This is a genomic window from Allomesorhizobium aridi (assembly GCF_043769475.1).
Lineage (GTDB): Bacteria > Pseudomonadota > Alphaproteobacteria > Rhizobiales > Rhizobiaceae > Allomesorhizobium.
Genome location: NZ_CP171729.1, coordinates 6,123,691 through 6,181,089 on the forward strand (window position 1 = coordinate 6,123,691; position 57,399 = coordinate 6,181,089).

A 57,399-nucleotide genomic window follows, 5' to 3' on the forward strand; every position below is an offset into this window, starting at 1 on the left:
TCCACCGTCCGCTGGACTGGCGTCCTTCGGTTCTCGAACCATTCTCCAATCCGTGACCCTGATGCCGTTTGTCTCTGGCTTCGGTCACATAGTGGCGTTCGGCTCCCGGCTTCCTATTCTCCTTCAGGAGCGCAGCCCGGCACTGCCAGGCTCGCTAGAGCATCATCAGGACAGCCGGGATATCGTTGACGCGCATCCTTGCCCGTTGTGGCCGCGCTGTTCGTAAGGGCGCTGCTCGCGCAGGAGCTGGAATGCGATCGTCAATAGTTTTCGCGCTATCGCCACCCTGGCCTTGTTGGTGCCGTGGGGCTTCAGGCGCTCATATTGTTCTCTCAGTTGCGGATCGGTGGCGACGGCTGGACCAATCGCTTCGACAAAAGCCCAGCGCAGCCATTTGTTGCCCTGCTTGATGATCTTGCCATGGTAAGTCTTGCCACCGCTCGCATAGGTTGACGGGACAAGGCCGGCATAGGCGGCAAGTTTCTTGGCCGAGCGGAAACGGCGGATATCGTCGATCTCGGCGTCGATCAGTCGGGCGAAGAATTCCCCGATGCCGGGAATTGTCTTCAGCAGCTTCACATTGGTGTTCTCTCGCGTTAGCGCCCGGATCGTCGCTTCCGACTGTTTAATCCGCGCATTGATGTCGTCGACGAAGGCGAGGCTGCGGTCGATCTGGATGCGATCGATCGGCGAGACAGGCAATTCCGCCAATTGCTTGCGCCCGGTCTTGCCGAACAGATCGGCGAGCTTCTTGAGCCGGACCGTCTGCTCCGGATAGCGGTCGAAGACTGTGACGACGCGGTTCTTCACCATGGTGCGCAGCCGCACGTAAAACATACGCTCGCGTAGCGCCAGGCGCAGTTCCCGCGCTTGTTCGCTCGGCGCCCAGGCTTCGGGAACAAGATCGGCTCGCAGCAAATGCGCCAGCACCGTCGCGTCGATCTTGTCCGTCTTGATCTTGGCGTCGGCGATCGCCTTCACCTTCAAAGGGTGGGCGAGCCAGTCGTAGATGACCATCCAGTTGCGGGTGGCCTCGACGACAGCATGGGAGTTGTCCCTGTAGCGATCCAAAAACGCCGCGATCGAATGGCGGTCGTTCTTGACCCGCCCCGAGCGCAGCGTTCGCCCGGTTCCATCCTGAACGACGAGACGGCTGTAGGATTTGTGTGTAAAAGTTTAAACTTTATCTGACAGACGGTGTCTTAAGGCTGAAGCTTGAGCCGAGGCCGGGCGCGGAGTGGTCAGGGTTCGCAGCGCCCGGCCTCGGCGTTAGAAAGGACACTGAGCATGACCAAGGACCAAAAGATCATCCGCGCCAAGGTGGGGCTGCTGGAGCTGGCCAAACAGCTCGGCAATGTCAGCCAAGCCTGCAAGATGATGGGCTATTCGCGCGACAGCTTCTACCGCTTCAAGGAGCTTTACGAGACCGGCGGCGAACTGGCGCTGCAGGAACTGACGCGCAGGAAGCCGCTGTTGGCCAACCGCACGCCGCCGGAGGTCGAGGCGATCATCCTCGAGCTGACGCTGGAATATCCCGCCTATGGACAGACCCGCATCGCCAACGAAATGCGCAAGCTCGGCCACTCGGTCTCGCCATCGGGCGTGCGCGGGGTGTGGCAGCGTCACGATCTGGAGACGATGAAGAAGCGGCTGAAGGCGCTGGAAGCGAAGGTCGCCCAAGACGGTATCGTGCTCACCGAGAGCCAATTGGCGGCGCTGGAAAAGGCCAAGCTGGACAAGGAGGCGCATGGTGAGTTCGAGAGTGAATGCCCGGGCTATTGCGGCGGCCAGGACACCTTCTATGTCGGCAACATGAAGGGGGTGGGACGCATCTATCAGCAGACCTTCCTCGACACCTATTCGAAGGTCGCCTTCGCCAAGCTCTATGACCGCAAGACGCCGATCACCGCCGCCGATCTCCTCAACGACCGCGTGGTGCCGTTCTTCGACGCCCACGACGTGAAGCTAAGCCGGGTGCTGACCGACCGCGGCACCGAATATTGCGGCAATCCCGAACATCACGAGTACGAGCTCTATCTGGCGCTCGAGGACGTGGATCATTCCCGCACCAAGACCAAGAACCCGCAGACCAATGGCATCGTTGAACGGTTCCACAAGACGGTGCTGGACGAGTTCTACCGGGTCGCCTTCAGGAAAAAGATCTACGGCTCGATCGAGGAGCTGCAGGCCGATCTGGATGAATGGGTCGGAAGTTACAATGAGGAGCGCCCGCATCAGGGCCGCTGGTGCTTCGGCAAGACGCCGATGCAGACCTTCCTTGACACGGCCCCGCTGGCGAAGGAGAAAATGATCGCTGCCTGATCCCATCGGACAGGCAAAACGGACCATTCTGACGCCAACTGTCCGATCAAGTGCAAACTTCTACAATTTGTGGTAATCCACGCCGATGTGATAATCGTAAGGCACGGTCGCACTTCCTCCGTTATTGAGAGTCTCGAAACCCCAATACGGTACGCCGCAAGGTAGGAAGTGCGACTGTCCCTCGAGCACCATCAACATCTTTGGCGATCCGTTCTTCCAGTAAGCGCGGCCTCTTTCATGCCACCTCCTTCTTTGATCGCCTGTTGCGTGCGATCCGCGCCCGCAGCGTGTTGATCCGGTCATCTGAGAGCTCGATTTGCCACGGCTGTCCCTTCGTGAGCTGGTGCCCCTCGAGCCAGCCGCGTGCGAGATAGTCGAAGACGGTTTGTGGTGTGACGCCCAGGGCGGCGGCCGCCCCTTGAACAGAGTAGGTTCCATCTGGCCATCGGTCGGGATTGGCGCTCGTCCCGTTGATCTTGACGGTGGGGATGCCCCAACGTGTCCGCAGAAGCCAGACATTCTCACCTTTGAACGCGCAGCCGCGTGCTGCGACAAAGCCTTCCGCGTTCAAGGTCGCCGCGATCTCCTTGTCCATTTTGCCCGCGGCGTTAAGTTGGATCACACGGCTCCGCAGCCGCTCCACATCGATGTAGTCGCCATAGGTGTGGACTCGCCTTTGGAGAGAGTGCTCGCTTGTCGCTCCCGTCTGCCACAGTGTCAATCGGCGCGCAAAGTTGCACGCCGGATAACATGCCACAGGATCTTGAACCAGACCTGACCCTGAAAGCGCTTCTGGTCGAGGACGACCTCGCAGATGATGCAGCGCAGGATGCCCTTGCGCTCGGCTGCCGTTGTTGAAGGGGCGTGCCAGATGCCGGGCAGATCTTCGCCCAGCTTTTGCAGCGCCTGGCGATCCGGTTCATTCAAGACCAGGGGCTCGTCGGACCGCCAGCGTTCGTAATCCTGTTCGATCGCCTCGGCGGCGCGAAGCTTCTCTTCCCAGCCGCGTTCCAGCGACCGTGCCACCAGACGGTTCTCAGGCTCGACCGCATCATATTGGCGCCGTGCACGTTCTGCCTCATAGCGCGCCCGCTCGCGCCGCAGCGCCCACTGCCGCTCAAGCTGACGCGTCTCCTCTTCGATCTGGCCAAGGGCGGCGATGGCGATGACGATCTTGTCCGGTCGCAAGGCCTCGAGCAGGATGCTTTCGACGTGCGCATCGACGGGCAGCGCACGCACTTCCTGGCATAGCGGCCCGCCCTCCTGGTCGCGGTCAGCGCGACACGTATAGACGGGGTAGTCGCCCGCGGGACCACTATAGCGCAGGCTCATCCGGCGACCGCACCGTCCACAAACGGCGATGCCCTGCAGCAGTGCCGCTCCCTTGCGCGGCACGCCGGAATGACCGGCTTCGTAGCGATTGATGTTGTTTGCCAGTCGCCTCTGGTTCTCCATGAACTCCTCCCAGCCGATATAACCAGGATGGGCAGCCTGAAGGCAAACCTCCCAGTCGGCGATGGGGACCTTGGTCGTCCTCGGACGATAAACGCCATGGCGAATCCGCCCGCCTGCCACCCGCCTGCGGCCATAGACATACGCCCCGGCATAGGCAGGATTTTGGAGAATGCTGAGCACGCGCGAACTATCGGCCTCGCGCCACACCACATCGTGCGGCGCCGGACCGAGGAGTGGGCGCACAGGCAGTGGCAGATCGTTCTTTCGCAGGTATCGCATCACGGCCCGCGCACTGTGAAGCTCGCGGAACTTGGCGAAGACCAGGCCGAGCCTCGCCTGCACCTGCTCATCGGGATTGAGAATGATCTCGCCCGAGCGATCATGAGCCAGTCCGGCGGGAACGGGAAGGCGTAGCTCGCCACGCGCCGCCTTCTGACGCTCGCCCTGATGGAGGCGCTGCCTGATCTGGTGCAACTCCGCCTCGCTCATGATGCCGGACAAACCGAGCAGCAGGCGGTCATGGTAAGCGCAGGGATCGTAGAGACGTTCGCCGTCGGCAATGATGACGCCGAAGAGCGCGCACAAATCGAGGAGCTGATGCCAGTCGCGATTGTTGCGGGCAAGCCGGGACGCGTCGAGGCTGATGACGAGGCCGGCGTTGCCCAATCCGATCTCGGCAATCAGCTTCTTGAAGCCCACCCGCTCAACGGTCCCGGCTCCGGATTTGCCAAGATCTTCATCGATGACGTGCACGCGTTCATGCGGCCAGCCGAGGGCGACGGCACGATCGACGAGGCGGTATTGCAGTTCCGTGCTTTCCTGATGATGCCGCACCTGGTTCACGGAAGACTGGCGGACGTAAATGTAAGCGAGCTTGCCGCGATGCGCAGCAGTGACGCACTCGTCCGGTCTATTCGACGTTCTCAACATGCCGATCCGCCGCTATCGGCGCGCCCGTCGATCGCATCCGCAAGAGAAGCCGCGCGAAGCCCTGCGCGATCTGCTTCTGCCTCTCCACGGGCAAGTTGAGCCAAAGACTCGGCAGAGTGATGATACTCGGGTTCGGAACTTTGGTGGTGGGGGTCTGGGACGCGACACGATACAGATCTCGACTGGATGTTCATCGCGAATCACCTCCTCGATAGGGGAGGCCAACGTGCTGTTCAAATGGTGCAGCAATGTGAGCAGCGTTCGCACGTTGATGTGGGCCAACGCTTTCGAAGCGCCTTGTTCTTCCGGTGACGCCGCTGCAAGGTCGGTCACCGAGCGCCGAATTGAACGGCGGCGTCCGTCAGATAGTCGAACAACAACGAAAGCCGGACCGCGCGCAGAACGGGACGACACCAGCTCCAGACGCTGACCCGCTAGGCCGTGACGCGGGTCGATGACCGTCAAATGAGACACCACCCCGTCGAGAATGGCGGCAGCCTCTGATGTTTGGTGACCCGACCTACGCCGACGCCATCCTCGAGCGGCTCGTGCACAACGCCCACCGCATCGACCTCACAGGCGAAAGCTTGCGTCGAAAACAGCCCAACAAAGCTTGACACCACATGCGAACGAAATGACAACAATCACGCCAGCAGAGCCCCAGCCCCAGCGGGCGAGATCATCTCGGAATCCGGGGGCGGAATAATCTCGGAACAAAGGGGCGGCTTCGTCGGAATCGGCATCGAGAACCTGCGCGAAGGTATCGAGCTTCACAAAGCCACCGTTCGCCGCGACGTCGCGACGTCTGACGTCGCGGCGACAAAACTTGATCCCGGGTCCTGATCGGCCGGTTACAAACAATGCGGCGGAGCGCGCGCTGCGCCCTGGCTCTTCGCCGGCCGCCGGCTCCGAGCGCGGCGCCGACGCGCCGCTGATCAATACGGCAAAGCTACGTCGGACACCGTCTCGGCTGGCCGTGGTCGCACGGCACCGCGATCTTCTCCGCCGAGGGCTATCTGTGCGCCGGTCTCAGCTTATGACGCATTTTCTCGATATCGGCGGCCTAGGACACAGTATGTTGCGCCTAATCATGAGACCAATGCTCCTTGAAGCGAGCAATGACTAGCTTCGCAACCTGGTCCGAGCGGTCCACCCCAGAAACCACTTTCGCGGCGTATAGTCCCCCGGGGAAATCAAGATCGAATTCAATAATGTAGGGATAAGCCATATCTATGGCACCGAAGTTGATTCCATGCACCATCAGCTTTCGGCCAATCAACTCAGCAAGCTCCATTTCATTGGAATTCAGATCGACTGGAATCGCCATTCCACCTTGTGTTATATTTGATCGGTGATCCTTTGGATGACCTTGCCGACCATGCCAAGCGACAACCTTCCCACAAGTAACGATGATGCGCTTTTCGCCTTGGGCGACCTCCGGGATAAACTTCTGAAGAATTGCATACTGAGCTTTGAAGCCACCTAGTGCGCCATAATCCATCTGGCTTTGCGCGACAGTGTTTCCGGTAAGGCATTGGAGGATCGTTCGAACGTTTGGTCCGTGTTGAGGAAGTAAGAAGACGTTTTGCCCGCATCCGGAATTTGGCGGCTTGGCCACCCACCATTGATCTGGGGCCTGCTGATAGCGCTCCCAGAGCGACTCGAAATCATTCGAGACATATGAAAATGCTCGGTTCTCTTTTGGGACGAGATAGCCCATTGCATGTTTGCTATTTAGAAACATCAGCCCTTCAATACTGTTAACAAATGGCGTCTGTTGGGAAGCCAACCACAGCATTCGCCAGACGTCTCGATACACGCAGGCTTGGGGCGAACCTAGGACCCAGATCAGCTGGCATTCGTCAAGAAAATATGTCTCTCGAGTCCCAGGTGCCACGGAGCCAGGAGAGTACGGTTCGGCGTTCTCTGGTAGGAGCACTCCTCGTGTGAAATAGCGGTAGTCATCTGCCGCAATAGCATTGATCTCGCCGAGAATTACTTGCCAGCCGAAGCGACGGAACGCGCTGCTAAGAACTGCATCATTTTTACCTAAGCAATCGAGACTGTTGATCAGCATGAGCAATCTCATTACGTCCTCCTAGATAGATAGCCAAAAGGCAATTAGCTGCACGTCAGCCTCCGATCACGTCGAGAGCGCTATCGTGCCCTCACGATGGAGTAGGAGCCTCGGGAATCACGTCGACACCGGCGCCCATTCGCGACGATCTGCCCGTCGCTGTGACATTCGGATCTAACTACAGCGTCACTCAGTCTTGCAGGATCCTAATAGCAACCCCCGTGCCAGTCTTATCCTCGCTCTGTAAGCTCCTGATTGCACTTCGAAAAGGTGTTATCCGGCGACTGACGTGATGTGTTTTGAACCTGACAACATATCTGGTGTTGTCGGAAGGGGGACAACGACGGCAAGCGAAGGTCGCTTGCCGTTTCAAGAATAAATGCCTCTCCGTGAGCAGCCCCGGTGGTGGCCAGACCTGGGCGACTATCGCCGGGCTTCTGCAGACCACGAACAAATGAGCCGATCCGCACGCCTGGTTCACACAAGCTCAGGAACCCGCGCAGGGTTGGGCCGATCTCTCAGGCCGAGGCTCTCATGCCAAGGCACTTCAAACCCTCGATGGCCTCAGCTATAGTAACCGGCCGATTGTTACCGCGGTGATTTTGCTTTGATGCGCGCGATGAGCTCTTCGTCGTCGACAAAGCTGTCGAGGAAGTCGTTCCATTCGTCGGTCGAACGACGGGCATGAGCGAGCATTTGTCTCAGCTCGTTAATCCCATCGTCAGTGAGAGTGGTGATTGCCTCGTCCGTGCCATCGTAGACGCCGATGATACTTCCGTAGGAGAGGTGGTCGTCGTTGCTGACGATCGCCTGAGGGAGCTCAGGATCCTCTCCAAGCTTTTCGCGACGTGGTCGATGGTGAAGACGTAGGTGATCGTAGCCATCAGGCGGCCTCGGCGCAGGTGATGACAACAGGTGCCCAATTCCATATGTGGACATCGGGTAATCGCGGCGGCGACCTGATTTCCCGGTAATGCCGCGCTTAACTCGCAACCACTGTCGGCGGCAGCTTCTCAAAGAACGCCGCCATCTCCTTGCGCCGCAGTTTTTGCGCAGCGCCGGCGCCTCAGCTGCGTTCACACCATGGAGCTGGAAGATGTGTTTTGACGTGTCGATGCCGATACGAATAATTTGTTCCACGGACGGTCTCCCTTTGGTTGAGATCTGTAACGACCTCATTCTGGCACATCGATGCCGTCCGGGGGGCCGTCCACCCTGACATCATGCGGCGGCCTAACGTCGACCGCGAAGAGAAGCGAGTGACCCACGGGGCGACATCGTCCGGAAAAAGACAGGAAAAGCTTGACCTCACCGACCCCAATCAGAGAAGCCTGCTAAGGCCGCAAACTCATAAATTGAGGTGCCGCTTTGTGACGAGTTCTGATTCAAGCCTTCTTTTGGAGGCTTGAATGCGCCGTTACGAACTGAGTGATTTTGAATGGAGTGTGATCCAGCCTCATCTGCCGAACAAGGTTCGAGGCGTGGCGCGCGTTGACGACCGCAAGGTTCTCAACGGCATTCTTTGGCGTTTCCGGACCGGATCGCCCTGGGCGGATGTGCCGGATCGATATGGTCCCTACACCACATGCTACAACCGGTTCGTGCGATGGCGCAAAGCCGGGGTCTGGGATCGGCTGCTGGCGGCGGTTTCCAAGGCTTTCGACGGCGAGATCATCATGATCGACTCCTCCTGTGTCCGCGTTCATCAACATGCGGCCACGGAAAAAGGCGCGATGACGATGTTTGCATGGGACGTTCCCGCGGCGGGCTCACGACCAAGATCCACGCGCTTGTCGATGCCGAAGGCCGACCGGTCGATCTCGTCCTGACCGCAGGGCAGGCACATGACGGCAAGCCCGCAGTCGCCATGCTCGACGTCCTCCGGCCCGATGCGATCCTGCTCGCAGATCGCGCTTACGACAGCAACGTCATTCGCGACCTGGCGGCGCAGCGAGGCGCATGGGCAAACATCCCGCCGAAGAAAACCCGAACGGGCAGCTTCCCCTTCAGCGCATGGCTCTACAAGCAGCGCAATCTCATCGAGCGATACTTCAACAAACTCAAACACTTCATAGGCATAGCCACCCGATACGCTCCGATACGACCCGATACGACCGAGACCCGCTAAACTTCCTCGCAGCAATCAAACTCGCGTCGGTTCGCATCTGTTGAAAAGTTATGAGTCTGCGGCCTAGCACTACTTTGGCAGATTTTTAGCGGAGAGGGTTCTGCGGCAGTGGGGACAACGGATTGGGGGCGGCTGCGCGAGCGCGGTGAGGATGGCTTGCCTGACGGCGGGTAGGCTCGGTTGGGGCGGCGGGCCGAGGATTCTTTTTTCCCCCTCCCGCTTGTTTGAGGCGGCGAGATTGCAGGAAGGCGTAAGCGATCATCGTCATCAGCGCGTGCCGGTGCAGGCCCGTCCATGAGCGCCCCTCGAAGTGGTCGAGGCCAAGTTCCTCCTTGAGTTGCTGATGCGCCTGTTCGCAGACCCAGCGCGCCTTGATGGCGCCTGCGATCTGCTTGAGCGGGGTGTCGGCAGGCAAGTTGGAGAGGTAGTATTTGCGCTCGCCGGTCGAGCGGTGCTCGCCGATCACCCAGACCTCCTCGCCGGGCAGATGTTGAGCGCCCATGTCGCGGATGCGCTGGGGTGGGCCATCTGCAACCCGGACACGGACAGTGGCGAAGCGCGCCGAGAGGCGGCCTTTGGTGCCACGCCGCCAACTGACCGTCCGCCATTGGGTTTTTTCCAGCATCGCCTGCGCGGTCATCGACTTCACATCGGGGATATGCCGCTGGCGCGGGCGGCCGCGTCCGGCAACGGGGAAGATCATCGCCACGTCGGCGGCATAGACCTTCTGCTTGAACGGGATGCCGACGGCCCAGATCAGGCCGCGCTCGGTGAGCGCCTGCCGGAAGGGAGCGCTTAAGCCGTATCCGGCATCGGCGAGCACGCAGCCAAAGCGTAAGCCGGCTGCGCGAGCCCGGTCGATCTCGGCCAGCGCGATTTCGGGCTTGGTCCTGTAGGCACGATGGTCCTCGGGCACACCGGCACGGTCGAGCCGGGCGCGATCGGAAGTCCAGCTCTCGGGCAGAAACAGCCGCAGCCCCACCATGACCGGCACTTCGCCAGAGGCCAGCGTCAGCGACACCAGCGTCTGGCAGTTGGCGTTCTTGCCAAGCGCCGAGGCATATTGCGGCGCGACGCCGACCGAGTGGCGCCCCTTCTTGGGGAGCGCGGTGTCGTCCACGATCAGCCACGCATCGTTCCCGCCAACTTGTCTGTCGGCCTCCGCGAGCAGCACCTTCTCCAGCGGCGCAGCATCCCACACGCCGCTCGCGATGAAGTGGTGCAGCTGGTCATAGTTGACGCCTACGTCGCGCGCCGCCATCGGTTGGACGCTCTTGCGATCCCCAAGGCCAATCAGCCCAGCAATATAGGCCGGACACATCCGCGCACGCGTCTTGTGCCTCAACGCCGAGACGAACGGCTCAAGCCACCGCTTCAGATCGAGTTGCCAATCCCTGTTCATGGCCGGCCCCTCCAAAAGCCGACCTCATATGAATCACGCAAAATCGCTCTTGGGAATCTGGAGGCTTCTGTGAGGTCCGCATGCTCGACGGAGCGGGCCGGCTGGTTGTCGGACCTCATTGTAAGCCGGATTGAACGAAGCCGCGGGACGGTCTGGCGCTATGGGGATTGTAGCCTGGAGGAGCGGTCGGGATCGTCTTCGCCAGGCTGATGAAGGGCGTTCACGATGCGACCACAGCGATGGAAGGCACTGGAGCCTGTCCGACGGCTGGCGCCATCACGGTTCCGCCGTCCACCGCGCCATCCTTCGCTGTGGTCGCATCGTGAACGCCCTTCATCAGCCTGGCGAAGACGATCCCGACCGCTCCTCCAGGCTACAATCCCCATAGCGCCAGACCGTCCCGCGGCTTCGTTCAATCCGGCTTACAATGAGGTCCGACAACCAGCCGGCCCGCTCCGTCGAGCATGCGGACCTCACAGAAGCCTCCAGATTCCCAAGAGCGATTTTGCGTGATTCATATGAGGTCGGCTTTTGGAGGGGCCGGCCATGGATGGGAACTGGCAAGCTGATCTGGGGCGCTGGCTTGTGCCGTTTGTCGCGGCGCTAGGGCACAAGACGCGGGCGCGGATGTGTCCTCTCTATGTCGCGGGTTTGATTGGTCCAGGAGACCGCAAGAGCGTTCAGCCGATAGCGGCGCGCGCTGGCGAGGTCGGCTACGATCAGCTCCATCATTTCGTCGCTGCCGGAGTTTGGGACAGTGCTCCACTCGAGGCTGCCCTGCTGAAGGAGGCAGATGACCTGGTTGGCGATCAGGCGGGCTTTCTTGTCATCGATGACACGGCGTTGCCCAAGAAGGGACGTCACTCGGTCGGCGTCGCGCCACAATATGCCTCGTCGCTCGGAAAGACTGCCAATTGTCAGTCGCTGGTCTCGGTAACCTTGGCGTCGCGCGAGGTGCCGGTGATGGTGGGGCCTGCGGCTATTCCTGCCCGAGAGCTGGACAGATGATCCTGAACGTATGGCGCGGGCTCGTGTGCCGAAGGATAAACAGACTGCTCTGACAAAGCCGGACATTGCGATCGAGGAGGTCGACCGCGTCATCGCTTCCGGTGCGCGTTTTGGCTGTGTGCTTGCCGATTCAGGGTACGGCTCCAGCGGACCCTTCCGTCAGGCTTTGAGCGAGCGCGGTCTGCTGTGGGCAGTGGGTCTGTCGCGACGCCAGAACGTCTATCCCGCCGACGTTGCCCTGATCTTCCCCGTCGCGAAGGCCGGAAAGCCCCGCAAATACCACATCCCTGATCAGCCCCCGGTCTGTGCTGAAACGTTGTTGGCCGAAGGGAAATGGCAAAAGGTCAGCTGGCGGCGGGGCACCAAAGGTCGGCTGACCTGTCTCTTCGCGGCCCGCCGTGTCCGTGTTGCGGATGGCCATAAGCACCGGATGCTCGATAACCGTATGCAATGCATGCCTGGCGACGAGGTTTGGCTCGTCGGCGAGCGGCGGTCGACCGGGGAGCAAAAATACTATGTGTCGAACCTGCCGGCCGATGCCACCATCAAGACGCTCGCTGCCACGATCAAGGCCAGGTGGATCTGTGAACAGGCCCACCAGCAGCTCAAGGAAGAGCTTGGACTCGACCACTTCGAAGGTAGATCCTGGACGGGATTACATCGACATGCGTTGATGACGATGATCGCCTACGCCTTCCTTCAATCCCGCCGCCTCAAAGCAGCGGGACGGAAAAAAAGAGTCGGAGGACCGCCGCCAAAGCCAAGCATGCCGGCCATCAGGCAAGCCATCCTCGACCTCTTCGCACGGCCGCCACCCAGGCGATGCCCACACTGTGAGAAACTCCTCGCTGACGCCGTCGAACCTAAAGTGCCAAAGTAGTGCTAGTAGGATACGATCGTCCCGAAGCCCTGTTGCTCTGCGATATCGAGTATTGCAGAACCTATAGCAATATCATGCAATGCAAGGCCGACATTGAAAACCGTAATGCGATCAGCATTGCGAACTCTGCCGGCGAGCCTTCCTACGATGACATCGCTGACAGATCCAAGAACTCGAGAAATGTCCCGATACGGAGAGCCTGCAGTAACGATGTAGTTGTTGAATTGCTCGACATCGTCAGTCAACAATACATCCGAAGCCGTCGTTATATCCTGTGACCATCCACGGACATGGACAGGCAGAACCAAGCTGCCCTCCTTGACCCATCCAAACCGGAAGGCCGTGTCCTCCAATCGACTTGTTGCGGTCACTACGACATCAGCGCTGCGGATTGCCGCCTCAGCCTTTTTCACGTGAACTATCCGCGTTTTGGAGCAGGTCTGTTCGGTCAACTGACTGACGGCAGTCTCGTTGATATCGACAACCCGGAATTCTGCGGCGGGGTGAATAAACGACAGCATTTTTACATGATAGAGGCCCTGAAGACCGGCACCGATTATGGCTATTCTGTCCACCCGATTGGGCGACAAATACTTGCTGGTGATAGCCGACACTGCCGCAGTGCGAACTGCCGTCAGGTAAGCTGCATCCATCACGCAGATTGGTAGGCCCGTGTCCGGATTGTTTAACACCAAAAGCCCCGCGACGTTTGGCAAGCTGACTTTCTGATTACCGGGGTAACCGGAAACCCATTTAAGACCGGCGCGGCGTTGCTTTGGAAGCCAGCCAGCCATTGCATGAATGAATGCTTCGCGCGTCGGGTGGATTCCGATCTTTGGTGGATTTTCGAATGCGCCATTACCGTGATCACGAAGAGTCTCTTCGATTATGTCTAATGCTGAAGCGAGTGGCAGATTCGCCCGCGCAACGTCATTTCGACTTAGCCATCTTATGACAGACGTGGTCATATTGCCTCTTCTTCTGGTTTTAAGATCGGCGCTGGAACGGTCCGGACCTTCTGTTTTGAGCGTCATTGTTCTGCCGCCGGCATGTACTGAGTTACGTTGGCTTGGCGAAGACAGATCTGCACCCTTGGAGTGTTGCCTCTATGTCGGAAAACAGGAGCGGCAATTTCGGAGCCAGCTGCTTGTTGTTCTGTTCGACGAACCGGAGAAATTCTTCGTCGTATATAGTCACATAGTTAAGCCTTCTAACGCCTGCATCCGACAAGACCGGTATGGACGATAGATCCACTATGGTGCGTGGCTCTAACCGCAGAAGCGCGTTCTGCAGTGTGGTACCGTATTCATCATTCACATGGTCGGTCGCGATAACAACAATCGACCGTGGCTCTTGTTGTTGTCCAATCTCGTCCGGGCGCATGAGCGTGACTTCCATATCAGCGTAACGGCGGAGACGTTTGCGAAGATTATTGGGGTTCCGCGTTATAATTGTCGCAGAACGGAATCGCTCTCCCACGCCACTCTTGATAAGGCCGCGCCCCAGCATACCTGCCCCGATGATATAAAGTCGGTCAGGTAGCTCTCCATTCCGAAAGCGGTCAGCTATGATTTCTCGGACGATCTGATCATAGTTGAACGATGCGATGAACCTCTGTCGCTCGCGCGCGGCCCATCCGATATCAAGGGCGAACCGTGCGACCTGGAAAATCGGAAGGTTTTGATTTACAAGTTCGATAGACTTTGTGAGCTGCTGGCTGACGTAACTCTCACCGAGGATCTGGGAATGAGCGCTAGATGCGATCTCAGCCAGACGTTTAGCAATTTCGGCCGCACCTTCAATGCTTTCGTAAGAAAGGCCTGGAAATATCCTGCTGTCGATATTTCTGAGTGCGGGCTCGTCGCCATAGGCTTCAACCCGTGCGCAAGTTGCGAGCAGGAGAACGCCACCTTTCGCAAGTTCTGGCGCAAGTGGTTTGATCTTCGCCGAAAGCTGCGCCATTGCCAAAGGCGTGGCCATCCGGTGATCGACATAAATGCCAAGGAGCTCAGGCATTGGTCCCTCCTGAAGTTCATCGAAGCTCAAACCGGAAGTTGACGACGAACGCCTTCGGGGCCTTTCAGCGAACTTCGCCGCGAGACGCGGCCGAGCGACGCCATACCGGTTGGCAGCTCAGGCCGCCTACAACGAGAGGACTTCAAGAAGCGTACCAACTGCACGCAAGGAGCTTCAGAAAATGACTTTCTCAAGACATGCGAGGTGCGGCAGAAGGTGGGCCGAATAGCGCTGCGCCTTGGGTTCGACAAACCGACAGTTGGAGGTCCTGGCAGAGATCTTCCGCAGGAAAGCTTCATCCAACCGCAGGGCCGCGTTGTCCGCTATCGGACATGCAACACCCCGATGGCCGCTGCCGGACATGCAACATCGCAGGAGAACGGCGTCCTATCGCTTGAAAGAAGGCTCGCGTTTGGCACGATAGATGCAAGTTTGTCGGCGAACGCGTCGCGGGCTGGGAAGGAATTGGAATTATTTCGCTCACCGACAGAGCCGCGAAGGCTGCATTCTCCGGAGCGGCCGAGCCGGCGGAAGGCTTGCGTGGCTGCGCCGGCTCCAACACCTGACGGGGATCGTATTGCCATCGCCCGTGCACTTGCCATGCAGCCCACCATCATGCTGTTCGACGAGCCTACATCGGCGCTGGACCCGGAACTGGTCGGCGAGGTTCTCGCTGCAATCCGGCAGCTCGCCGCCGAAGGCATGACCATGGTCATCGTCACCCACGAGATCGGCTTGGCCTATGAGTTGGCCGATCGGGTGGTCTTCATGGACCGAGGAGTCGTTGCTGCCAGCGGCGATCCGCGTGAACTCCTGCTGTCGGTCTCCAATGCCAGGCTCGCGGCTTTCGTTGGGCGTTTCACGGAACAGGCCCGTCTTCTCAGTCCCTTGGTGGCGCCAGCAGCCACACCTCGAGCTCTATCTCCAAACAAAGGATAACAGACCATGGCCGATGTAAACTGGAGCGGTATTTTCCCCGTGCTCGTCACTCCCTTCGGAGCAGATGGTTCCATCAATGAGACCCGATACAAGGCGCTGATCGATGACGCGATTGCCCATGGCGCGCAGGGCATCGTAGCAGCCGGCAGCACCGGCGAATTCTATGCCCTCAGCAAGGCCGAGCGCGCGCGCCTCTACAAATTGACGGTTGACCATGTGGTGGACCGCGTGCCCGTGCTGGCCGGCGTCGCCGACCTGCGTGTCGAGGATGTACTGGAAGCCTGCCAGTCCGCCGTGGCCGCGGGCTGCGCGGGCGGCATGATCCTGCCGCCCATCTACGCCATGCCGAGTCCACGGGAGATCTTGGCCTTCTTCGAGTACATCTCCCGCAACACGTCGCTGCCACTGATGCTCTACAACAGTCCGCGCCGTGCAGGCATCGACATCACCCCGGCCCTGGTAGAGCAGCTCTCCACCCTGCCGACCGTGGTGGCCATTAAGGATAGCTCCGGCATCATCACTCAGGTGAGTGAGCTTGTGCAGCGCGTGGGTGACAGACTTCGTGTCTTCGTCGGCTACGAAACCATGATCGTTCCGGCTCGCGCCGTTGGCGCTCACGGAATCGTCGCCATGGCACACCAGATCGCCGGGCCCTTGATCCGCGACTACTGGGACAAGGCGCTCACTGGTGATAGGGCCTTGGATGACCTCAGCCGGGACGTCTTCGCCTTCTACCGTTGCTTCCAGTCCGGGGCCTACTACGCAGCTATCAAGGAGACCATGAGCCAGCTCGGCCGCGACGCCGGTGGCCCGCGCCTGCCGCTGCTGCCGTTGGCAGAGGAGCAGAAAGCGGCCATCGCCAAGATCATTGCTGACGCGGGCCTTGCCCGTTGGGCCAATGCCTAAGGACAGCCAACATGCACTCGAGTCCTGTCCTTCAAGAGATCGACGCGCTCATGGTCGAGCCACCAGGAAAGACGTTTGGTTTCGGATGTAGAGGTAACCACCGGCCGCAAGGCAAATAGCTGCATGCACGGCTGAGAGCCGCGGCAATATCAACGACGCGCTTCAGACTGGCTCGGCACAGAAGATCTGTACCGGTGGCTGCCGCCTACTGGCGGCTGAGCGCATCCTATTCGGTTTAAGGAAGAAAATATGTATACGAAACTGGCACTCCTTATCGACGGCGAATGGATCGAGGAGACCAATTCCGGGAGCGAAACAGTTCTCAATCCTGCCACAGAACAGCCGCTGGGCACGCTGCCGCACGCCGGAACGGCAGAGCTTGACCGCGCACTCGCGGCAGCAAGCCGCGCCTTTGAGAGCTGGAAGCGCACCTCGCCATACGAGCGTGGTCAGATCTTGCGCCGCGCCGCTGACCTGATGCGCCAGCGTCTGGACCACATTGCTACGGTGCTGACGTTGGAGGAGGGCAAGACGTTCGCAGAGGCAAAAGGTGAAATCTCCGCCGCGGCGGAGTTCTTCACGCCGTGGAATTCCGGCGGTGACTGAATCTATCCAGCCTATAGCTGGATAGATCACGCCCCTGGCCTCGATGGGAGTTCGCTAGGCGCCTCGCCAGCGACTGTCGCCGTGTTCTGCGCCGGTTGGGCGTGAACAAGCTGAGCGCCTTGGAGCCGGAACCCGTGCGCCGCTATGAACGGAAGCATCCGGGCGAACTCATCCATCTCGACATCAAGAAGCTCGGCCGGACCGGCTCGGTAGGATACCGCAGCAAACTGGCGTGGTCAACCGCCACCTCGGCATCGGCTGAGAGTTCGTCCATGTCTGCATCGACGATGCTTCGCGTGTCGCTCTCGTCCAGGTCGCGCCCGATGAGCGCAAGAAAGAGCGCCGTCGCCTTCCTCGAGGCCGCCTTTTCATATTTTGCCAAGTTGGGAATCCGTATCGAGCGCGTGATGACCGATAACGGCTCCGGCTACCGCTCGAAGACTTTCCGGGCAGCCTGCAAACGTCTTGGCCTGCGTCAGATATTCACCAAGCCCTACACTCCAAGGACCAACGGGAAAGCTGAGCGCTTCATTCAGACAAGCTTGCGCGAATGGGCCTACGCTCGCGCCTACAACACCTCAGACGAGCGCAACGCCGAACTGCCACGATGGCTTCACCGCTCCAATTGGCATAGACCACATCGCAGTATCGGCTCAAAACCACCCATCAGCGACTCGGCCTGACCGAGGACAATCTGTTGAGGCTCCACAGCTAGCTCTATCCTCATAACATGATCGATCTCGCGGGCCTTGTCATAGATCAGGCTTCGAAGCGGCGGGTCGTGCCGTTGTGCCATCAGTATCTACCTCGCTCTCATCGCCGTGTCGGCGACGATCGGTGGCTCGCGGGTAGATCAGCCGGCGGCGTAACTCTCCTTTTGCGGGAACAGCGCCCATGCGGTGTGCGCAGTCTTGTTGGCAAGCGCGACGAGCGCCTTGTTGAACCCGCGACGCTCCACGATCGCCTTCCGCCAGACTGAGCGACGATCCCCATGTTTGCAAGCCGGCTGATCACGGCCCGAGCACCGTCTATCATCCGCCGGCGCAGATAGTAGTTGGCACGACGGCCAATGCCGCCGAGACGAGGCTTGCCACAGGTTGTGTATTGTCGCGGCACCAGTCCAGTCCACGCGGCGAGTTCGCGACCTGAGCGGAAGTGACGGGCGTCGTCGACGCTGGCCACGAGCGCGGTTGCGGGGAGGCGTCCATCCCCATACATGAAGACGGCACCAGCCGCGACCGGCGCGCTCCGTGGGAGTTTCCCTGTCGCTGGCGAGCGAGCGCGGCTATCGCATCACCTTGCCGGGATTTCCGGCGCCGTCAGCCGCCCCGTGACCGACCCCGCCTCGGCCTTCGTTGCCACGCCGCTGGACGAGGGACTGCGCATCTGGGCATCGCGGAGGTCGACACGCCCGATGCGCCACCCGACGAAAGGCAAAGCGAAAAGCTGCTCGCTTGTGCACGCACCATGCTGCCAGACATGGCCATCACCAAAGTGAGCAACTGGATGGGCGTGCGGCCTTCGACGCCAGACAGCCTGCCGATCATCTGCCCCCATGAAAAGTATGCCGCTATCCTGTTCACCACAGCGCACGGCCACATGGCATCAGCGCCGCGCCCATGACCGCTGCCGTCGTCTGCGACCTCGTCGCGGGCCGCACGCCTCGGGCTCCTGCGCTCCTTATCGCCTGCGATAGAGTTATTGCGCCTACGTGCAAGTTTTATCTTGCGCTGCCCCACGTAAATGATATGGTTCACTCGAAAATTGAGATGGGTCAATTTAAAGGGAGGAGAGTGCGGGCGATCGGCGGCCAAGACATCCCCACGAATAGTGGCTGTTCCGACCGATCCAAATGCGCTTGCCGAAGGGTCACTGGTCACTCCGAACGAACCGGCCCCGCTGAGTTGTCGTACAGCGACCATTCTGAGCGTTCCGATCGGTCAAGGGAAAGGATCGATCCTAACGATCATGAACGAGTGAATCTTCGTTAGAACGAACTTGCAGCTTGAGCCCATCAGCCTAGAGAAAGCTTCGCGGGAGGAGAAACCATGAGCGATTCTGAAGTCTTTGCCAGAGTACTGAAAACAATCAATTTCGACATTGTGCCAGAGAAGACTGCGCTGGTGATTGTTGACATGCAATATCTGGATGCCCATCGGGATTACGGCATGGGAGCAGAGGCCAAGCGTCTTGGAGTGGCCCATCGGTACGAGTACTATTTTCAACAGATCGAACAGGTAGTCATTCCAAATACTCAAAGGCTGCTCAATGTTTGCCGCAATGCCGGGGTCCAGATCGTCTATCCGCGCATCGCGTCCCTTGTGAAGGACTGCCGTGATGTCAGCATCGAGCACAAGCGGCTGAACTTGCTCGCTCCAGCGAACTCTCGCGAAAGCGAGATTCTCGATGAAATCAAACCTTTGGAAAACGAGATCGTGCTGACGAAAGGCGCTTCGGGAGTGTTCAACTCGACCGCCATCGATCAGATCCTTCGGAATCTCGGTGTTGATACGCTGATCGTCACCGGTGTGAACACAAATTACTGTGTTGAAACGGCAGTTCGGGATGCCGGCGATCGTGGCTACAACGTGGTGCTTGTGAGCGACGCATGCGCAGCAATGAGCGAGGAGCATCAGCGTTTTGCGCTTGAGATACTGCCGGCCGCCTACTGCGTCGTGAAAGACACAGATCGAGTTGTTCACGAGATACAGGGAGGCGCGCGTAAGGTCGTTGATGCCTAGAGAGAGAGATTCGGCTGATCGGATCAACCGAATCCAAACCCAAGTCAGAAAAACGGATAGGTGAGGAGATAGACCAATGCAGTTTTTTGCGGTGAGGAAATATGCGTTAAGCTTGAGCCTTTTAGCCGTCAGTGCGATGGGGCTCTGCGCATGGGATGCTCAAGCTCAATCAAACGAAAAAGGAGCCACGGTAGGCTTCGTCACGGAATTCAGTGGGAACATAAGTCTCATTGGCGAAGCCGGAATGCAAAGCGCTCAATTGGCGGTTGACGAGGTCAACGCCGCTGGTGGTGTGCTCGGAGGCGGGCTGGAGTTGAAGGTCGCCGATGATGCAAGCGATCCCAACATCGCACGCCAGGCCTGGGAGAAAATTGTTGCTGAAGGGGTTGACGCGGTCATCTTCAGAGAAACCTCTGCTGCGCGGGTTGCGGTTCTGCCCGTTGCCGAGAGAGCAAATATTCCTGCGATCTACGCTAATGCTTATGAGGGTGGGGACTGCCGACCAATCCTGTATACCGCAGGCGAGATTGAGCCCCAGAAGGTTGTGCCATATCTCAAGTTCCTGAAGAGCAAAGGCGCCTCCAACATCTTCATCGTGGCTAGTGACATCAACTGGGGGCGCATCGTAATCGAGATGGTGAAGAAGGCTGCTCCGGAATTTGGCCTCACGATCTTAGGCGAAGAGTTCACCCCCTACAACACCACCGACTACAGCCCGACCATCACCAAGATCCGCAACTCGGGCGCCGACGTTCTCCTTTCGGCATTGGGTGGCACGCCCGACAACGTCGCTTTCTTCAAGCAGGCCCGGTCATCTGGACTCATGCAGTCTTTGAAGGTGGTGGCCAACCTTGCGCTCGACGATACAACCCTCGAGGCCATCGGCAGTGCTGCCGAAGGCTCATACATGATTGCCAGCTACTTCATGACGGACCCAAGCGAGGCGAATCAGAAATATCTTTCTGCTCTTAGAGCGAAGTTCGGCGACGACATGAAGGCGCCGGGAATCTACTCTGAGCCGGCCTATGACTCGGTGCATCTCTATGCCCTGGCCGTAAACAAAGCCGGAACGACGGAGACGTCAGCTGTGCTCAAGGCGCTATCAGAGGTCGAGTTCGAGGGCAGCCCCAAAGGCACGATACGCTTGACGCCGGATAGGCATGCGGCGATGCCGATCTATATCGCACAGGCGACGGCGGAGGGAACTTATAACGTCGTAGAGTCGCTCGGGGTGCAGCAGCCCCCGAAGCAGTGCGATCCCCAGCCGCCGTTCGGAATGCCGAAATAGGATCAGCTTAACCAGCCAGGCCAGCCGTGCCGTTGCGGCTGGCCCCCTCTCAAACCGAACCGCAAAAGATACATCATGCTCGAGCATGCCTTGAATGTCATCACCACGGCCAGTGTGTTCTTCACTGTATCCGTTGGGCTCCTCATTGTCTTAAGCATCATGGGTGTCGTGAATCTCGCGCATGGCGCCTTCCTGACTATCGGCGGCTATGCTGCAGTCGTTGTGTCGCAGAACGGCTGGAATCCCTCGCTCTCTCTCCTACTCGCCGCAGCCGTCGGTTTCATCTTAGGTCTGATTATAGAACTGCTTGTGGTGCGCAGGCTTTACGGGAGGCCTCTTGATACGATTCTGGCGACATGGGGCTTGGCTATCATCATTATACAGATCCTTTCAGATCGATTCGGCCGATCCACTCATTTTGTCGATGAAATCGTTTCGGGTGATCCCTTCCAGATCGCCGATATATTTGTGTCCCCCTACAAGATCTTCACAATCGGCGTCGCGCTGGTACTTGGTATCGGTTTGACACTGGTCGCCCGATACACCGACGTCGGCATGATCGCGCGCGCGGTCATCATGAATCCGGCTTTGGCACGGACCCTTGGAATCAATACAAACCGCGTGAATTCAATTACTTTTGCCCTAGGCAGCGCCCTTGCTGCATTTGCCGGCGCGATCATTGTACCGATGTCCAGTGTGGACCCGCACATGGGCACGCCATGGGTGGTTACAGCATTCATGGTGGTTCTGGCTGCCGGTATTTCGTTGCCAGCGCTGCTGCTGAGTGCCGTGGGACTGGCCGCAGCTCAGGTGCTGGCGACTTACTTTGTGGCTCCTGTCGTGGGGAGCCTTCTCGTAATCGCCATTCCAATCCTACTGCTACGTCTCTTCCCGGACGGTATCAGCTCATTTCTAAAATCGCGCTAGGAGCCCGATTGATGTCCGCGGTTGATCGTCCCTCTGATACACCTGCTTCGCCAAAACGGCGAGTATCTGGCTCGTCCATTGGGGCTGCCTTCGTCTCCTTCCTTGTGTTGGCCCCGAGCCTGGTTCTCGGGGGCTATTCATCGGGACTACTGGTGCAGGCCTTCATTTTCGGGACGGTCGCACTTATCACAGACGTTATCTGGGGATACTCAGGAATCCTTACGTTCGCCTCGGCAGCGATGTTTGGCACCGGTGCGTATGCACTCGGCATGCTTTTCGTCCACGTCTCACCATCCCCTGCATCAACTGCAGCGGCACTGGCCGTGGCCATGATTGCAGCAGGTTTGCTCAGCGCGCTGATCGGGTGGCTCGCATTCTACAGCCGGACGAAGGTTTCGGAGTTCTATGTGGCAGTCGTGACATTGGGAGTTTCCGTCCTGTTTGGGCAAGCTGTGCTCTACGGCGGCGCAGCCACTGGAGGCAGTAACGGCCTGAGCGGCTTTACCACGTTCTCACTCAACAATCAGAGCTGGTATCTGATAGCCGGGATCGGCCTGTTGGCTTTTGGTGGTGCCGCACTCAGGATCGTAGGCAGTGACTTCGGCCTTGTCTTGAGGGCGATCCGGGACAACGAAGCCCGGTGCCGCTACATCGGGATTAGAACACCCCTGATCAAGACGGTGGTCTTTTCCGTCTGCAATGCGCTTCTCGCGGCTGTCGGTGTATTCTATTCCCTCTATACGACAGTTGTGGCTCCCTCGCTTTTCGGGATGACGCTCGCGACGAATGTCCTGATCTGGGTTATTCTGGGCGGCCGCGCCACCATCATTGGACCAGCACTCGCCGCGATCCTTATTACGATCGTCACGCCGCAACTCACCACGACGATTCCATTGTACTGGCAGGGGCTGCTTGGACTGACATTCGTTCTTGTCGTCCTGTTCCTTCCGCGTGGCGTCTTGCCAGCTGTATGGGACGGCATCAAGTCAGCTTTGTCCGTGCTTGGGCTCAATACGACGTTAATGGCAAAGACGGATGCGGGTACAGACGCACTGTTCGAAACACGGCCGCCGGCACTATCGAGCGTCGCAGGCCAGACCGTGCTCGACCTATCGAACGTGTCAAAGAGGTTCGGCAGCTTCCAAGCGCTCACAGATGTGTCTTTTACGGTGCAGCGTGGTGAGCTCTTGAGCATCGTCGGTCCAAACGGTGCCGGAAAGACCTCGCTGGTCAGATGTATCTCTGATGGTGACGAGCGATCCTCCGGATGCATCCTTGTCGATGGAAAGTCGATTGAGCATAATCCGCCTGAGGTCATTATGAGATTAGGCGTCGGGCGCAAGTTCCAGGGTGCAAGTATCTTTGAAACACTGGTAGTGGGAGAATGCCTTAAGATTGCCACCTGGAAGGGCAAAGTCCCGAGCGTCTGGAATCGACACAGCAAGGTGATCCTTCCCCGCGGTGCAGCGGAGGTCGCGGAGTCCCTGGGACTGAAGCACGTGTGGAACACCCCAGCGAAAGACATCAGCCATGGTCAGAGACAGGCGCTCGAGCTGGCGATGGTTCTGGCTCTGGAGCCCAGCGTTCTCATTCTGGATGAGCCCACGGCAGGTCTCACGACGCACGAGAGGTCCATGGTCGGCGACGTCCTGACGCGGCTGGTTGCAACAGGTCAGCTGGCGATCGTTCTGATCGAGCATGACTTTGAGTTCGTTAAGCGGATCAGCACGCGCATTATCGTCCTTGTTAACGGGCAGCTTGTCGCGAACGGCAAGGTCGAGGAAGTCTCGAACTCTGAGATTGTTCGCGATGCGTATCTTGGCCGGTCACACAAGGAGAATATGAAATGAGTTCAGTCCTGAGCTGTGACCAACTCCATTCGGGTTATGGCGCAGTCGAAGTGCTGTCTGGCGTCAGGCTGAAGATCAACGCCGGTGACATCTACGCTTTGATCGGAAAGAACGGGGCGGGAAAGACGACCCTGCTGCAGACCATATTGGGTGTTCTGACGCCGACTGCTGGCAGCATCAAGATCCTCGAAAAAGAGGTCGCCGGCACGCCGACGTACGGGATCATCTCGTCCGGGCTCGCCTGCGCTCCTCAGGAGAAGGCGTTCTTCAATGATCTAACTGTGGACGAGAATCTTCGGCTTGGCAGCCTCTCATTGAGCAAAAAGGAGTTTGTCAGTGGTCGGGATCGCCTGATCGAGATGTTCCCATTCATTGGTAATCGATTGCGCCAGCGCGTAGGGACCTTGAGCGGCGGTGAGCAGGCGATGGTCAAGGTTGCACGAGCCCTTTTACCCAAGCCCAAGCTTGTTCTCCTGGATGAGGTGACGGAAGGGCTTCAGCCCCTCACGGTTGATCGGGTTCGAAACGTTCTCATGCGCGATCATGCCGAACGGAATACCACCATTCTGGTAGTTGAGCAGAACGTCGACTTCGTTGCCGGATTTGCCACCCGTTACGGCTTGATGGAGCGAGGGGAAATCCGAGCCGAAGGCAGCTTCGCTGAAGCTGGTGCAGTCGATTGCATCTCCGAGCATCTAAGTATTTGATAAGATCGTGATAAAGAGCGCTACCGAGTCGATCGGTTGTAGTACCCCCCGTTTCGCCGGACACTCCAGCTAGTGGGTTTGTGCCAGAATGAACTCCCTGGGGGAGCGCCTTCTGAGCGCTGAGTGAGGATGGATTTCGTTGCTGTCGTCGATCCATCCGGCGATCTGCCATAGCACCCCGCCGTCAGACACCGGGCGGGACTGGCGGACTGGCCAGCGTGCCGAGGGAGCGGATGGAGATCTTATCGCCTATCGCGTGTGGTAGGGCGCGGTGAGTAGACGCGTAAGTTTGGCCTTGCGCCGTCCCATGGCAATGATATAGTGCATTGGCAAAAATGCTATATTTCAAATGGGAGCAATTGAGACTTCAATGAATCGTTGGATAAGAGCAGTTGCCGCGGCCGTATTTGGCGCGACTACATTGTTCGGCCTGGCCTCCGTGCCTGCACGAGCCGAGGACCCCTCGTTGGTGCTCGACCGCATCAAATCGAGTGGCAGGTTGAAGTTTCCAGTTATGGTCGCGGAGGAGCCGGGCTACATCAAGGATCCCCGCACCGGCGAATGGAGCGGCTTTTTCGTAGACTGGGGAAAGGATATCGCCGGTCTGCTGGGCGTTGAGATCGAGTACTATGAAACCACGTGGGGCAATCTCGCTGCGGACTTCCAGGCCGGCAAGATTGACCTCGCTGTGGCACTGAACCCGAACCCTCGCCGCGGTCTCGTCGTCGACTACGTACCAGGTGCTATCGTCGAGGGCATTTGGGCGCTCGTTACCCGCCCTGGCTTCGAGCCGAACACTTGGCGCGAGATGGACACTAAGGAAGCCCGCGTCGCCGTGCAGAAGGGCAGCACTATGCAGGTCATCGCCGAGTCGGTTATTCCCAACGCCACCATCGTCGTCGTTCCCACGCGCGATCAAGCTATTCTGGAACTTCAGTCGGGCAAGGTTGACGCCATGATCATTGCCGACCAGGACGCCGCCTTGCTGGACTCCAAGGGCATCGGCAAGGCCGTGGTACCCATGCCGGTGCTGCGCAACCCGGCGACGATCGGCATTCGTCGCGAAGCCGGCAATGAGGGCTTCTCCAACTTCCTGGCGAACTGGATGTCACAGCAGAACTCCCTGGGTCTCGCCTGCTCGAGAATCACCCGTTACATGCTCGAGCGTGGCATTGACATGAAGGTGGTTCCCCAGTCCGGAAAGTACTGCTGAGCAATGCGCACGAGCCAAGTCTTCACCGTCATCGACAGCCATACCGCAGGGCACCCCACCCGAACGGTCACCGCAGGCATCCCCCCATTGCGCGGGCACAGCGTGCGCGAACAGCGGGACGATTTCCGCGCGGTCCACGATGGGTTGAGGGGGCTGCTGCTTCACGAACCGCGCGGGCATGCCGCCATGGCGGCGGCTGTGCCCGTGCCTTCCCGCGAGGCAGATCAGGGGCTGTTTTTCATCTTCTCGTATGCCTACGCCGACATGTGCGGCCATGCGACGATCGGCTACATCGCCAGCCTGGCCGCTATGGGTGCGCTTCCTGCAGGCTTCGAACAAAACGGCATGTCCATCGAGACGCCGGCGGGCATCGTCCACGTGACCGGTACCTTCGAGGCCGGCCGGCTGACCTCAGTAGTGCTGCGCAACGTGCCCTCCTACCTCGCCTCTGCCGATGTAACCGTCGAGGCCGAGGGCCTTGGCACGGTGACCTGCGACATCGCCTATGGCGGCATCCTGTATGCCCTCGTCGATGCGAACCAGATCGATCTTCCCTTCGGCATCGACCACGCCAGCCGTTGGTGTCGCGCCGGCATGGCCATCAAAGAGGCGCTTAACGCCGCCAGCGGTCATCCGCAGGTTAGCAGCGTGCTATTCCACCAAGCTATCGAGGGCGGCGCCCGCCATCTGGTTATTTTGGCAGGCAACAAGTTCGACCGTTCGCCCTGCGGCACCGGTACCTCCGCGCGGCTGGCCCAACTCCACGCACGCGGGGAGTTGGCGACTGGCGCGCCCTATCGGGCCGAGAACATCCTCGGCGTGCCCTTCACGGCGAAGGTCGCGGAGTTGGCTCGGGGCAGTAACGGCCAGCCCGCCGTGATCCCGGAGGTGCGCGGCATGGCTCATATCAGCGCATTTTCCACCCTCGTGCTGGAAGCGGACGATCCGCTGTCAGCCGGCTTCCTTCCCAGCTGAAGGGAGAGCGATATGAAATTCGACCCGTCCGTCGTCTTCGAGAATTGGGACCTCCTGGCCTTTGGCCTGCTCATCACTCTGAAATACACCGTTCATACCTGCGCCATCGGCCTCGCGATCGGTCTCCTCGTGGCGCTGCTTCAGCTCACTCCCTGGCGGCTAGCGCGCTGGGCCGGCCGAATCTGGGTGGAGTTCTTCCGCAACATCCCGCTGCTGGTGTTGCTCCTGTGGATCTATTACGCCCTGTCAATCTTCCTTCAAATCGAGATTGGCAAAGAAACGGCTGGCATTGTCGGTCTCGGGTTCTATGCCAGTGGCTTCTATGCCGAGATCCTGCGAGCCGGGGTCCAGTCCGTCGACCGCGGCCAGACGGACGCCGCCGTGGTGCTGGGCATGGGCTACGCCCAGCGCATGAAGCGCATCATCCTGCCGCAGGCTCTGCGCCGCATGGTGCCGCCACTTATGGGTCAAACCATCATGCAGCTCAAGAACACCACGCTGCTCTCGGTCCTGACCATCCCCGATCTGCTCTACCAGGCGGGCTATATTTCCAGTTTCACCTACCGGCCAATGGAGGTCTACACAGTCATCGGTGCCATGTTCATCCTCATCCTGTTCCCCCTCAGCGCTCTTTCGCGCCGGCTCGAACGCAAGGAGGCCGCGTAATGACCGCTACCTCCACGGAAGTCGTACTGAGCGCACTCGGCATCGAGAAGTCCTTCGGGAAGCACCATGTACTACGCGGCATCGATCTTGACGTCCACCGCGGGGAGGTGGTCTGCCTGATTGGCGCCAGCGGCTCGGGTAAGACCTCGCTGCTGCGCTGCTTGAACCTGTTGTTGGAACCCGACCAGGGCGAGATCGTCATCGAAGGCGCGCCTCTTTTCCGCCGCTTTGGGACCGAACGGCTGAAGCTTTCCAACGCGCAAGTCAGCGCGGCGCGCGTCAAGACCGGCATGGTGTTCCAAAACTTCAACCTGTTTCCCCACCGCACCGCGCTGCAGAACATCGTCGAAGCCCCGCTGGTGGTAAAGAAGGTGCCCCGCGCCGAGGCCGAGGCACAGGCTCGCAAGCTCCTCACCCGCATGGGCCTTCCTGACGCCGGGCATAAATATCCGTCGCAGTTGTCGGGCGGCCAGCAGCAGCGTATTGCCATCGCCCGTGCACTTGCCATGCAGCCCACCATCATGCTGTTCGACGAGCCTACATCGGCGCTGGACCCGGAACTGGTCGGCGAGGTTCTCGCTGCAATCCGGCAGCTCGCCGCCGAAGGCATGACCATGGTCATCGTCACCCACGAGATCGGCTTGGCCTATGAGTTGGCCGATCGGGTGGTCTTCATGGACCGAGGAGTCGTTGCTGCCAGCGGCGATCCGCGTGAACTCCTGCTGTCGGTCTCCAATGCCAGGCTCGCGGCTTTCGTTGGGCGTTTCACGGAACAGGCCCGTCTTCTCAGTCCCTTGGTGGCGCCAGCAGCCACACCTCGAGCTCTATCTCCAAACAAAGGATAACAGACCATGGCCGATGTAAACTGGAGCGGTATTTTCCCCGTGCTCGTCACTCCCTTCGGAGCAGATGGTTCCATCAATGAGACCCGATACAAGGCGCTGATCGATGACGCGATTGCCCATGGCGCGCAGGGCATCGTAGCAGCCGGCAGCACCGGCGAATTCTATGCCCTCAGCAAGGCCGAGCGCGCGCGCCTCTACAAATTGACGGTTGACCATGTGGTGGACCGCGTGCCCGTGCTGGCCGGCGTCGCCGACCTGCGTGTCGAGGATGTACTGGAAGCCTGCCAGTCCGCCGTGGCCGCGGGCTGCGCGGGCGGCATGATCCTGCCGCCCATCTACGCCATGCCGAGTCCACGGGAGATCTTGGCCTTCTTCGAGTACATCTCCCGCAACACGTCGCTGCCACTGATGCTCTACAACAGTCCGCGCCGTGCAGGCATCGACATCACCCCGGCCCTGGTAGAGCAGCTCTCCACCCTGCCGACCGTGGTGGCCATTAAGGATAGCTCCGGCATCATCACTCAGGTGAGTGAGCTTGTGCAGCGCGTGGGTGACAGACTTCGTGTCTTCGTCGGCTACGAAACCATGATCGTTCCGGCTCGCGCCGTTGGCGCTCACGGAATCGTCGCCATGGCACACCAGATCGCCGGGCCCTTGATCCGCGACTACTGGGACAAGGCGCTCACTGGTGATAGGGCCTTGGATGACCTCAGCCGGGACGTCTTCGCCTTCTACCGTTGCTTCCAGTCCGGGGCCTACTACGCAGCTATCAAGGAGACCATGAGCCAGCTCGGCCGCGACGCCGGTGGCCCGCGCCTGCCGCTGCTGCCGTTGGCAGAGGAGCAGAAAGCGGCCATCGCCAAGATCATTGCTGACGCGGGCCTTGCCCGTTGGGCCAATGCCTAAGGACAGCCAACATGCACTCGAGTCCTGTCCTTCAAGAGATCGACGCGCTCATGGTCGAGCCACCAGGAAAGACGTTTGGTTTCGGATGTAGAGGTAACCACCGGCCGCAAGGCAAATAGCTGCATGCACGGCTGAGAGCCGCGGCAATATCAACGACGCGCTTCAGACTGGCTCGGCACAGAAGATCTGTACCGGTGGCTGCCGCCTACTGGCGGCTGAGCGCATCCTATTCGGTTTAAGGAAGAAAATATGTATACGAAACTGGCACTCCTTATCGACGGCGAATGGATCGAGGAGACCAATTCCGGGAGCGAAACAGTTCTCAATCCTGCCACAGAACAGCCGCTGGGCACGCTGCCGCACGCCGGAACGGCAGAGCTTGACCGCGCACTCGCGGCAGCAAGCCGCGCCTTTGAGAGCTGGAAGCGCACCTCGCCATACGAGCGTGGTCAGATCTTGCGCCGCGCCGCTGACCTGATGCGCCAGCGTCTGGACCACATTGCTACGGTGCTGACGTTGGAGGAGGGCAAGACGTTCGCAGAGGCAAAAGGTGAAATCTCCGCCGCGGCGGAGTTCTTTGACTGGTTCGCAGAAGAGGGGCGGCGCAGCTATGGCCGTGTCATACCGGCGCGCCTGCCCGATATGCGCCAGACGGTCACACAGGAGCCGGTTGGCCCCGTCGCTTGCTTCACGCCGTGGAACTTCCCGGCGGTGACGCCCGCCCGCAAGATCGCCCCTGCTCTTGCCGCTGGTTGCACTTGCATCATCAAGCCAGCCGAAGAAACACCAGGCACCACGCTAGAAATGGCGCGGGCGCTCATCGATGCTGGGCTCCCCAAAGGTGTGCTGAATGTAGTCTTCGGCGTACCGGCAGACGTCTCGGAGTACCTCATTCGCTCACCGGTGATCCGCAAGATCTCCTTCACCGGATCGACCCCGGTGGGCCGTCACCTCGCTCGGCTGGCCGGAGAGACCCTGACACTCGCCACCATGGAACTAGGCGGCCACGCTCCTGTAATCGTCGCGAAAGACGCGGACATCCAGCGTGCGGCAGAGCTTTCCATGGCGATCAAGCTGCGCAACGCTGGCCAGGTCTGCACCTCGCCGACACGCTTCTTCGTCGAACGTCCGGTTTATGAGCAGTATCTCGACCACGCTCGCGCCTTCGTGGAGAAGCAGGTGGTGGGCGATGGTCTGCAAGCGGGCACCACCGTGGGTCCTGTCGCCAACACCCGCCGCGTCGCCGCGATGGACGACCTTATCGGCGACGCTCTTGCCCATCAGGCGCGGCTCATCGCCGGAGGCGAGCGCCTTAAGGCTCCCGGCCTGATGTACAAGCCCACCATCTTGGCGGACATTCCCGACCAAGCGAGGGCCATGACAGAAGAACCATTCGGGCCCCTTGCGCTGGTACAACCTGTTGATGACATAGAACAGGCCCTCGCACGGGCGAATGCATTGCCCTATGGTTTGGCCGGATACGCCTTCACCCACTGCGCCGCGACCGCTAGTCGTATCGCGGAGGAGCTGCAGGTGGGTGTTATCGGCATCAATCAAATGGTGGTGACGATCCCGGAAACCCCCTTCGGCGGAATCGGCGACAGCGGCTGGGGCCGCGAAGGCGGTATAGAGGGTCTGGAATCCTATACAGTTAGAAAGTATGTCGGCCATCTTCAAGTCTAGCAGGGGATGAGGTGGAAAGGAAAAGGAGCGCGGACCATGAGCTTGGATGAGACATTTTCGGGCTGGCGGCCACGGCAGCTCGCCACCGAGGGGCCGCGCTACCTTGCACTGGTCAATGCTCTGGAGCAGGGCATCGCCGACGGCCTGCTGTCCGATGGGGACCGCCTGCCGCCGCACCGGGAGTTGGCCCAGCAGCTGGGCTTGTCCGTCGGAACCGTAGCTAAGGCCTATCAGGAGGCCGAACAACGCGGTATCGTCAGCGGCCATGTCGGACAGGGCACCTTCGTCCGTCGCCGTTTCGCCGCCCGCGCCGAGGCGGCGGCAAGACACGAATCAGTCAATTTAGCGCTGAATATGCCCGCCGAGGGGAACGAAACGCAGATCCTGTCCGCGTTGTTTGGGGAGGTGGCGCGCGAGCAAGATCTTGCACCGTTACTGGGATACCATCCCCACGGCGGCATTCGGCGGCACCGAGAAGTCATCGCAGCCTCGCTGTCTGACAACAGCTTCACCCTCGAGCCGGCACGGCTGTTCCTGTGCAACGGCGCCCAGCACGCCATCGACATCGCCCTGCGCCTGGTGGCAAAGCCCGGCGCTAGCATCTTGGTGGACGCTTTCACCTATTCCGGCTTCAAGGCAATTGCTGCAGCCAGCCATCTCAACTTGGTGCCCGTTGAAATGGATGAAGAGGGACTAGATCCTGAGGCGATGACACAGGCCTGCCGCGCGTCCGGCGCGCGGGTGCTCTATTGCATGCCAACGCTCCAGAGCCCAACGGCTCGCACCATGACCCTTGGCCGGCGCCGGCGCATCGCTGAACTGGCCGAGGAGCTTGATCTCATCGTAATCGAGGATGACGTTTACGGCTTTTTCTTTCCCGAGCGTCCCGTGCCGATCGCCACGCTGGCACCGGGCCGCACCTTCTACGTGACGTCCTACTCCAAATGCGTTGCGCCTGGCTTCCGGCTCGGCACATTGACCGTCCCGACCGCGTACATTGCTCAGGCCGAGCTCCTCCTGCACGCCTCCGCCTGGTTTGTGGCTCCGCTGCTAAGCGAGGCAGTGGTGCGGCTGATTGAAAACGGCAAGCTGGAAGAACTGCTTCGTGAGCGGCGCCGGCAGGCGCTCGAGCGTTACCGTGTGTTCCTTGACGTCTTTCCCAACGCCCCAAAATTGCAGTTCCCAGCCTTCTACGGGTGGCTGCCGTTGCCGAAAGAATGGTCGGCCGATCAATTTACCGCCGCTGCGCGAGTGCATGGCATTCTAGTAACACCACCTATTGCCTCGGCGGTAGGTGAGGTTCACCCCGCTGCAGTCCGTATCTGCCTCGGCGCGCCGAAGAATCTCGAAGAACTCTCTACTGTGCTTCAGATTCTGCGCGATATCCTTGCTCACCGGCCAGCAAACGTCGTTTCCGTCGCCTGACCGAGTTCGATCGCATTGAACTATCGCTTCTTGAGAATCCGTCCAAAAGAAGAACCCCTGAGATCAGATGAACTTGCGGCATGTATGCGAATGAAAAACATTACACAATGTTTGGGCCCGAGTTGTGCGGTGGCGGCGCGTCGATCTCAGCGGGTCATCAAGGAGCGCTTCTTCGGCGTCGAGTATCACGAGCGCCTTGTGTCGACACTGCTGAAGAAGCTGGGCTTCTCGCACATGAGCGCCCGGCCGCGTCACCCCGCGCAGGATGGCGAGATCGTCGAGGCATAAAAAAATTCCCCGAACACGCTGAAGACCCATCTGGCCGACCTGCCGAAAGGCACACGGGTGGAGATATCGTTCCAAGATGAAGCCCGCATCGGCCAGAGGAACGGCTTTGGTTTTGCAATGGGCAAGACGTGGCACGCGTCCGCGACAGCCCGCCGACCAGCGCTACAAGAACGCCTATCTGTTCGGAGCCATCTGCCCGGCACGCGGCAAAGGTGCTGCCCTGGCCTTTGCCGCATGCCGACACCGAAGCCATGCAGCTCCACCTCGACGAGATCACCCGCCATGTCGCCAAGGGCGCGCATGCAGTGCTGCTCATGGATCGCGCTGGATGGCACACAACGGCAAATCTCGACGTGCCGGAGAACATCACGCCGATCTTCCTGCCGTCGCGATCCCCCGAACTCAACCCGGTGGAAAACCTCTGGCCATACCCGCGCTCCAACTGGCTCTCAAAGCGAGTCTTCGAAACCTACGACGCCATCATCGACGCGGCGTGCGAGGCCTGGCAGAAACTCCTCGCAATGCCCCTGTCTCAGAAACCGGCACGACCTCAATCTCAGCTGGCGTCTTGTTTCAAGCCAGCCATTCGCGCCGAAACGAACCACAGCGCCCTCTGCCAAGGTGAAAGCTCGGGCGGGAGCGCCTGCAGGGATCTGCTTGATCGCAGGGTGCGGTCTGCCATCCCGGAACTGGAAGGCCGGATAATCTCCCGTGCCGCGATGCTGGACGGAGAAGATTTCGGCCGATTTCTTCCACCGGGCCGCCGTGGCATAGGGGGTTCTTCGTCCGCAATTCTGGTTGCGCGCCGACCTCGGCGCTGGTCAGTTGCGGCACTTCGGCAATGAACCGATCGCGCAGTTCCAGATTGTCAGCCGCTATGGCGCCACGAGCGGACGCCAGATCGCCCGGAAGGATGACGTCGGCCAGCTTCCCGATGTCACCTCAAGCCTGTTTTGCTCAACAGCTCAACATTGCCGCTGACGCGAACAACGGCCTGGAGGATGGAGCGGATTGCGGCCGTCCGCCCGTCGGCAAGCTCCGGCTTGAGACGAAGCACGACCGATCACCCAAGCGCGATATCGGCGGCGGTAGCGGCAAAGTGAGCGAGTCGGCAAGATTCTTCAGCAGGTCCTTTGAACGTGCGGATCGATGATATGTGGCCAATAGCAGATCACAAGGTAATCTAGCTGGGGACGAATCAATATTCGTTTACTAATTTTATGATTAAATCTCTGCCTGGGGACCCTGGTGGAGACGGAGAGTGCAGGAAATTCGAGCCGCGCTTGAGGATTACGAGCGTCAAACGCGTGCACTCGCTGCACAACCCTGCGTCACAGAGGAAAGCTATTATCCCTGGATCCGGCAGCTTCTTGCCACTGTGCTATCACATGTAAAGCTTCCGTTCGAAGTTCGCACGGGAACCTGCGAGCTCCGTCCAGACAAGGGACGAGATCGGCCGGACTTCGTCCTTGCTGACGGGGCATTGATCGCCGCATACGGCGAAGCAAAAACTCCAAGCACGAGCATTCAACAACTCGCTATCTCGACAGACAGGGACGATCAGATCGGCCGATATCTTGCCCGTACGGGCGTTAGTTCTTGTCTGCAACGTTAGCGAAATCGGCCTGGTGTTATGCCGCGCTGGCCACAGTCGTGCCGGGTCGGTTCGTGTGATGCCAGCCGACCGGGAGCTGGTTCGAACGGTTTCTTTGTGGTCGGCGCGACGTGAGTTCTTCAGGTCGACACTGATTCAGACGGCATTCTACGGTCTATTCGCGGCATGGGCGCTGTGGCAGCGCGAGCAGGACGGTACCAGTTTCAGTTGGGACCGGATAAACCGATATCTCCGCATTCCCTTCCTAGCAGGCCTGTTTCACGAATTCCGAAACCCGAGCCGACTAAGGCATCTCGATTTGGAACGCCATCTTGACCGTGCAACTGACACGTTGAACCGGGTGGATCTTGAAGTTTTCCGCCAGCAGATGACCTTTCCATCCTTGTCAGACGGAGATGTCGCCAGCGCGGCGATGACTTACTTCTATGAACCGTTCCTGGAAGCCTTCGATCCGGCGCTCAAGAAGACTATGGGCGTGTGGTATACGCCTCCCGAGGTGGTTCGGTACCAAGTGCGGCGAGCCCACGAACTCCTTAAGAAGGAACTCGGCCGTCCGCTCGGGTTGGCAGATGAAAACGTGGTTCTCCTCGATCCGTGTTGCGGGACTGGGGCCTACATCCTCGAAGCCGCACGTTGCATTGCCGAGGAACTGCGGGCGACTGGCGAAGAAGCACTCGTCGGTCTTTCGCTGCTCCGGGCACTAACGAGCCGGATCTTTGGTTTTGAGGTTCTCACGGCGCCGTTCGCGATCGCACAACTTCAGCTCTATGTCATGCTCAGCGACCTAAGAGCACCGCCGCCGAACGATCAGCGGCTTGGCATCTTTCTGACCAACGCTCTCACCGGATGGAGTGATCGGCGGCAGCTTCAGCTCAACTTCCCCGAGCTCCAGCAAGAATTCGAAGCTGCGCAATCGATCAAGCAGGACGCTGATATTGTGGTCATACTTGGCAATCCGCCGTACGACCGTCAGGCCGCAGTCAGGATGGAGGAGGAGGCCGGGCTGATCGATCACTACAAAGGTGTCACCTATGTTGAACGAAGACGACGCGACGGCGTCACGGAACTTGTGCAGGAACGGACAACCTTGTTGTTTCGCCACTGGGGCGTGCGCAAACAGCTTCTCAATGACCTGTACGTTAGATTCTACAGGCTGGCTGAACGGGAGATTGCAGAGGAGCGCGATTTCGGGCTGGTATCCCTGATCACCAACTCGTCGTGGCTAACCGGGCGTTCTCACCCAATCATGCGAGAGTCCCTCCTTCGTAACTTTCACGAAATTTGGATCGACAATCTGAACGGTGACAAGTACCGGACTGGCAAAGTCATCCCTGCGGGAATTGCAGGTGCAGGCACTGCCGACCAGAGTGTTTTCACCACTGAGAGTGACTCAAGAGGTATCCAGACGGGCGTTGCCATCGCAACTTTCCTCAAGAGAGGAGCAGAACGTTCCAAACCGGAAGAAACCGTAGTTCACTATCGCGATTTCTGGGGCAGGGCGGCCTCGAAACGCCAGCAATTGCTCTCTATGAAGAGCGCAGTTGCTCTCTATGAAGAGCGCAGTGCCGTATGTGCGGCTAAATCCTACAAGACAGAATCGTTGGCGGCTAGCACCGCACGCGCAAGCAGCGGGCTATGAGGCCTGGCCGAGCCTCGAAGAGATATTTCCGACTCGGATACAGGGAATCAATCCTAATAGAGGTATCACCGGCAGCGTCATAGACGTCGACAAGAAGCTCCTGGCAGATCGCATAGCGGCGTATATTGGCGCAGACAGCTTTGCATACGCGACAAGCGCTTGTCCGGCGTTGGCTATGCCACGCGCAAACTATACGCCGGAGATAGTCTGGAAGGGCCTTCGGAAGCTCGGTTTCGATGAGAGCCGTCTCAAGCCATACCTCCTGTTTCCATTCGACCAGCGCTGGATCTACTATGAAGACAGGCTCAATCTCCTGAACAGGCCCCGAGAGACGCTCGCGGCCAATGTTGATTGCGAGTGCTTCCTCATCGCGGTGCCCGAGCCACGTAAGGTCTCGGAAGCGAGACCGCTCTTTTCCCGGACACTCCTGGATCTGCATGTTCATGATCGCGGATCGGTAGCCATCCCTGCTGTTATCAGGCTAGACGCCCTGGCTGGCGCCCGTTTGGCCAACTTATCGCCGGAAATTTGGGCCGCGCTTCGCGAAGCCTGGGGCGCGATGGGAGGGCTCGAAACCTCCGATGCCCACCTCTGTGCTAGCAAGTTGATCCACATTTGTTTGGCGATCATGAACTCTCCTGCCTATCGCTTGGACCATGCCAGCGCGTTGGGCGCCGACTGGGCTCGGGTGCCAATACCGCGACATTCGGCGCTAGTTCGACGGCTCGGTCAGTTGGGTGGTCTAGTCGCTGCGCTCATGGACTGTTCGACTGACTCAGCGTCTGGGGTTCGTGAAATACTCGGCCGTGATAAACTCGCCAGCATCGCGGCGATCCGGCGGTCAGACGGTCACCCTATAAGCGCTGACGACCTTCGCGTTACTATTTCCTACTTCGGGGCAGCGCCGGGACGTTTCGTTCAAACCGACGATGTCAGCGGAGAGCTTTGGATCAACAATAATGTGTATCTCGCCAACGTTCCTATCACGGCATGGCGAAGCGAATTCGGTGGCTATCAGACCATCCGGAAATGGCTTGGCTATCGTCACGTCACTCGTCTTCAGGGGAGGCCGATGACACTGGAGGAGCAGCGATCGCTTCGCAACATGATTCTCCGTCTCACGGCGCTTTCGGCGTTAGAGCCGCAAATGGACGAATTGTATTCAGCCGCTGTTGAAGACGCGTTGATCGTCGGCAATGAAATGCCCTCTATTCAGGCTGCCGAGTAGAGTGTGAAAGCTTGGAGTGGTGCTCGTGGCGGCCGGGCTCGTCGGACTTCCGACGAATTGGAAATGCCGACTAATCAGCCGCTAAGGTTGTATAAGATGCGGATATGAAAGGCGTCGTGAACCGGAATTTTCGACCTTGGCAGACCGCCGCCGATCGGTATTTTAACGGCCCGATCGTTCTCGAGCGAAACGGGGGTATCGCTGGACGAATAGCTTCTCGCTACTAAGTACGTGGCCGCGATCACTCGCTCCCGTGGCTGTATTGCGTTGGCGTCCTCATAAACATGGTGGTGTGTGCGCTCAATATCTTCGTCGCCGTTACCGACAAGGACTGGTTCGATTTCCTGTCTGGCATTCAGCCGGACGAGGTGAACTTTTAGGCGCCAAGCTGCCGATTCCGACGAAGCCGCCCCTTTGTTCCGAGATTATTCCGCCCCCGGATTCCGAGATGATCTCGCCCGCTGGGGCTGGGGCTCTGCTGGCGTGATTGTTGTCATTTCGTTCGCATGTGGTGTCAAGCTTTGTTGGGCTGTTTTCGACGCAAGCTTTCGCCTGTGAGGTCGATGCGGTGGGCGTTGTGCACGAGCCGCTCGAGGATGGCGTCGGCGTAGGTCGGGTCACCAAACATCAGAGGCTGCCGCCATTCTCGACGGGGTGGTGTCTCATTTGACGGTCATCGACCCGCGTCACGGCCTAGCGGGTCAGCGTCTGGAGCTGGTGTCGTCCCGTTCTGCGCGCGGTCCGGCTTTCGTTGTTGTTCGACTATCTGACGGACGCCGCCGTTCAATTCGGCGCTCGGTGACCGACCTTGCAGCGGCGTCACCGGAAGAACAAGGCGCTTCGAAAGCGTTGGCCCACATCAACGTGCGAACGCTGCTCACATTGCTGCACCATTTGAACAGCACGTTGGCCTCCCCTATCGAGGAGGTGATTCGCGATGAACATCCAGTCAGATCTGTATCGTGTCGCGTCCCAGACCCCCACCACCAAAGTTCCGAACCCGAGTATCATCACTCTGCCGAGTCTTTGGCTCAACTTGCCCGTGGAGAGGCAGAAGCAGATCGCGCAGGGCTTCGCGCGGCTTCTCTTGCGGATGCGATCGACGGGCGCGCCGATAGCGGCGGATCGGCATGTTGAGAACGTCGAATAGACCGGACGAGTGCGTCACTGCTGCGCATCGCGGCAAGCTCGCTTACATTTACGTCCGCCAGTCTTCCGTGAACCAGGTGCGGCATCATCAGGAAAGCACGGAACTGCAATACCGCCTCGTCGATCGTGCCGTCGCCCTCGGCTGGCCGCATGAACGCGTGCACGTCATCGATGAAGATCTTGGCAAATCCGGAGCCGGGACCGTTGAGCGGGTGGGCTTCAAGAAGCTGATTGCCGAGATCGGATTGGGCAACGCCGGCCTCGTCATCAGCCTCGACGCGTCCCGGCTTGCCCGCAACAATCGCGACTGGCATCAGCTCCTCGATTTGTGCGCGCTCTTCGGCGTCATCATTGCCGACGGCGAACGTCTCTACGATCCCTGCGCTTACCATGACCGCCTGCTGCTCGGTTTGTCCGGCATCATGAGCGAGGCGGAGTTGCACCAGATCAGGCAGCGCCTCCATCAGGGCGAGCGTCAGAAGGCGGCGCGTGGCGAGCTACGCCTTCCCGTTCCCGCCGGACTGGCTCATGATCGCTCGGGCGAGATCATTCTCAATCCCGATGAGCAGGTGCAGGCGAGGCTCGGCCTGGTCTTCGCCAAGTTCCGCGAGCTTCACAGTGCGCGGGCCGTGATGCGATACCTGCGAAAGAACGATCTGCCACTGCCTGTGCGCCCACTCCTCGGTCCGGCGCCGCACGATGTGGTGTGGCGCGAGGCCGATAGTTCGCGCGTGCTCAGCATTCTCCAAAATCCTGCCTATGCCGGGGCGTATGTCTATGGCCGCAGGCGGGTGGCAGGCGGGCGGATTCGCCATGGCGTTTATCGTCCGAGGACGACCAAGGTCCCCATCGCCGACTGGGAGGTTTGCCTTCAGGCTGCCCATCCTGGTTATATCGGCTGGGAGGAGTTCATGGAGAACCAGAGGCGACTGGCAAACAACATCAATCGCTACGAAGCCGGTCATTCCGGCGTGCCGCGCAAGGGAGCGGCACTGCTGCAGGGCATCGCCGTTTGTGGACGGTGCGGTCGCCGGATGAGCCTGCGCTATAGTGGTCCCGCGGGCGACTACCCCGTCTATACGTGTCGCGCTGACCGCGACCAGGAGGGCGGGCCGCTATGCCAGGAAGTGCGTGCGCTGCCCGTCGATGCGCACGTCGAAAGCATCCTGCTCGAGGCCTTGCGACCGGACAAGATCGTCATCGCCATCGCCGCCCTTGGCCAGATCGAAGAGGAGACGCGTCAGCTTGAGCGGCAGTGGGCGCTGCGGCGCGAGCGGGCGCGCTATGAGGCAGAACGTGCACGGCGCCAATATGATGCGGTCGAGCCTGAGAACCGTCTGGTGGCACGGTCGCTGGAACGCGGCTGGGAAGAGAAGCTTCGCGCCGCCGAGGCGATCGAACAGGATTACGAACGCTGGCGGTCCGACGAGCCCCTGGTCTTGAATGAACCGGATCGCCAGGCGCTGCAAAAGCTGGGCGAAGATCTGCCCGGCATCTGGCACGCCCCTTCAACAACGGCAGCCGAGCGCAAGGGCATCCTGCGCTGCATCATCTGCGAGGTCGTCCTCGACCAGAAGCGCTTTCAGGGTCAGGTCTGGTTCAAGATCCTGTGGCATGTTATCCGGCGTGCAACTTTGCGCGCCGATTGACACTGTGGCAGACGGGAGCGACAAGCGAGCACTCTCTCCAAAGGCGAGTCCACACCTATGGCGACTACATCGATGTGGAGCGGCTGCGGAGCCGTGTGATCCAACTTAACGCCGCGGGCAAAATGGACAAGGAGATCGCGGCGACCTTGAACGCGGAAGGCTTTGTCGCAGCACGCGGCTGCGCGTTCAAAGGTGAGAATGTCTGGCTTCTGCGGACACGTTGGGGCATCCCCACCGTCAAGATCAACGGGACGAGCGCCAATCCCGACCGATGGCCAGATGGAACCTACTCTGTTCAAGGGGCGGCCGCCGCCCTGGGCGTCACACCACAAACCGTCTTCGACTATCTCGCACGCGGCTGGCTCGAGGGGCACCAGCTCACGAAGGGACAGCCGTGGCAAATCGAGCTCTCAGATGACCGGATCAACACGCTGCGGGCGCGGATCGCACGCAACAGGCGATCAAAGAAGGAGGTGGCATGAAAGAGGCCGCGCTTACTGGAAGAACGGATCGCCAAAGATGTTGATGGTGCTCGAGGGACAGTCGCACTTCCTACCTTGCGGCGTACCGTATTGGGGTTTCGAGACTCTCAATAACGGAGGAAGTGCGACCGTGCCTTACGATTATCACATCGGCGTGGATTACCACAAATCCTACAGCCATCTCGTCGTTCAGGATGGAACCGGGCGAACGCTGCGCTCGGGGCGGGTCAAGAACGACCGCCATTCGATCGCGGCGTTTTTGGATCGCTACAGGGACAACTCCCATGCTGTCGTCGAGGCCACCCGCAACTGGATGGTCATCTACGACTGGCTCGCCCACCCTTTGAAGGTGAAGGCGATCGCCGACGCCAAGATCAAGACGGACAAGATCGACGCGACGGTGCTGGCGCATTTGCTGCGAGCCGATCTTGTTCCCGAAGCCTGGGCGCCGAGCGAACAAGCGCGGGAACTGCGCCTGGCGCTACGCGAGCGTATGTTTTACGTGCGGCTGCGCACCATGGTGAAGAACCGCGTCGTCACAGTCTTCGACCGCTATCCGGAGCAGACGGTCCGGCTCAAGAAGCTCGCCGATCTGTTCGGCAAGACCGGGCGCAAGCAATTGGCGGAATTGCCTGTCTCGCCGATCGATCGCATCCAGATCGACCGCAGCCTCGCCTTCGTCGACGACATCAATGCGCGGATTAAACAGTCGGAAGCGACGATCCGGGCGCTAACGCGAGAGAACACCAATGTGAAGCTGCTGAAGACAATTCCCGGCATCGGGGAATTCTTCGCCCGACTGATCGACGCCGAGATCGACGATATCCGCCGTTTCCGCTCGGCCAAGAAACTTGCCGCCTATGCCGGCCTTGTCCCGTCAACCTATGCGAGCGGTGGCAAGACTTACCATGGCAAGATCATCAAGCAGGGCAACAAATGGCTGCGCTGGGCTTTTGTCGAAGCGATTGGTCCAGCCGTCGCCACCGATCCGCAACTGAGAGAACAATATGAGCGCCTGAAGCCCCACGGCACCAACAAGGCCAGGGTGGCGATAGCGCGAAAACTATTGACGATCGCATTCCAGCTCCTGCGCGAGCAGCGCCCTTACGAACAGCGCGGCCACAACGGGCAAGGATGCGCGTCAACGATATCCCGGCTGTCCTGATGATGCTCTAGCGAGCCTGGCAGTGCCGGGCTGCGCTCCTGAAGGAGAATAGGAAGCCGGGAGCCGAACGCCACTATGTGACCGAAGCCAGAGACAAACGGCATCAGGGTCACGGATTGGAGAATGGTTCGAGAACCGAAGGACGCCAGTCCAGCGGACGGTGGAGATTTAGCCGACCAGCCACAGTGCCGGTCAAAACGCAACCGAACCCAAGGAAATCCGCCAGGTGGACGCGATTAGCCCCCTTGAGTTCTTTCATTGGAGGCATCATGACAACTTCGGTTCGCCAAACACGCTGCCCCATTCACCCACCGAGCGGTTGGAGGTGATCAGGATCGATCCCGCTCATAGCGCCGCGACACCAGCTGGAAGAAGAAATGTGCGGCATTGGCTTCGAACGGGAGATAGCCGAGCTCGTCGATGATCAGCAGTTTCGGCCGCGACAGGGTCGTCAGCTGCTTTTCGAGCGAACCGTCGCCATGGGCCTTGGCCAGCATCGCCACCAGCGTGGCCGCCGTGACGAACTGGACGCTATGGTTCTGCCGGATCGCCTCGCGCCCGAGAGCTACTGCCAGATGTGTCTTACCCGTACCCGGAGGTCCCAGGAACAGGACCGTGTCGCCATGGGCGATCCAGCGGCAGGTCGCCAGCTCCCGGATCTGGCGCTGGTCCAGCGACGGCTGCGCGTCGAAGTCGAAGCCGTCGAGTTCGCGCACAAACGGGAACTGCGCGATCTTGCCTTCCATGGAGATCCGCCGCTCGTCGCGCCGCGCGATCTCGCGCGTCACCAGGAAGGCCAAAGCCTCGCGCAAGGTCATTTGCGAACGCGCCGCTTCGTCCAGCAGCGTGTCGAGCTGGTCCCGGATCGCGGTTAGCTTCAGCCGGTCGAGCTGAGCCACCAACATCTCGTGATCGACCGCCGTCATCACCAGCCGCCTCCCACCAGCGCCTCATATTCGGCCAGCGGCCGCAACAGAGCGGAAGGCGCAACGATCTCCGCCGGCGCCGATCGCACCGGCCCCGCAGCGCCGACCACGCCGGCAAGATGGGCGCGCTCGACAATCCGTTGCGACGCCCCCGGCACAAGGCATGATCCGCCACCACCTCGCCCGCATGACGCACGATAACGCGGCCGCCCAGCACCACGACCTGGACGCTCTCCCCGATCAGCCGCCAGGGAACCGAGTAACTGTTCGTGTCCAGGTCGATTGCGCAGTCCGCCTGGACCTTGCGCACGAGGTCCCGCAGCTGCCCAAACGGCGCCCGTCCGCCGAGCGGGCGAAGCGCCCCGGCCTTTTCGGCAAAGCGCTCGGCAGGAGCCACGCCGGTCGTGCCATGCACACGCTGATCGGCAATCTCGCGCGTCCACCGGTCCAGATGCGCCTCGAACGCCGCCCAGTTCTCGAACCGGCGGCCGGCGATCGCATTGCGCTTGACGTAGCCGACCCCGCGTTCGTCCTTCCACTTCGTACGCGCCCGGTAGGGCGCACAGGCCCGCGGCGTAAATCCCCAGTAGCGGGCAAAGGCGTGCAGCCGCGCGTTGAACCGCACCTCCCGCGTCGTCGCATCGTGATGGTCGACCAGCGCCTTCGGATTGTCGAACAGCACTTCCGTTGGAACCCCGCCGAAGCGAAGGAAAGCTCCTTCCATCCCCTCGAACCAGTCCGCCTGGCCCTCCCGAAGCGAGGGACGGATATGCAGCCGACGCGAGTAACCCAGCGTTGCCACAAACAGGTGCGCCCGAGCACGCTCGCCGCCGATCCACACCCGCGTGTCGCCAAAGTCGATCTGCACCTGATATCCCGGCGCCGTCTCAAACCGAACCGTCGCGCGCTTCTGCGCCTTCAACTCCCGACGCCAATGCTGCACCCGAAGCTCCACAGAACGAAGCCCAATGACGATCCCATGTTCGCTCGCCAGTTCCTGGCGCACCACATCGGCGTTGCCGCCATGGCGGAAGAAGCGCTCCCGCAGCCAATCGTCCAGCCCGTCAAACGCGGTCCGCCGCACAGGTTTGCGAAACCCCCTCGCGCAGATACCGACGCACCGTGTTGCGCGCGTACCCGAATTCCTTCGCCAGTCGCTTCGCTCCCCAGCCAAGCTCATGCAGCCGCAGCATCGCTGCCACCTCTTCAGGCTGAAGCATCTCCTCTCCCTGCATCGTTCTCGACAATGCAGGAATCGCCGAAATCCCAACCGTCATCCATGCCTCCTCTCAACCGAGGGGGTCAGTTCTTCATTTCGTTAGGGGGTCAGTTTCTCAATTCGCCCGACAGAAGCGCTCCCCTGGATAGCCTGACAAGGGGGAGGTGGGCAGCTATTCTTTGAAATGTCCGCCTGACGCAGGCCCGCTTGTTCGACCTCGAGGCGCAGATTCTGTCTGGGCCGCGGACCGATCTGCTGGATCACCAGCGCGGCGGCCAAGGAGCCGAGATCGCCGCAATCCTGGAGGCTGCGCCCGGTCGTGTAGCCATACAGGAATCCCGCGGCATAAAGATCGCCGGCGCCGGTCGTATCGACCAGTTCCTTGATCGCCCTCGCCTTGATGGTGACGGTCTCGTCGCCGCGCACGATCACCGAGCCTTTTTCCGAGCGGGTGACGGCGGCGATCTTGCAATCCTTGCGGACGGCAGCGAGTGCGTCTTCGAAGGAAGCGGTCTGGTAGAGCGATTTGATCTCGTGGCTGTTGGCGAAGACGATGTCGACGGTGCTCGAGCGGATGAGGTCGAGGAACTCGTCGCGGTAGCGGTCGACGCAGAAGGAATCCGACAGCGTCATCGACACTTCGCGCCCGGCAGCATGCGCCAGCCTGGCGGCCTGCCGGATTGCCTCCTTGGCGCGCGGCGGATCCCACAGATACCCCTCGAAATAAGTGACCTTGGCGCCGGCGGCCTTGTCGGCCTCGACGTCTTCCGGGCCGAGTTCGACGCAGGCGCCGAGATAGGTGTTCATCGAGCGCTCGCCGTCCGGCGTCACCAAGATCATTGAGCGGGCGGTAGGCGGCTCACCCTGGAGCGGCTTGGTGTCGAAGGCCACGCCCTGGGCATGGATGGCGTGGGTGTAGATCTCGCCGAGCGCGTCCTTGGACACCTTGCCGAAGAAGGCCGCGCGGCCGCCGAAGCTCGCGACGCCAGCAGCGGTGTTGCCGGCGCTGCCGCCCGAAGTTTCGATCGCGGGCCCCATGCGGCTGTAGAGCAGTTCGGCGCGCCTGGCGTCGATGAGGTTCATCGCGCCCTTGATGATGCCGTTGGTTTCGAGGAAAGCCTCGTCGCACTGTGCGATGATGTCGACAATGGCATTACCGATGCAAAGCACGTCATATTCCGGCATCAATGTCTCCGACAAACGACTAACGGCTTTCTGCCATGCCGGCTGGGCGCGGCTCTAGCGAATTGGAATGGCTTTTCGCATGGCGATCGAGCCGGCGTCGGCCCTCACGCAGCTGCGAGTCCTGCCTCGCGCCGCAGGTCGGCGGCTCTGTCCGTCCTCTCCCACGTGAACTCAGGGTCTTCACGGCCGAAGTGCCCGTACGTCGCAGTGTTGCGGTATATCGGGCGTAAGAGATCAAGCATGTTGATAATGCCCTTAGGTCTGAGATCGAACAGCTCAAGAATGAGGCGCTCGATCCTTTCTTCCTCGATCCTCGCGGTCCCAAAACTATTGACCAGGACAGAAACCGGAGCGGCCACGCCGATCGCATAAGCAAGCTGAACCTCGCAGACCTGCGCCAGTCCGCCAGCAACGACATTCTTCGCGACATACCGGGCCGCATAGGCGGCCGAGCGGTCAACCTTGGATGGGTCCTTGCCCGAAAAGGCGCCGCCGCCGTGACGCCCCATCCCACCGTAAGTATCGACGATGATCTTGCGTCCAGTGAGGCCGCAGTCGCCGCGCGGCCCCCCGACGACGAACCGCCCCGTTGGATTGACGAGGAACCGGGTCCCCGTCGTATCCAAGTGGGGCGGCAAGGCCGGCTTTATGATCTCCTCAATGACGCCTTCCCGGATTGTGTCATGCGCGACTTCCTCGTCATGCTGCGTCGACAGGACTATGGTGTCCAGCGCCACCGGGCGGAGACCTTCGTAGCGTACCGACACTTGAGACTTCACGTCCGGGCGCAGCCAGCTAAGCTGTCCCGCCTTCCGGACCTCTGCCTGCCTTTTCGTCAAGCGGTGAGCGAGCTGGATCGGCAAGGGCATCATTGTATCGGTCTCGCTGCATGCAAACCCGAACATGAGACCCTGATCCCCTGCACCCTGGTCCAGATCCAGTCCTCGTCCCTCGTCAACGCCCTGGCTAATGTCAGGCGACTGCTCGGTGAGGGCTACAACGACCGCGCAACACCGACCGTCAAAGCCGATGGCATCGTCATCGTATCCAATATCGACAATCGTATCGCGGGCAACTTGGCTGTAGTCGATCCGCGCATCGCTGGTGATCTCGCCAGCCAGAACGACCAGCCCTGTCTTCACCAACGCTTCACAAGCAACGCGCGCCTTTGGGTCGGTGCTGAGAATCGCATCGAGGATGGCATCCGAAACGTTATCGGCCAGCTTATCCGGATGGCCCGCGCCGACGGATTCGGAAGAGAATACGAACTGCCTAGTCATGGAATGCCTCGCCTCGGTTGCTGGAGTTGGAAGGGCATTTGATTAGCCCGCCTTACCTGTCGGTGATGCCGGGGATCTCGAACGCAGCGCAGAAGTCCGCAACGTCTCTTCGCACGCTGGCATGAAGATCTGGGTCGTGGGGTTGGCGGCAGACCAAGTCAATGAAAGCGGCGATCTGCACCATTTCATCCTCGCGCATGCCCATTGACGTCACTGCTGGCGAGCCCAAGCGAATCCCGCTTGTGACCGCGGGATCGCGCGGGTCGTCCGGCACCATATTAAAGTTCGTGATGATGCCTGCGTTTGCTAGTCGCTCGGCATAGGCTTTGCCTGACAGGGGTTGATCGCGGAGATCAAGGATCAGCATATGATTGTCAGTCCCGCCGGTGACCAGGTCATAACCACGGTCCAGAAGCGCCTGGGCAAGAGCCTTGGCATTCTTGACGATCTGCTGACCGTAGGTACGGAAGGACGGATTCGCGGCTTCCTGCAAAGCGACAGCTAGCCCGGCGATGATATTCATGTGGGGTCCGCCCTGCAGTTGAGGGAAGACTGCGCGATCTATCCGTTTGGCGAGGTTGTATTTGCTCTTCGAAAGATACAGCGCTTGATAGCGATCTTCATTCCTCGACAAAATGAAGCCACCGCGGGGACCGCGGATCGACTTGTGAGACGTGCTGCTGACGACGTCGCAATGGCGCACGGGATTCGGATGCGCTCCTGCGACAATCAGGCCGCTGATGTGCGCAATGTCGGCAACGAGATAGGAATTCGACTGCAGAGCGATTTCGGCCATTGCCGCGTAGTCAAAGGCGCGCGGATAAGCAGTTCCGCCGACCCAAATCAGTTTGGGCCTTTCCCGCTTGGCTGTCTCGCGCAGGCGGTCATAGTCAATTTGCTGCGTCTTTTCGTGCAGCCCATAGGGGACGCGTTGATAATCACTGCCGGAGAAGTTGACGGCCCAGCCATGAGTCAGGTGGCCCCCTTCCGGAATGGGCAAGCCCATGACTTTGTCACCGGGGCTCAAAAGCGCGCGATAGACAGCCTGGTTGGCCGGCGAGCCGGAATAAGGCTGGACGTTGGCGTGTTCGCTGCTAAATAATGTTTTCAAGCGCTCGATGGCGAGGTTTTCAAGCTCATCGACGATCCCGTTTCCTGCATAGTAGCGCGCACCGGGGTACCCCTCGGCGTACTTGTTCGTGAAAATCGAGCCGGTCGCTTCCAGCACGGCCGAGGAGGCAAAGTTCTCAGAAGCGATTAGTTTGAGCGTCGTCCGCTCCTGCCGCTCCTGTCTTAGAAGCAGTTCGTGAACGCGGCAATCGACCGCGGCCAAGGGTGACCGTCCGTAGGTGTCGGGCTGCGCGATGGCGCCGTCGGCGGAGTTGTCCATGGTAGTTCGCGCTCCAACTGGATTGATCTGTTTCACCATCAAGCACTCGGTCCCGTAGACCGCGCGTCTTGCATCGCTTCGAGGCGTTGCAGGTCTCGTTCATGATGGCCATCGCCGTGGGGCAGGAGATCGACCAAAAATTGAACCAGCCCGCCGTCCATGCCTCCTGCTTTGACATGGTACGAGAACCACGGATGTTGTTCGTTGCAGCAAAGAAAGTCGGCTCTGGCGAGCAGCCGGACGTGTCGCACCACGTGCTTGCGATTCAGACCCAGAATCTCCGCTAGCTCGCAGACAGTTAGGTCCGCATGCGCGCAAAGGCCCAGGATTCGAAGGCGATCAAGATGCGCTGCCGTCCGTAGACGATTGACCAGTGTCATCATTGGACAGCATCCAGCCACATAAAAAAACTGAGCACTCGTCCTGCTGACTTTGTCATTTGGCGTTTTCCGCAGATGCTTCAGGTTTCGATCAATTATGCTGTTGCTTAGCATTCCCAGTCGTTTGGAGTTGCTAAGTGTCCATGAATTTCTTTGAAGAATCTGTTGCAACCCCTGCAAGCGGAGCGAGTTGACGCCTGCTGGATGAAGCGCGGCCTGGCAGGCCGCGCACAATCGATGACGATCAGGTCGCTGCATGATCGAGCGAACGCTGCGCTCGACGCCAACCGCACGCCACCCGTTCGTCGATCGGCTCCACGGGCGATGCGCCTGGCTTGTTCGCCCACGACGATCCGCAGGATTTGGGCCGCGTTCGGCTTGCAGCCGCATCGCTCGCAGACGTTCTCGCTTTCCAGCGATCCGCTGTTCGTCGACAAAGTCCGTGATATCGGCTTTATCACCGCCCAACAGGGCGCTTGTTCTCAGCGTCGATGAGAAGCCAGATCCAGCCGCTCGACGGGGAAAAGCCCGTCCTGCCGATGATGCCCGGCATTCCCGAGCGCCGAACCCATAGCTATATCCGTCACGGCACCACTTGCCGTGTTCGGCGCGGGCTACGTCCGCTTCGACTTCGCCCAGGTGCAGACTGCTGAAGGCAAGCTGTACCTCTATGTCGTCATCGACTGCGTCAACAAAGGTCGGCTTTGTGCAGGTGCGGAAGGCGGGCCGAACCTCGGCCGCCACCTTCCCCAAGGGCCCTGATCGCCCGGCGTCGTGCTAAGCGGCGCCAAAGATCTGCTGGTGCCAGAAAGTCCGCCAGCGCGATTTTCTCCGCGCGTCTTCTTATCGAAACCGGCAAGGATGTTTCAAACCACAACGGCATATGCGGCTCGCGTTTCAGCAGCCGACGTATTTTGGCACAAATCTCTCTTTGCCATGCGTCATCCTTCCGCAATTCGCAGAGACGACCTGAGGGCGTTCCCGTGATCGTCTCGGCCTCTCTGATCTGAACTCGATGGAAACGAGGTTCGCTACACAAGGAGACAGTCCGCCACCGCTGTCCGGTCGTCACGCGGCCGCGACCTTCGCGCGGCGCGCCCTGCCGGTGTTCCTCCCTACCGGCAGGGCGATATTCTCAAAGTGCTTGACGGGAGTGATTGCAGTGCCTCCGCGATCGAGGATCTGCGAAGGAGGTGATCCGCATATCCGGGTGGCACGTCCCACTTCGGCAGCTCCGCTACGCGACGGCAGCCGCCGATCATGGCAGCTTCCGACGCGGGGCCGAAGCGCTTCGCGCCAAGCAGTCGACGTTGAGCCGTTGTATCTTACAGTTGGAAGAGCGTCTCGCAGTTCGAACGGTCAAGCGATGGCGTCCGGTTGACGGCCGGCGCGGCAACCATGCGAACCTCGCGGCATCCTGTAGAGACGGTTGTCAGATGGCGGGCGATAGGCCTAGCTCATGCCAGGAAGCTGACCGTCGCGTCTACACGTCAGTGTAGCGCGCTGCCGACGGATCGCGGGATTGACCTCGGAGCAATGGCGAAGGACATGCAAATTGTCTTTGAGACATTCCTGGAAAAGCTGTCGGAAAGCGTCGATGAGGCGGATTTCCGAACAGCCATGGCTGGTGCGGCCGCTGGACTCGAGTTGATCACCTTCGCCTATCTGGCCTTGCCGCCGCAGCGTTCAGGCAAGCCCAAGCTGATCTCGAACTATCCGGCACGCTGGACCGCGCACTACCTGCAAAACCGCTATCAGAAGATCGATCCGGTCATCATGCGTGCGCGTTGTGGCGGATGCCCGTTTCGATGGGGATCGGATATGCGCGGCTTTGCGACATCGCAGGTTCAGCAGAGGCTGTTCGGCGAAGCGGCCGAGTTCAGCATCCGCTGTGGGTTGACGATCCCGATCGTCGATCGCCGCGGCTGCTTTGCCGCAGTTACCTTTGCCGCTGATGAGCCCAATCCGGCGTTTCTCCGGGTCGCTGAACGGTATGAACAAGCTCTTCAGCTCATGGCGACCTGCTTTCACATTCACGTTCGCCGCAAGCTGTCCGGCAATCGCACGGTGGACGGCGTTTTGCTGACGCCGCGTGAATATGAGTGCCTGCAATGGGCCGCGCGCGGCAAGTCCGCCTGGGATATCGCCTGCATCCTGGGCATCAAGCCGCGCACCGCCGCCTTCCATCTGGACAATGCCAAGAAGAAGCTCGGCGTGCGCACGATCACCCAGGCGGCCGCGCGACTAGGCTTAGGCTAGTCGAGGCCAGATCTGGAATCCACTGACAACCCGTTTCTGCGTGCATAGGTGCACAGGCTGTTTCGGCGGGCGCATTCGCCTCCAATGGCAGGATCATTCCTGCGAGGAGGCCCTCATGATCCAGCTGATCGCGCCCGATTGGTACAACGACTTCGCCGACGAACTGCACGAAATACACCGTCTGCGATACCGCGTTTTCAAGGAGCGGCTCGGCTGGGACGTACGGACGAATGACGGGTACGAGATCGATTCCTTGATGCGCTGAAGCCGCATTATCTGATCTTGCGCGGTTGCGACGGCCATGTCGACGGGTGCGTCCGACTGCTTCCGTCGAACGGCCCGACGATGCTTCGCGACACTTTTCCGGTGCTGTTGGAGGGCAAGACGGCGCCCGCGGAACCGAGCGTCTGGGAAAGCAGCCGTTTCGCCCTTGATCTTCCGCCGTCCACCCCGAAAGGAGCTGGCGGTATTGCTGTCGGCACTTGCGAGCTCTTCGCCGGCATGATCGAGTTCGGCCTGTCGCGCTCTCTCAGCCGAATTGTCACCGTCACCGATCTTCGCATGGAGAGGATCCTGCCGGCTGGCCGCTTGTGCGGATCGGCGAACCGCACACAATCGGCACCACCCGCGCCGTGGCCGGATATCTCGACGTCTCCACCGAGAGGCTGGAGGCTGTTCGATGGAACGGCGGTTTTCATGGCCCGTGCTGTGGGCGCCGATGGCCTGCAGGGCCGCCTGATGTCTGGTCGTTGCCTCCGTACTGCAGGCGGGCCTGGGTCATGAGCCTGGTAGGATGCAGCGCCGCCGACTGGCTGGATTGGTGGGATAAGAACTCGTACGGCTACACCGCTCATCTGACCCGACGAGGCTGGGCCTGGGAGTTCTTGCGGCGCAATCCGGTCTTCCGACATAATCTGGCCCAGGCACTGGAGGCGCCGAATGGCTGGAAGATCGGACATCGCTCGACATCATTGCGTCGCGCGTTGACCTGGCGCGGTTGGGCGTTCTGTTTCGCGGACCGCCTTGGCCGTAATGCGGCAGTATTCTGGTGTCCACTCCGGTGCGCATACATCTTGCCAGTCGTTGCGGAACAGGTGTCCTCATCGTCGGCGACGCCGCCGTTCGATCTGAGGGCGCTGCCATGCCGTGCAACGGTCCTGCTGGCGGGCGACGGCCGCCAACATGTTCTGTTGCGGCATGCCGACCGGCATCTCCAAACTGCCAGACCCTGTTTCCGCCGGAAACGCGGGGTCGCCGCCTCCGCTTCGTCCTCCAGGCGCTCGACGGTTCGCTCACGGGGGCTTCGCACCGGGAAATCGCCGAAGCGCTGATCGACGAACCGCGGGTCCAGCCGACTGGACAGATCCTCGCGATCATCTGCGTGACCGCATCCGCCCCGCCATTCACCGCGGTCATGCTCTGATGAATGGCGGGTACGGGGACTTTCTTGCTTGTGGTGGATGGCGCTACGCAATCGGTCAGCTGGCGAACAAGTCCTTGTAGCCAGCAGTCACCATCCAGTTCGCACGGTCGAGATGACTGCGAAGAGCCTTCCGGGCGCGCTCCGGTTCGCGTGCCGGATCGATGCCGAGGATCAGATGGGCCATTTCCTCTTCAGTGGCGTTGTCGGCGGAAGCATCGAGCAGCTGCATATAGGTCGTGAAATGCTCCTTGTCGTAGGCCGTGAGGCCGTCCGACCAGGGGATTTCTTCTATGATTTCAGACTTCATGACGGACTTTAAACCTTTTCGGGTTTCCAGCGCATGTAGGGCGGTTCGGTGGTGATCCGCACAAAGGGCTCTGTCGAGCGGTCCTCTATAGCGAATAGGAACGATCATTCCTAGAACGATAGTTCCCGTTCAGGTCCCTATCTCGCTGTGGATCTCAAGGAGATCATGGCGATCAATATGCGTCGTTTGCGCCATGAGCAGAACCTGACGCAAGAAGAGCTAGCTGCGCGCGCTGAGCTTAGCATGCGCTACGTGGGCTCGATCGAACGCGCCCGTGTTTCCGCGAGCGTAAGCGTGCTCGGGCGGTTGGCGGCCGCACTGAACGCTGATCCCTGCGATTTGATCAGGCCGCCGCAGAAATAGAAGCTGTGCGCGATCCGGTCGCCCGAAACTGATCGTTGGCGAACTCGAGCCGCAGCTGACCGGCGCGCCCGCGCGCCTGACGGCGCGCGCGGATGCTCGTGAGCCGAGCCCGCTTTTCTTCGCCAGGCTCAGGCGATCTCGGCCATGCGGCTTCCCCTGGCGCGGGGCATCCTGTCCGCTGCTGATGGCTACAGCCCGTTAGGCCGGCGCGGTTTGTCTGTTGGCCTTTCCTGGTGGCCCGGGATGGGCGGCACTCCCTTTTGGGCCCGCCGCGGCATCCCGCAAGCCTTCGCTGCCGCTTCAGGTCCTCCTCTGTCGTTCCGGTCCTTCGGAGGCGGTTCGCCTTCGACGGCGAGCCTTTCCGGTAGCATCTCGCCGCCAACCCCCTTCCGGGAAAAGGCGCGCGATTGGAAGACCGGAGGACGAAACATGCATGCAAACGAAAAGCGTTCTGCCCGTGCAAAGGCCGGCGCAAAGAAGGGCGAGCGCTTGAGCGCGAGCCTCTATCAGGAGATCACCGACCGCATCATTGCCGAACTGGAGCGCGGCACTGTGCCGTGGGCAAGCTGTGGGGCAGGGCGAATGCCGACCTTAGGCTCCCGAGGAATGCGGCCACCGGTTGCTTCTATTACGGCATCAAGATTCCTGATCCTCACCTTCCGGCAGGCGCTGCCCTCGGCGCTGACACCTTTGACCTCCATCAGCTTCGACGCCTTCAGGCCTGTTTCGTGATGAGCGGACTCGCTGCAGCAGCCGTGTGGCGCTCCAAGCATTGCCGCCTGGTTGGAAAACGCTGCGCCAGATCGGGACCTCGTTGAAGTTCTGCAAACTAGTCTCGTGGACGCTCTCTATGCCACATTCCGGCGTCTCCCGGCTCGGTTTACCCGTTTGAGGTTGTGCCCTGACAACTGCCATCCTAACCATCGCGAGCGTTAGCAGCTTCCACCCAGCAGCAGCCTTCATATGAGCAGAGTCGAAACAATCGTTCCAGAAATTTGAGAAAGCCCCTTGGGCATCGTTGCGATCGGTCGTGGGCAGGACTCTAAACATCTATGGAAGACCACATCCGGGCAGTGAGGCGCAAAAGCTGGTGGCGTTTCAAACCTCGCCGGTTGCTGCAGCCTGTGTTTCATAAGCCAACGTATTTTGGCCAAAACTCTCGCCCCTGGTTACTATAATTCCCAAAACGTCGTTGCCTGATCAGTCGCTAGAGTCCGTTTGGGAATTGGTTCAATGGCTGTTCTGAGCATCAAGAGACTGCCTGTGGCGACGTGGATCATGGCTTTCCGATACGTCGATGCGTCGTTCGTAGTCGCACACGAGGCGGCGCCAGCGCGTGAGCCAGCCGAAGGTGCGCTCAACCACCCAACGCCAAGGCAGCACCTTCAAGCAGGGCTTGGTGTCGACGCGGCGCGCCACTTCGATGAAGAAATCGAGGAAACCGGCCTGGTCCAGCATTTGCCTAGGATGGTAGGCACCGTCGGCCTCGGTGAGATCGGTTGGATAACGTTTCGTCTTCCGCTCGATCCGGGCCATCGGGCCCCGCGTCTGTGTCCACATACTGGCCCATAATCACAATTCGATGGCGCATGGGTATACGGTTCTTACCCGAGAGAGGGAGCCACACATGACAAAGTCCTTTGATTTTGGAAATGAATCCCGCCAGGGCAAGCTTTCAACTTTGGTTATGAAAGAGGTTCAGCGCGTTCTGGCTCACTACAATGAGGCGGTAAAGGAACAGAGTTCAATCTCGTCGTGTATTGAAGCCGAAGAAGCTGCTGTTACTCATTTACTTCCTCCTGCTGACGAATTAACCGCCTTGATTTTCGAATTGGTCCACAGATTCGCGGCCGAAGCAGCGCGACGCCTAGATGTTAGTGCCTGGAAGGCGGCTTCGTCCACGACCCGAGCCGAGGACGCGCCTGCCTCTGTGGCTCCAGAGGCGGAAAATCACCAAACAGATGGCATGCGCATTGAAGACTGGGCGGGCCAGATTGCAGGACCAACACATCTGGAAAAACACTTTGGAATACCGCGCTCCACATTGCATCGGTGGCAGCGGCACAATGATGTGATTGCGTTGCGAAAAGGCGCCCGGAAGCATGTGTTCCCCCTAGCTCAGTTCATCGATGGCAGGCCTGCGCCGGGAATCCGGCAGGTGCTCGCCTCAATTTCCAATCCCAGACTAGCGTGGCTGTGGTTGATCCGCCCGTCGCCTCTTCTCAATAGTCGCGTTCCCATCGAAATGCTCAGAAAAGATTTGACTATAGAAGTCGCATCGGCCGCACGAGCCTTTTCTTTGATAGCGCCCATCTGACGTATCGGTGCGCCGGCACTCATGCCCACGTGACCAGCCATAAAGTTATGTGGAGTTTTTAATCCCAGCTCAGGGCGAATCTGTAGGGGCGATGGATAATTTGCGAATTGTGCAGTTTGTATACTTTGTATCGTCTGTGCCATTTGTGCAATTAATACTGGTAATTTGTGACATAACTGCAACTGAGAATTCGATAACACCAAACCAAATCGACTTTGTTCTTGAATAATTCAGTGTGACTGATAGCAGTCATACTGCGAAGGAGAGCGCGATGCGCATTTTTTCGATCGCGGGATAGGGGAGGGTTCGTCCGGTAACGTCCTCCCCCTTTTTAAATCTTTTGAATGGAGATCAAGAATGAACATTAAGAGCCTTCTTCTCGGCTCAGCTGCGGCCCTCGTCGTAGTTTCCGGCGCACGCGCGGCCGATGCGGTCGTGATCGCTGAACCGGAGCCCATGGAATATGTGCGCGTCTGCGACGTGTACGGCACGGGCTTCTTCTACATCCCCGGCACCGAAACCTGCCTGAAGATCAGTGGCTACATGCGCTACGATATTGGCATCGGCATCCTCGGCCACCAGGACGTCTTCGACAAGGAAGACCTGTCGGACGGCGTCGTTGACACCAACGACACCTACTACAAGCGCGCTCGCTTCCAGCTGCGCGTCGACAGCCGTTCGGAAACCGAACTCGGCACGCTGCGTACCTACGCCGCGATCAACTTCCAGTGGACGTCGAGCGCTCCGGGCGGCATCACCGATGCATCCGATGCTGTCACCATACCGGATGCCTACATCGAACTCGGTGGCTTCCGCATCGGCAAGACCGACTCGCTGTTCTCGACGTTCACCGGTTATGCCGGCGGGATCATCAACGACGATTTGGTCGGGTACGGCCCGTTCGAGACGCATCAGATCGCCTACACCTTCACCGGCGGCAACGGCTTCTCCGCTGCGATCGCTCTCGAAATGGGTGACGGCGGTTCGCTGTCGGGCGACTTTGACGGTGACGGGACTATCGAGACGATCACCAACCTCTACACGCTGGACAGCTATGTCCCGCATGTGGTCGGCGGCCTGGCCTGGACGCAGGGCTGGGGCGGCATCTCGGCTGTCGCTGGTTACGACGCCAACTGGGAAGAGTGGGCCGGCAAGGTTCGCTTGGACGTGAACGCCACCGAACAGCTCGCTCTCTTCATCATGGGCGGCTACAAGTCCGGCGCGGATGACGACTTCCTCGGCGTCGAAGACCTCGACCGTCCGAACTTCTACGGCAACTGGTCGGGCGACTGGGCTGTCTGGGGCGGTGGCACCTTCACCGTTTCCGAGCAGACCAAGATCAACGTCCAGCTTTCGTATGACGAAGACGAAAACTTCGCTGCCGTTGCGAACGTGAACTACACGCTCGTTCCGGGCCTCGTGATCACGCCTGAAATTGTCTACGTCGACAACTTCGAAGACGACCTCGACGACGATGATGATGGCGACGAGATCGGCGGCTTCCTCCGCTTCCAGCGCAATTTCTAACGGAATGAAAAGTTGCATGTCAGCGGCCGCGGCATGTGATTGCGTGCGCTAGACTCGTTGCCAGCCAGCATTGACTGAGCGGAGATATCAAAAGAAGCAGCTTTTGGCGGCTCGTGCGAAATGCTTGATCCGGTGACCTCCCGGGGTCCAAGCGTGTCGCCGAAGCGAAGGGCGCCTTTGGCCAAGGCGCCCTTCGTTGTGATCAAAATCACTGCTGGGATTTTCCCCGAGTGCCGTTTAGACGGGAGCGCGGATGTGGAATACTGTCAAGGCTGGCATGACGAAGAATTTGCCAAGGGCCCGCCACGGCATCGAAGAGTACACGGAAATGCGTTCATGCTAATGGCCGGCATCTAGTCTCAATCCGTCAGCAGGAATGAGCGGACTTTAACTGCCAAGGCGCCTCACGTCTCCGGAAATGTTCGCCGGCACCCTCGAAAGCGCTGGTCGAGATCGGAGTGGTCGTTTTCCGTTAATTGCAGCGACTGTGTTGGGACGGAGGAGCGATTCTGGCGCTGGTGCTCCGCTAGGGGATATAACGACATTTGCAGCCTGACGCTGCTTTGTCTTTGCTGTTTAGGGAACGATGTGCCATCTACCGTCGCGCGGACATGCTGAATTCGAGGCAGTAAAGTGGGTCTTTGGTATCTGGATTATAATGGAGATGCTTGGGAATGCATTTGCAACGTTCTCCTCGGCACGAAATACGGGGCGGATTATCAGCCCATCGGCGACAAGGGTGGTGATCTAGGATTGGATGGGCTCAATCTACGTGCCGGCACGGCGTTTCAAGCGTACGGGCAGGAGTCTGAGAATAAGGATCCCGTATCCGGCGTTCGCAAGAAGATCGGAACCGACCTCAAGAAGCTGCAACTGAACGAAAGCGACATCGCCGCGATCCTTGGAAGTAAGAAGATTCGGAGCTGGGCTCTGCTGCTTAACAAGGAAATTCCGCACAACGACCTACATCGATACGCAAAGCAAAAAGAGACAGAGGTCAAATCCTGGGGCCTCTCCATCATAGATCCAGACTTTCAAGTATCCATCCAGACACCATCGTTTCTTGAGACGGAATGGCTCGAGTATCGAAAACGGCGCGACGACAGGATAGAAGTCACGGTCGACGATCAGCCCGTCCCCGCGCTTGTGGTTTTGCGACAAAATCAAAATTTCAAGGTCGTCTATGAAAAGTTCCGTCTCATTACCGATAACGATGACGAGGCCGAGCAACTTGCCTATCTCGAATTGAGAAATTTTCTCGAAAATTCGATTCAGTTAAGCGAAATCCAACGCCGCGAACCGGACTTCTTCAGTGAAATCGAGGAAATCCGTTCGGACATTGAAAATGATGCTGAACAGGGCAGCATTGCGGTCGGCTCCTGGGACTCGTTCTCCAACGTTAAAACGACCCTCGAGTACCGTCTGAACGCTGTCGTCGGCAACCGTCTCGGCACCAAGACGCTAGCCAGGATCAGGAAGTACACGATTGCAGATTGGCTCGTTCGCTGCCCTTTGAGGTTTAAGAAAAAAAGGGCGCTGCAGTGAACCCTCCCGAAAAGATCGAGATCGAGTTCAATCAACAACCGGTCGATGTGCCCGCCGATCTAAGGCTCTATCGGCGGCTAGCCATGGTCTGCATCTCCGTGTCGGAGTGCTGCCGCGCCGGCTCCGCTTCGTTCAAGCAGCTTCACTTTATCAATTCGCTATTCATAA

General features: G+C 59.7%; 46 protein-coding genes and 19 pseudogenes (1 of these 65 only partly in view). 44 read left to right on the forward strand and 21 right to left on the reverse strand.

Annotated features, from left to right (window positions below; genetic code table 11):
• Window positions 1-165 precede the first annotated feature (165 nt).
• Window positions 166-1,167, reverse strand: a pseudogene (locus tag ACG873_RS32190) (IS110 family transposase); the annotation flags it as partial.
• Window positions 1,168-1,287: 120 nt separating this feature from the next.
• Here ACG873_RS32190 and ACG873_RS32195 point away from each other — a divergent pair.
• The gene (locus ACG873_RS32195; protein ID WP_394890030.1) at window positions 1,288-2,322 is read left to right on the forward strand and encodes an IS481 family transposase; all 1,035 of its coding nucleotides are present in this window, start codon (window positions 1,288-1,290) and stop codon (window positions 2,320-2,322) included.
• 235 nt (window positions 2,323-2,557) lie between these two features.
• On the opposite strand, the gene ACG873_RS32200 is transcribed toward ACG873_RS32195, so the two are convergent.
• The 3 genes from ACG873_RS32200 to ACG873_RS32210 all read right to left on the reverse strand — a co-directional run bounded on the left by ACG873_RS32200 (window position 2,558) and on the right by ACG873_RS32210 (window position 5,184).
• Window positions 2,558-2,917, reverse strand: coding sequence for a hypothetical protein (locus tag ACG873_RS32200; protein ID WP_394890032.1), 360 nt, complete (start codon window positions 2,915-2,917; stop codon window positions 2,558-2,560).
• Between the two features lie 122 nt (window positions 2,918-3,039).
• The gene (locus ACG873_RS32205; RefSeq protein WP_394890034.1) at window positions 3,040-4,620 is read right to left on the reverse strand and encodes a recombinase family protein; all 1,581 of its coding nucleotides are present in this window, start codon (window positions 4,618-4,620) and stop codon (window positions 3,040-3,042) included.
• 99 nt (window positions 4,621-4,719) lie between these two features.
• Window positions 4,720-5,184 carry a DUF5372 family protein gene (locus ACG873_RS32210; protein ID WP_394890036.1) on the reverse strand — a complete coding sequence of 155 codons (465 nt, stop codon included), beginning with the start codon at window positions 5,182-5,184 and terminating at the stop codon, window positions 4,720-4,722.
• 29 nt (window positions 5,185-5,213) lie between these two features.
• Between ACG873_RS32210 and ACG873_RS32215 the strand changes: the two are divergent.
• A pseudogene (locus ACG873_RS32215) lies at window positions 5,214-5,324 on the forward strand (ATP-binding protein); the annotation flags it as partial.
• Here ACG873_RS32215 and ACG873_RS32220 read toward each other — a convergent pair.
• The 4 genes and pseudogenes from ACG873_RS32220 to ACG873_RS32235 all read right to left on the reverse strand — a co-directional run.
• Window positions 5,281-5,646, reverse strand: coding sequence for a hypothetical protein (locus tag ACG873_RS32220; RefSeq protein WP_394893839.1), 366 nt, complete (start codon window positions 5,644-5,646; stop codon window positions 5,281-5,283). The pseudogene ACG873_RS32215 and the gene ACG873_RS32220 overlap by 44 nt on opposite strands.
• A gap of 145 nt (window positions 5,647-5,791) precedes the next feature.
• A complete protein-coding gene (locus ACG873_RS32225) occupies window positions 5,792-6,796 on the reverse strand; it encodes an ATP-grasp domain-containing protein (protein WP_394890038.1) in 1,005 nt (334 codons plus the stop codon).
• Window positions 6,797-7,372: 576 nt separating this feature from the next.
• A pseudogene (locus tag ACG873_RS32230) lies at window positions 7,373-7,668 on the reverse strand (hypothetical protein).
• A 104-nt stretch (window positions 7,669-7,772) separates the two neighbouring features.
• Window positions 7,773-7,924 (reverse strand): annotated as a pseudogene (locus ACG873_RS32235) (IS110 family transposase); the annotation flags it as partial.
• Between the two features lie 269 nt (window positions 7,925-8,193).
• Between ACG873_RS32235 and ACG873_RS32240 the strand changes: the two are divergent.
• Window positions 8,194-8,979: pseudogene (locus ACG873_RS32240) on the forward strand (IS5 family transposase).
• Window positions 8,980-8,997: 18 nt separating this feature from the next.
• Here the strand turns inward: ACG873_RS32240 and ACG873_RS32245 are convergent.
• Window positions 8,998-10,342, reverse strand: a pseudogene (locus ACG873_RS32245) (IS701 family transposase).
• A gap of 481 nt (window positions 10,343-10,823) precedes the next feature.
• On the opposite strand from ACG873_RS32245, the pseudogene ACG873_RS32250 reads away from it, so the two are divergent.
• A pseudogene (locus ACG873_RS32250) lies at window positions 10,824-12,159 on the forward strand (IS701 family transposase).
• Window positions 12,160-12,204: 45 nt separating this feature from the next.
• Here ACG873_RS32250 and ACG873_RS32255 read toward each other — a convergent pair.
• Both ACG873_RS32255 and ACG873_RS32260 read right to left on the reverse strand, forming a co-directional pair.
• Complete coding sequence (locus tag ACG873_RS32255) at window positions 12,205-13,236, reverse strand: ornithine cyclodeaminase family protein (protein ID WP_394890040.1); 1,032 nt, start codon at window positions 13,234-13,236, stop codon at window positions 12,205-12,207.
• A gap of 25 nt (window positions 13,237-13,261) precedes the next feature.
• Complete coding sequence (locus ACG873_RS32260; protein ID WP_394890042.1) at window positions 13,262-14,218, reverse strand: hypothetical protein; 957 nt, start codon at window positions 14,216-14,218, stop codon at window positions 13,262-13,264.
• 573 nt (window positions 14,219-14,791) lie between these two features.
• Here ACG873_RS32260 and ACG873_RS32265 point away from each other — a divergent pair.
• The 4 genes and pseudogenes from ACG873_RS32265 to ACG873_RS32280 form a co-directional block, all read left to right on the forward strand.
• Window positions 14,792-15,157, forward strand: a pseudogene (locus tag ACG873_RS32265) (amino acid ABC transporter ATP-binding protein); the annotation flags it as partial.
• Between the two features lie 6 nt (window positions 15,158-15,163).
• Window positions 15,164-16,063, forward strand: coding sequence for a dihydrodipicolinate synthase family protein (locus tag ACG873_RS32270; protein WP_394890044.1), 900 nt, complete (start codon window positions 15,164-15,166; stop codon window positions 16,061-16,063).
• 249 nt (window positions 16,064-16,312) lie between these two features.
• Window positions 16,313-16,669 carry an aldehyde dehydrogenase family protein gene (locus tag ACG873_RS32275; RefSeq protein ID WP_394890046.1) on the forward strand — a complete coding sequence of 119 codons (357 nt, stop codon included), beginning with the start codon at window positions 16,313-16,315 and terminating at the stop codon, window positions 16,667-16,669.
• Window positions 16,670-16,734: 65 nt separating this feature from the next.
• Window positions 16,735-17,384 (forward strand): annotated as a pseudogene (locus ACG873_RS32280) (IS481 family transposase); the annotation flags it as partial.
• A 138-nt stretch (window positions 17,385-17,522) separates the two neighbouring features.
• Here the strand turns inward: ACG873_RS32280 and ACG873_RS32285 are convergent.
• A pseudogene (locus tag ACG873_RS32285) lies at window positions 17,523-17,881 on the reverse strand (transposase); the annotation flags it as partial.
• On the opposite strand from ACG873_RS32285, the gene ACG873_RS32290 reads away from it, so the two are divergent.
• The 18 genes from ACG873_RS32290 to ACG873_RS32375 all read left to right on the forward strand — a co-directional run bounded on the left by ACG873_RS32290 (window position 17,825) and on the right by ACG873_RS32375 (window position 36,665).
• A complete protein-coding gene (locus ACG873_RS32290; protein WP_394890048.1) occupies window positions 17,825-18,292 on the forward strand; it encodes an FAD-dependent oxidoreductase in 468 nt (155 codons plus the stop codon). The pseudogene ACG873_RS32285 and the gene ACG873_RS32290 overlap by 57 nt on opposite strands.
• 425 nt (window positions 18,293-18,717) lie before the next feature.
• A complete protein-coding gene (locus ACG873_RS32295; protein ID WP_394890050.1) occupies window positions 18,718-19,410 on the forward strand; it encodes a cysteine hydrolase family protein in 693 nt (230 codons plus the stop codon).
• 76 nt (window positions 19,411-19,486) lie between these two features.
• Window positions 19,487-20,698, forward strand: a complete 1,212-nt coding sequence (locus ACG873_RS32300) for an ABC transporter substrate-binding protein (protein WP_394890052.1) — start codon at window positions 19,487-19,489, stop codon at window positions 20,696-20,698.
• Window positions 20,699-20,773: 75 nt separating this feature from the next.
• Window positions 20,774-21,625 (forward strand): branched-chain amino acid ABC transporter permease, encoded by an 852-nt coding sequence (locus ACG873_RS32305; RefSeq protein WP_394890054.1) that lies wholly within the window; start codon window positions 20,774-20,776, stop codon window positions 21,623-21,625.
• An 11-nt stretch (window positions 21,626-21,636) separates the two neighbouring features.
• Window positions 21,637-23,475 (forward strand): branched-chain amino acid ABC transporter ATP-binding protein/permease, encoded by a 1,839-nt coding sequence (locus tag ACG873_RS32310; protein ID WP_394890056.1) that lies wholly within the window; start codon window positions 21,637-21,639, stop codon window positions 23,473-23,475.
• Window positions 23,472-24,182: an ATP-binding cassette domain-containing protein gene (locus ACG873_RS32315; RefSeq protein WP_394890058.1), complete on the forward strand. Its 711-nt coding sequence runs from the start codon at window positions 23,472-23,474 to the stop codon at window positions 24,180-24,182. The genes ACG873_RS32310 and ACG873_RS32315 overlap by 4 nt, the downstream gene beginning before the upstream one ends.
• Window positions 24,183-24,651: 469 nt before the next feature.
• Complete coding sequence (locus tag ACG873_RS32320) at window positions 24,652-25,395, forward strand: transporter substrate-binding domain-containing protein (RefSeq protein WP_394893805.1); 744 nt, start codon at window positions 24,652-24,654, stop codon at window positions 25,393-25,395.
• A gap of 3 nt (window positions 25,396-25,398) precedes the next feature.
• Window positions 25,399-26,370, forward strand: a complete 972-nt coding sequence (locus tag ACG873_RS32325) for a proline racemase family protein (protein ID WP_394890059.1) — start codon at window positions 25,399-25,401, stop codon at window positions 26,368-26,370.
• Between the two features lie 12 nt (window positions 26,371-26,382).
• Entirely contained in the window at window positions 26,383-27,036 is a 654-nt protein-coding gene (locus tag ACG873_RS32330) for an amino acid ABC transporter permease (RefSeq protein WP_394890060.1), read from the forward strand.
• Window positions 27,036-27,881: an amino acid ABC transporter ATP-binding protein gene (locus ACG873_RS32335; RefSeq protein ID WP_394890062.1), complete on the forward strand. Its 846-nt coding sequence runs from the start codon at window positions 27,036-27,038 to the stop codon at window positions 27,879-27,881. Before ACG873_RS32330 ends, ACG873_RS32335 begins: the two co-directional genes overlap by 1 nt.
• A gap of 6 nt (window positions 27,882-27,887) precedes the next feature.
• Window positions 27,888-28,787: a dihydrodipicolinate synthase family protein gene (locus ACG873_RS32340; RefSeq protein WP_394890044.1), complete on the forward strand. Its 900-nt coding sequence runs from the start codon at window positions 27,888-27,890 to the stop codon at window positions 28,785-28,787.
• A 249-nt stretch (window positions 28,788-29,036) separates the two neighbouring features.
• Window positions 29,037-30,470, forward strand: coding sequence for an NAD-dependent succinate-semialdehyde dehydrogenase (locus ACG873_RS32345; RefSeq protein WP_394890063.1), 1,434 nt, complete (start codon window positions 29,037-29,039; stop codon window positions 30,468-30,470).
• 36 nt (window positions 30,471-30,506) lie between these two features.
• Complete coding sequence (locus tag ACG873_RS32350; protein ID WP_394890064.1) at window positions 30,507-31,895, forward strand: PLP-dependent aminotransferase family protein; 1,389 nt, start codon at window positions 30,507-30,509, stop codon at window positions 31,893-31,895.
• Between the two features lie 129 nt (window positions 31,896-32,024).
• Entirely contained in the window at window positions 32,025-32,183 is a 159-nt protein-coding gene (locus ACG873_RS32355; RefSeq protein WP_394890066.1) for a helix-turn-helix domain-containing protein, read from the forward strand.
• Window positions 32,184-32,311: 128 nt separating this feature from the next.
• Window positions 32,312-33,028, forward strand: coding sequence for a transposase (locus ACG873_RS32360; RefSeq protein ID WP_394890068.1), 717 nt, complete (start codon window positions 32,312-32,314; stop codon window positions 33,026-33,028).
• Window positions 33,029-33,096: 68 nt separating this feature from the next.
• A complete protein-coding gene (locus ACG873_RS32365; protein ID WP_394890069.1) occupies window positions 33,097-33,336 on the forward strand; it encodes a hypothetical protein in 240 nt (79 codons plus the stop codon).
• Window positions 33,337-33,856: 520 nt separating this feature from the next.
• Complete coding sequence (locus tag ACG873_RS32370) at window positions 33,857-35,437, forward strand: N-6 DNA methylase (RefSeq protein ID WP_394890071.1); 1,581 nt, start codon at window positions 33,857-33,859, stop codon at window positions 35,435-35,437.
• The gene (locus ACG873_RS32375) at window positions 35,349-36,665 is read left to right on the forward strand and encodes a type ISP restriction/modification enzyme (protein WP_394890072.1); all 1,317 of its coding nucleotides are present in this window, start codon (window positions 35,349-35,351) and stop codon (window positions 36,663-36,665) included. The genes ACG873_RS32370 and ACG873_RS32375 overlap by 89 nt, the downstream gene beginning before the upstream one ends.
• A gap of 514 nt (window positions 36,666-37,179) precedes the next feature.
• Here the strand turns inward: ACG873_RS32375 and ACG873_RS32380 are convergent.
• A pseudogene (locus ACG873_RS32380) lies at window positions 37,180-37,290 on the reverse strand (ATP-binding protein); the annotation flags it as partial.
• A gap of 92 nt (window positions 37,291-37,382) precedes the next feature.
• Here ACG873_RS32380 and ACG873_RS32385 point away from each other — a divergent pair.
• The 5 genes and pseudogenes from ACG873_RS32385 to ACG873_RS32405 all read left to right on the forward strand — a co-directional run.
• A pseudogene (locus tag ACG873_RS32385) lies at window positions 37,383-37,493 on the forward strand (hypothetical protein); the annotation flags it as partial.
• A 109-nt stretch (window positions 37,494-37,602) separates the two neighbouring features.
• On the forward strand, window positions 37,603-37,815 hold the full coding sequence (locus tag ACG873_RS32390; protein ID WP_394893841.1) for a hypothetical protein: 213 nt from the start codon (window positions 37,603-37,605) through the stop codon (window positions 37,813-37,815).
• Window positions 37,816-37,882: 67 nt separating this feature from the next.
• Window positions 37,883-39,463 (forward strand): recombinase family protein, encoded by a 1,581-nt coding sequence (locus ACG873_RS32395; RefSeq protein WP_394890034.1) that lies wholly within the window; start codon window positions 37,883-37,885, stop codon window positions 39,461-39,463.
• 122 nt (window positions 39,464-39,585) lie between these two features.
• A complete protein-coding gene (locus tag ACG873_RS32400; RefSeq protein ID WP_394890032.1) occupies window positions 39,586-39,945 on the forward strand; it encodes a hypothetical protein in 360 nt (119 codons plus the stop codon).
• Between the two features lie 37 nt (window positions 39,946-39,982).
• Complete coding sequence (locus ACG873_RS32405; RefSeq protein WP_394890073.1) at window positions 39,983-41,110, forward strand: IS110 family transposase; 1,128 nt, start codon at window positions 39,983-39,985, stop codon at window positions 41,108-41,110.
• Between the two features lie 279 nt (window positions 41,111-41,389).
• Here the strand turns inward: ACG873_RS32405 and istB are convergent.
• From istB to ACG873_RS32435, 6 genes and pseudogenes are all read right to left on the reverse strand, one after another.
• A pseudogene (gene istB, locus ACG873_RS32410) lies at window positions 41,390-42,036 on the reverse strand (IS21-like element helper ATPase IstB); the annotation flags it as partial.
• Window positions 42,036-43,313: pseudogene (gene istA, locus ACG873_RS32415) on the reverse strand (IS21 family transposase). The pseudogenes istB and istA, both read right to left, overlap by 1 nt.
• Window positions 43,314-43,453: 140 nt before the next feature.
• Window positions 43,454-44,440: pseudogene (locus tag ACG873_RS32420) on the reverse strand (adenosine kinase); the annotation flags it as partial.
• 104 nt (window positions 44,441-44,544) lie between these two features.
• Entirely contained in the window at window positions 44,545-45,720 is a 1,176-nt protein-coding gene (gene metK, locus ACG873_RS32425) for a methionine adenosyltransferase (protein ID WP_394890075.1), read from the reverse strand.
• Between the two features lie 52 nt (window positions 45,721-45,772).
• Window positions 45,773-47,110, reverse strand: coding sequence for a serine hydroxymethyltransferase (gene glyA / locus ACG873_RS32430; RefSeq protein ID WP_394890077.1), 1,338 nt, complete (start codon window positions 47,108-47,110; stop codon window positions 45,773-45,775).
• Window positions 47,111-47,148: 38 nt separating this feature from the next.
• A complete protein-coding gene (locus ACG873_RS32435) occupies window positions 47,149-47,604 on the reverse strand; it encodes an ArsR/SmtB family transcription factor (RefSeq protein ID WP_394890078.1) in 456 nt (151 codons plus the stop codon).
• 83 nt (window positions 47,605-47,687) lie between these two features.
• Here ACG873_RS32435 and ACG873_RS32440 point away from each other — a divergent pair.
• From ACG873_RS32440 to ACG873_RS32470, 7 genes and pseudogenes are all read left to right on the forward strand, one after another.
• Window positions 47,688-48,086: pseudogene (locus ACG873_RS32440) on the forward strand (IS630 family transposase); the annotation flags it as partial.
• A 4-nt stretch (window positions 48,087-48,090) separates the two neighbouring features.
• Window positions 48,091-48,252, forward strand: a complete 162-nt coding sequence (locus tag ACG873_RS32445; RefSeq protein WP_417568631.1) for a hypothetical protein — start codon at window positions 48,091-48,093, stop codon at window positions 48,250-48,252.
• Window positions 48,253-48,683: 431 nt separating this feature from the next.
• A complete protein-coding gene (locus tag ACG873_RS32450) occupies window positions 48,684-48,989 on the forward strand; it encodes a LysR family transcriptional regulator (protein ID WP_394890080.1) in 306 nt (101 codons plus the stop codon).
• Window positions 48,990-49,038: 49 nt separating this feature from the next.
• On the forward strand, window positions 49,039-49,749 hold the full coding sequence (locus tag ACG873_RS32455) for a LuxR family transcriptional regulator (RefSeq protein ID WP_417568630.1): 711 nt from the start codon (window positions 49,039-49,041) through the stop codon (window positions 49,747-49,749).
• 115 nt (window positions 49,750-49,864) lie between these two features.
• A pseudogene (locus tag ACG873_RS32460) lies at window positions 49,865-50,488 on the forward strand (acyl-homoserine-lactone synthase).
• 40 nt (window positions 50,489-50,528) lie between these two features.
• A pseudogene (locus ACG873_RS32465) lies at window positions 50,529-50,645 on the forward strand (transcriptional regulator domain-containing protein); the annotation flags it as partial.
• Window positions 50,646-50,890: 245 nt separating this feature from the next.
• Window positions 50,891-51,172: a DNA -binding domain-containing protein gene (locus ACG873_RS32470; RefSeq protein ID WP_394890084.1), complete on the forward strand. Its 282-nt coding sequence runs from the start codon at window positions 50,891-50,893 to the stop codon at window positions 51,170-51,172.
• A 55-nt stretch (window positions 51,173-51,227) separates the two neighbouring features.
• Here ACG873_RS32470 and ACG873_RS32475 read toward each other — a convergent pair whose 3' ends face one another.
• Window positions 51,228-51,479: a DNA -binding domain-containing protein gene (locus ACG873_RS32475; RefSeq protein ID WP_394890086.1), complete on the reverse strand. Its 252-nt coding sequence runs from the start codon at window positions 51,477-51,479 to the stop codon at window positions 51,228-51,230.
• A 147-nt stretch (window positions 51,480-51,626) separates the two neighbouring features.
• Here ACG873_RS32475 and ACG873_RS32480 point away from each other — a divergent pair, with 147 nt between their 5' ends.
• Window positions 51,627-51,842 carry a helix-turn-helix domain-containing protein gene (locus tag ACG873_RS32480; protein ID WP_394890088.1) on the forward strand — a complete coding sequence of 72 codons (216 nt, stop codon included), beginning with the start codon at window positions 51,627-51,629 and terminating at the stop codon, window positions 51,840-51,842.
• A 144-nt stretch (window positions 51,843-51,986) separates the two neighbouring features.
• The gene (locus tag ACG873_RS32485; protein WP_394890090.1) at window positions 51,987-52,574 is read left to right on the forward strand and encodes a hypothetical protein; all 588 of its coding nucleotides are present in this window, start codon (window positions 51,987-51,989) and stop codon (window positions 52,572-52,574) included.
• A 440-nt stretch (window positions 52,575-53,014) separates the two neighbouring features.
• Here the strand turns inward: ACG873_RS32485 and ACG873_RS32490 are convergent.
• Window positions 53,015-53,327 (reverse strand): annotated as a pseudogene (locus tag ACG873_RS32490) (transposase); the annotation flags it as partial.
• A 142-nt stretch (window positions 53,328-53,469) separates the two neighbouring features.
• Here ACG873_RS32490 and ACG873_RS32495 point away from each other — a divergent pair.
• The 4 genes from ACG873_RS32495 to ACG873_RS32510 form a co-directional block, all read left to right on the forward strand.
• A complete protein-coding gene (locus tag ACG873_RS32495; RefSeq protein ID WP_394890092.1) occupies window positions 53,470-54,159 on the forward strand; it encodes a hypothetical protein in 690 nt (229 codons plus the stop codon).
• Between the two features lie 357 nt (window positions 54,160-54,516).
• Window positions 54,517-55,686 carry a porin gene (locus tag ACG873_RS32500; RefSeq protein ID WP_394890094.1) on the forward strand — a complete coding sequence of 390 codons (1,170 nt, stop codon included), beginning with the start codon at window positions 54,517-54,519 and terminating at the stop codon, window positions 55,684-55,686.
• 633 nt (window positions 55,687-56,319) lie between these two features.
• Window positions 56,320-57,231, forward strand: coding sequence for a hypothetical protein (locus ACG873_RS32505; protein ID WP_394890096.1), 912 nt, complete (start codon window positions 56,320-56,322; stop codon window positions 57,229-57,231).
• Window positions 57,228-57,399 carry the start of a hypothetical protein gene (locus tag ACG873_RS32510; protein WP_394890098.1) on the forward strand. 296 nt of this gene lie beyond the right edge of the window, so 172 of the gene's 468 nt are visible here — the first part of the coding sequence; the start codon lies at window positions 57,228-57,230; its stop codon lies beyond the right edge, outside the window. The genes ACG873_RS32505 and ACG873_RS32510 overlap by 4 nt, the downstream gene beginning before the upstream one ends.

What these genes read in the sequence shown, in the direction of transcription:
- ACG873_RS32255 (WP_394890040.1), bottom strand. Translation starts at nt 13,236, where the DNA reads ATGACGCTCAAAACAGAAGGTCCGGACCGTTCCAGCGCCGATCTTAAA.
- ACG873_RS32400 (WP_394890032.1), top strand. Translation starts at nt 39,586, where the DNA reads ATGGACAAGGAGATCGCGGCGACCTTGAACGCGGAAGGCTTTGTCGCA.
- ACG873_RS32495 (WP_394890092.1), top strand. Translation starts at nt 53,470, where the DNA reads ATGACAAAGTCCTTTGATTTTGGAAATGAATCCCGCCAGGGCAAGCTT.
- ACG873_RS32310 (WP_394890056.1), top strand. Translation starts at nt 21,637, where the DNA reads ATGTCCGCGGTTGATCGTCCCTCTGATACACCTGCTTCGCCAAAACGG.
- ACG873_RS32470 (WP_394890084.1), top strand. Translation starts at nt 50,891, where the DNA reads ATGCCGTGCAACGGTCCTGCTGGCGGGCGACGGCCGCCAACATGTTCT.
- ACG873_RS32300 (WP_394890052.1), top strand. Translation starts at nt 19,487, where the DNA reads ATGCAGTTTTTTGCGGTGAGGAAATATGCGTTAAGCTTGAGCCTTTTA.
- ACG873_RS32200 (WP_394890032.1), bottom strand. Translation starts at nt 2,917, where the DNA reads ATGGACAAGGAGATCGCGGCGACCTTGAACGCGGAAGGCTTTGTCGCA.
- ACG873_RS32390 (WP_394893841.1), top strand. Translation starts at nt 37,603, where the DNA reads ATGAACATCCAGTCAGATCTGTATCGTGTCGCGTCCCAGACCCCCACC.
- ACG873_RS32195 (WP_394890030.1), top strand. Translation starts at nt 1,288, where the DNA reads ATGACCAAGGACCAAAAGATCATCCGCGCCAAGGTGGGGCTGCTGGAG.
- ACG873_RS32475 (WP_394890086.1), bottom strand. Translation starts at nt 51,479, where the DNA reads ATGAAGTCTGAAATCATAGAAGAAATCCCCTGGTCGGACGGCCTCACG.
- ACG873_RS32270 (WP_394890044.1), top strand. Translation starts at nt 15,164, where the DNA reads ATGGCCGATGTAAACTGGAGCGGTATTTTCCCCGTGCTCGTCACTCCC.
- ACG873_RS32375 (WP_394890072.1), top strand. Translation starts at nt 35,349, where the DNA reads ATGAAGAGCGCAGTGCCGTATGTGCGGCTAAATCCTACAAGACAGAAT.
- ACG873_RS32435 (WP_394890078.1), bottom strand. Translation starts at nt 47,604, where the DNA reads ATGCTAAGCAACAGCATAATTGATCGAAACCTGAAGCATCTGCGGAAA.
- ACG873_RS32325 (WP_394890059.1), top strand. Translation starts at nt 25,399, where the DNA reads ATGCGCACGAGCCAAGTCTTCACCGTCATCGACAGCCATACCGCAGGG.
- ACG873_RS32350 (WP_394890064.1), top strand. Translation starts at nt 30,507, where the DNA reads ATGAGCTTGGATGAGACATTTTCGGGCTGGCGGCCACGGCAGCTCGCC.
- ACG873_RS32275 (WP_394890046.1), top strand. Translation starts at nt 16,313, where the DNA reads ATGTATACGAAACTGGCACTCCTTATCGACGGCGAATGGATCGAGGAG.
- ACG873_RS32305 (WP_394890054.1), top strand. Translation starts at nt 20,774, where the DNA reads ATGCTCGAGCATGCCTTGAATGTCATCACCACGGCCAGTGTGTTCTTC.
- ACG873_RS32365 (WP_394890069.1), top strand. Translation starts at nt 33,097, where the DNA reads ATGACGTCGGCCAGCTTCCCGATGTCACCTCAAGCCTGTTTTGCTCAA.
- ACG873_RS32330 (WP_394890060.1), top strand. Translation starts at nt 26,383, where the DNA reads ATGAAATTCGACCCGTCCGTCGTCTTCGAGAATTGGGACCTCCTGGCC.
- glyA (WP_394890077.1), bottom strand. Translation starts at nt 47,110, where the DNA reads ATGGACAACTCCGCCGACGGCGCCATCGCGCAGCCCGACACCTACGGA.
- ACG873_RS32295 (WP_394890050.1), top strand. Translation starts at nt 18,718, where the DNA reads ATGAGCGATTCTGAAGTCTTTGCCAGAGTACTGAAAACAATCAATTTC.
- ACG873_RS32500 (WP_394890094.1), top strand. Translation starts at nt 54,517, where the DNA reads ATGAACATTAAGAGCCTTCTTCTCGGCTCAGCTGCGGCCCTCGTCGTA.
- ACG873_RS32405 (WP_394890073.1), top strand. Translation starts at nt 39,983, where the DNA reads ATGTTGATGGTGCTCGAGGGACAGTCGCACTTCCTACCTTGCGGCGTA.
- ACG873_RS32345 (WP_394890063.1), top strand. Translation starts at nt 29,037, where the DNA reads ATGTATACGAAACTGGCACTCCTTATCGACGGCGAATGGATCGAGGAG.
- metK (WP_394890075.1), bottom strand. Translation starts at nt 45,720, where the DNA reads ATGACTAGGCAGTTCGTATTCTCTTCCGAATCCGTCGGCGCGGGCCAT.
- ACG873_RS32335 (WP_394890062.1), top strand. Translation starts at nt 27,036, where the DNA reads ATGACCGCTACCTCCACGGAAGTCGTACTGAGCGCACTCGGCATCGAG.
- ACG873_RS32455 (WP_417568630.1), top strand. Translation starts at nt 49,039, where the DNA reads ATGCAAATTGTCTTTGAGACATTCCTGGAAAAGCTGTCGGAAAGCGTC.
- ACG873_RS32315 (WP_394890058.1), top strand. Translation starts at nt 23,472, where the DNA reads ATGAGTTCAGTCCTGAGCTGTGACCAACTCCATTCGGGTTATGGCGCA.
- ACG873_RS32260 (WP_394890042.1), bottom strand. Translation starts at nt 14,218, where the DNA reads ATGCCTGAGCTCCTTGGCATTTATGTCGATCACCGGATGGCCACGCCT.
- ACG873_RS32485 (WP_394890090.1), top strand. Translation starts at nt 51,987, where the DNA reads ATGCGGCTTCCCCTGGCGCGGGGCATCCTGTCCGCTGCTGATGGCTAC.
- ACG873_RS32340 (WP_394890044.1), top strand. Translation starts at nt 27,888, where the DNA reads ATGGCCGATGTAAACTGGAGCGGTATTTTCCCCGTGCTCGTCACTCCC.
- ACG873_RS32225 (WP_394890038.1), bottom strand. Translation starts at nt 6,796, where the DNA reads ATGAGATTGCTCATGCTGATCAACAGTCTCGATTGCTTAGGTAAAAAT.
- ACG873_RS32370 (WP_394890071.1), top strand. Translation starts at nt 33,857, where the DNA reads ATGCCAGCCGACCGGGAGCTGGTTCGAACGGTTTCTTTGTGGTCGGCG.